Annotated in this window: 46 protein-coding genes and 4 pseudogenes (1 of these 50 cut by a window edge); 13 read left to right on the forward strand and 37 right to left on the reverse strand. The window is 67.3% G+C overall.

What is annotated here, in order from left to right:
• The 6 genes in view from BMZ19_RS08475 to BMZ19_RS08500 are tightly spaced (at most 44 nt apart) and all read right to left on the reverse strand, a layout consistent with a single transcriptional unit that may run on beyond the window.
• Positions 1-251, reverse strand: partial view of an aromatic-ring-hydroxylating dioxygenase subunit beta gene (locus BMZ19_RS08475; RefSeq protein ID WP_090309732.1) — the 5' portion only. It extends 232 nt beyond the left edge of the window; 251 of the gene's 483 nt are visible here — the first part of the coding sequence; its start codon is at positions 249-251; its stop codon lies beyond the left edge, outside the window.
• A 3-nt stretch (positions 252-254) separates the two neighbouring features.
• Positions 255-1,544 carry an aromatic ring-hydroxylating oxygenase subunit alpha gene (locus BMZ19_RS08480; protein ID WP_090309918.1) on the reverse strand — a complete coding sequence of 430 codons (1,290 nt, stop codon included), beginning with the start codon at positions 1,542-1,544 and terminating at the stop codon, positions 255-257.
• Positions 1,545-1,588: 44 nt separating this feature from the next.
• On the reverse strand, positions 1,589-2,107 hold the full coding sequence (locus BMZ19_RS08485) for a nuclear transport factor 2 family protein (RefSeq protein WP_090309735.1): 519 nt from the start codon (positions 2,105-2,107) through the stop codon (positions 1,589-1,591).
• Between the two features lie 10 nt (positions 2,108-2,117).
• Positions 2,118-2,480 carry an IacB protein gene (locus BMZ19_RS08490; RefSeq protein WP_090309738.1) on the reverse strand — a complete coding sequence of 121 codons (363 nt, stop codon included), beginning with the start codon at positions 2,478-2,480 and terminating at the stop codon, positions 2,118-2,120.
• A gap of 25 nt (positions 2,481-2,505) precedes the next feature.
• Positions 2,506-3,654, reverse strand: coding sequence for an acyl-CoA dehydrogenase family protein (locus BMZ19_RS08495; RefSeq protein ID WP_090309741.1), 1,149 nt, complete (start codon positions 3,652-3,654; stop codon positions 2,506-2,508).
• Between the two features lie 12 nt (positions 3,655-3,666).
• Positions 3,667-4,806 carry an amidase gene (locus tag BMZ19_RS08500; RefSeq protein WP_090309744.1) on the reverse strand — a complete coding sequence of 380 codons (1,140 nt, stop codon included), beginning with the start codon at positions 4,804-4,806 and terminating at the stop codon, positions 3,667-3,669.
• A 506-nt stretch (positions 4,807-5,312) separates the two neighbouring features.
• On the opposite strand from BMZ19_RS08500, the pseudogene BMZ19_RS08505 reads away from it, so the two are divergent.
• Positions 5,313-6,179, forward strand: a pseudogene (locus BMZ19_RS08505) (OprD family outer membrane porin); the annotation flags it as partial.
• 203 nt (positions 6,180-6,382) lie between these two features.
• On the opposite strand, the gene BMZ19_RS08510 reads toward BMZ19_RS08505, so the two are convergent.
• From BMZ19_RS08510 to BMZ19_RS08520, 3 genes are read right to left on the reverse strand one after another with little or no spacing between them, the layout of a single operon-like run.
• A complete protein-coding gene (locus BMZ19_RS08510) occupies positions 6,383-6,889 on the reverse strand; it encodes a hypothetical protein (RefSeq protein ID WP_090309747.1) in 507 nt (168 codons plus the stop codon).
• A gap of 18 nt (positions 6,890-6,907) precedes the next feature.
• Positions 6,908-7,351, reverse strand: a complete 444-nt coding sequence (locus BMZ19_RS08515) for a cupin domain-containing protein (RefSeq protein ID WP_090309752.1) — start codon at positions 7,349-7,351, stop codon at positions 6,908-6,910.
• Positions 7,352-7,383: 32 nt separating this feature from the next.
• The gene (locus BMZ19_RS08520) at positions 7,384-8,400 is read right to left on the reverse strand and encodes a hypothetical protein (RefSeq protein ID WP_090309754.1); all 1,017 of its coding nucleotides are present in this window, start codon (positions 8,398-8,400) and stop codon (positions 7,384-7,386) included.
• Positions 8,401-9,337: 937 nt separating this feature from the next.
• Here BMZ19_RS08520 and alkB point away from each other — a divergent pair.
• Entirely contained in the window at positions 9,338-10,015 is a 678-nt protein-coding gene (gene alkB, locus BMZ19_RS08530) for a DNA oxidative demethylase AlkB (RefSeq protein WP_090309761.1), read from the forward strand.
• 9 nt (positions 10,016-10,024) lie between these two features.
• Here the strand turns inward: alkB and BMZ19_RS08535 are convergent, their stop codons facing one another.
• The 22 genes and pseudogenes from BMZ19_RS08535 to mhpT form a co-directional block, all read right to left on the reverse strand.
• Positions 10,025-10,984, reverse strand: coding sequence for a Gfo/Idh/MocA family oxidoreductase (locus BMZ19_RS08535; protein WP_090309764.1), 960 nt, complete (start codon positions 10,982-10,984; stop codon positions 10,025-10,027).
• A gap of 31 nt (positions 10,985-11,015) precedes the next feature.
• Positions 11,016-11,882 (reverse strand): DMT family transporter, encoded by an 867-nt coding sequence (locus tag BMZ19_RS08540; RefSeq protein WP_090309767.1) that lies wholly within the window; start codon positions 11,880-11,882, stop codon positions 11,016-11,018.
• 217 nt (positions 11,883-12,099) lie between these two features.
• On the reverse strand, positions 12,100-12,492 hold the full coding sequence (gene pcaC / locus BMZ19_RS08545; protein ID WP_090309770.1) for a 4-carboxymuconolactone decarboxylase: 393 nt from the start codon (positions 12,490-12,492) through the stop codon (positions 12,100-12,102).
• 100 nt (positions 12,493-12,592) lie between these two features.
• On the reverse strand, positions 12,593-13,381 hold the full coding sequence (gene pcaD, locus BMZ19_RS08550; protein ID WP_090309773.1) for a 3-oxoadipate enol-lactonase: 789 nt from the start codon (positions 13,379-13,381) through the stop codon (positions 12,593-12,595).
• A 10-nt stretch (positions 13,382-13,391) separates the two neighbouring features.
• The gene (locus tag BMZ19_RS08555; protein WP_425287162.1) at positions 13,392-14,780 is read right to left on the reverse strand and encodes a 3-carboxy-cis,cis-muconate cycloisomerase; all 1,389 of its coding nucleotides are present in this window, start codon (positions 14,778-14,780) and stop codon (positions 13,392-13,394) included.
• Between the two features lie 190 nt (positions 14,781-14,970).
• A complete protein-coding gene (gene pcaF, locus BMZ19_RS08560) occupies positions 14,971-16,176 on the reverse strand; it encodes a 3-oxoadipyl-CoA thiolase (protein ID WP_090309780.1) in 1,206 nt (401 codons plus the stop codon).
• Positions 16,173-16,958 (reverse strand): CoA-transferase subunit beta, encoded by a 786-nt coding sequence (locus BMZ19_RS08565; RefSeq protein WP_090309786.1) that lies wholly within the window; start codon positions 16,956-16,958, stop codon positions 16,173-16,175. Before BMZ19_RS08565 ends, pcaF begins: the two co-directional genes overlap by 4 nt.
• Positions 16,958-17,815 (reverse strand): CoA transferase subunit A, encoded by an 858-nt coding sequence (locus BMZ19_RS08570; protein WP_090309789.1) that lies wholly within the window; start codon positions 17,813-17,815, stop codon positions 16,958-16,960. Before BMZ19_RS08570 ends, BMZ19_RS08565 begins: the two co-directional genes overlap by 1 nt.
• Before the next feature lie 149 nt (positions 17,816-17,964).
• A complete protein-coding gene (locus BMZ19_RS08575) occupies positions 17,965-18,804 on the reverse strand; it encodes an IclR family transcriptional regulator (protein ID WP_090309792.1) in 840 nt (279 codons plus the stop codon).
• Positions 18,805-18,875: 71 nt separating this feature from the next.
• The gene (locus BMZ19_RS08580; RefSeq protein ID WP_090309795.1) at positions 18,876-19,826 is read right to left on the reverse strand and encodes an AEC family transporter; all 951 of its coding nucleotides are present in this window, start codon (positions 19,824-19,826) and stop codon (positions 18,876-18,878) included.
• Positions 19,820-20,896 (reverse strand): cell division protein ZapE, encoded by a 1,077-nt coding sequence (gene zapE, locus BMZ19_RS08585; protein ID WP_090309798.1) that lies wholly within the window; start codon positions 20,894-20,896, stop codon positions 19,820-19,822. Before zapE ends, BMZ19_RS08580 begins: the two co-directional genes overlap by 7 nt.
• 141 nt (positions 20,897-21,037) lie before the next feature.
• Complete coding sequence (gene pcaG / locus BMZ19_RS08590) at positions 21,038-21,628, reverse strand: protocatechuate 3,4-dioxygenase subunit alpha (RefSeq protein ID WP_090309801.1); 591 nt, start codon at positions 21,626-21,628, stop codon at positions 21,038-21,040.
• 14 nt (positions 21,629-21,642) lie between these two features.
• Positions 21,643-22,362: a protocatechuate 3,4-dioxygenase subunit beta gene (gene pcaH, locus BMZ19_RS08595; RefSeq protein WP_090309803.1), complete on the reverse strand. Its 720-nt coding sequence runs from the start codon at positions 22,360-22,362 to the stop codon at positions 21,643-21,645.
• A 254-nt stretch (positions 22,363-22,616) separates the two neighbouring features.
• Entirely contained in the window at positions 22,617-23,567 is a 951-nt protein-coding gene (locus BMZ19_RS08600) for an electron transfer flavoprotein subunit alpha/FixB family protein (protein WP_090309808.1), read from the reverse strand.
• Positions 23,567-24,282 (reverse strand): annotated as a pseudogene (locus BMZ19_RS08605) (electron transfer flavoprotein subunit beta/FixA family protein). Before BMZ19_RS08605 ends, BMZ19_RS08600 begins: the two are co-directional and overlap by 1 nt.
• 20 nt (positions 24,283-24,302) lie before the next feature.
• Positions 24,303-26,060, reverse strand: a complete 1,758-nt coding sequence (locus BMZ19_RS08610) for an acyl-CoA dehydrogenase family protein (RefSeq protein WP_090309811.1) — start codon at positions 26,058-26,060, stop codon at positions 24,303-24,305.
• 50 nt (positions 26,061-26,110) lie between these two features.
• The gene (locus BMZ19_RS08615; RefSeq protein ID WP_090309813.1) at positions 26,111-27,361 is read right to left on the reverse strand and encodes a thiolase family protein; all 1,251 of its coding nucleotides are present in this window, start codon (positions 27,359-27,361) and stop codon (positions 26,111-26,113) included.
• On the reverse strand, positions 27,358-29,229 hold the full coding sequence (locus tag BMZ19_RS08620) for a feruloyl-CoA synthase (protein ID WP_090309816.1): 1,872 nt from the start codon (positions 29,227-29,229) through the stop codon (positions 27,358-27,360). The genes BMZ19_RS08615 and BMZ19_RS08620 overlap by 4 nt, the downstream gene beginning before the upstream one ends.
• Positions 29,230-29,381: 152 nt before the next feature.
• Complete coding sequence (locus tag BMZ19_RS08625) at positions 29,382-30,830, reverse strand: aldehyde dehydrogenase (protein ID WP_090309819.1); 1,449 nt, start codon at positions 30,828-30,830, stop codon at positions 29,382-29,384.
• A gap of 84 nt (positions 30,831-30,914) precedes the next feature.
• Complete coding sequence (locus tag BMZ19_RS08630) at positions 30,915-31,745, reverse strand: p-hydroxycinnamoyl CoA hydratase/lyase (RefSeq protein ID WP_090309822.1); 831 nt, start codon at positions 31,743-31,745, stop codon at positions 30,915-30,917.
• A gap of 99 nt (positions 31,746-31,844) precedes the next feature.
• Positions 31,845-33,122, reverse strand: a complete 1,278-nt coding sequence (locus tag BMZ19_RS08635; RefSeq protein WP_090309921.1) for an OprD family porin — start codon at positions 33,120-33,122, stop codon at positions 31,845-31,847.
• Positions 33,123-33,264: 142 nt separating this feature from the next.
• Entirely contained in the window at positions 33,265-34,491 is a 1,227-nt protein-coding gene (mhpT, locus tag BMZ19_RS08640; protein ID WP_090309825.1) for a 3-(3-hydroxy-phenyl)propionate transporter MhpT, read from the reverse strand.
• 668 nt (positions 34,492-35,159) lie between these two features.
• On the opposite strand from mhpT, the gene BMZ19_RS08645 reads away from it, so the two are divergent.
• Positions 35,160-35,645, forward strand: a complete 486-nt coding sequence (locus BMZ19_RS08645; protein WP_090309828.1) for a MarR family winged helix-turn-helix transcriptional regulator — start codon at positions 35,160-35,162, stop codon at positions 35,643-35,645.
• A 151-nt stretch (positions 35,646-35,796) separates the two neighbouring features.
• Here the strand turns inward: BMZ19_RS08645 and pobA are convergent, their stop codons facing one another.
• The gene (gene pobA, locus BMZ19_RS08650) at positions 35,797-36,981 is read right to left on the reverse strand and encodes a 4-hydroxybenzoate 3-monooxygenase (RefSeq protein WP_090309831.1); all 1,185 of its coding nucleotides are present in this window, start codon (positions 36,979-36,981) and stop codon (positions 35,797-35,799) included.
• 170 nt (positions 36,982-37,151) lie between these two features.
• On the opposite strand from pobA, the gene BMZ19_RS08655 reads away from it, so the two are divergent.
• A complete protein-coding gene (locus tag BMZ19_RS08655; RefSeq protein WP_090309833.1) occupies positions 37,152-38,054 on the forward strand; it encodes a helix-turn-helix domain-containing protein in 903 nt (300 codons plus the stop codon).
• 72 nt (positions 38,055-38,126) lie between these two features.
• Here BMZ19_RS08655 and pcaQ read toward each other — a convergent pair whose 3' ends face one another.
• Positions 38,127-39,056 carry a pca operon transcription factor PcaQ gene (gene pcaQ, locus BMZ19_RS08660; protein ID WP_090309836.1) on the reverse strand — a complete coding sequence of 310 codons (930 nt, stop codon included), beginning with the start codon at positions 39,054-39,056 and terminating at the stop codon, positions 38,127-38,129.
• 105 nt (positions 39,057-39,161) lie between these two features.
• Complete coding sequence (locus tag BMZ19_RS08665; protein ID WP_090309839.1) at positions 39,162-39,848, reverse strand: phenylalanine--tRNA ligase beta subunit-related protein; 687 nt, start codon at positions 39,846-39,848, stop codon at positions 39,162-39,164.
• 367 nt (positions 39,849-40,215) lie between these two features.
• On the opposite strand from BMZ19_RS08665, the gene BMZ19_RS08670 reads away from it, so the two are divergent.
• Complete coding sequence (locus tag BMZ19_RS08670; RefSeq protein ID WP_090309842.1) at positions 40,216-42,051, forward strand: sulfatase-like hydrolase/transferase; 1,836 nt, start codon at positions 40,216-40,218, stop codon at positions 42,049-42,051.
• 177 nt (positions 42,052-42,228) lie between these two features.
• On the opposite strand, the gene BMZ19_RS08675 is transcribed toward BMZ19_RS08670, so the two are convergent.
• Entirely contained in the window at positions 42,229-43,131 is a 903-nt protein-coding gene (locus tag BMZ19_RS08675; protein WP_090309846.1) for a LysR family transcriptional regulator, read from the reverse strand.
• 133 nt (positions 43,132-43,264) lie between these two features.
• Here BMZ19_RS08675 and BMZ19_RS08680 point away from each other — a divergent pair, with 133 nt between their 5' ends.
• The gene (locus BMZ19_RS08680; protein ID WP_090309849.1) at positions 43,265-43,984 is read left to right on the forward strand and encodes a pirin family protein; all 720 of its coding nucleotides are present in this window, start codon (positions 43,265-43,267) and stop codon (positions 43,982-43,984) included.
• Between the two features lie 32 nt (positions 43,985-44,016).
• Complete coding sequence (locus BMZ19_RS08685; RefSeq protein WP_090309852.1) at positions 44,017-44,616, forward strand: FMN-dependent NADH-azoreductase; 600 nt, start codon at positions 44,017-44,019, stop codon at positions 44,614-44,616.
• A 46-nt stretch (positions 44,617-44,662) separates the two neighbouring features.
• On the opposite strand, the gene BMZ19_RS08690 is transcribed toward BMZ19_RS08685, so the two are convergent.
• Together BMZ19_RS08690 and BMZ19_RS08695 are read right to left on the reverse strand one after the other, a co-directional pair.
• A complete protein-coding gene (locus tag BMZ19_RS08690; RefSeq protein WP_090309924.1) occupies positions 44,663-46,039 on the reverse strand; it encodes a heavy metal sensor histidine kinase in 1,377 nt (458 codons plus the stop codon).
• Positions 46,039-46,716, reverse strand: a complete 678-nt coding sequence (locus tag BMZ19_RS08695; RefSeq protein WP_090309856.1) for a heavy metal response regulator transcription factor — start codon at positions 46,714-46,716, stop codon at positions 46,039-46,041. Before BMZ19_RS08695 ends, BMZ19_RS08690 begins: the two co-directional genes overlap by 1 nt.
• A 231-nt stretch (positions 46,717-46,947) precedes the next feature.
• Here BMZ19_RS08695 and BMZ19_RS22880 point away from each other — a divergent pair.
• From BMZ19_RS22880 to BMZ19_RS08715, 6 genes and pseudogenes are all read left to right on the forward strand, one after another.
• A pseudogene (locus BMZ19_RS22880) lies at positions 46,948-49,377 on the forward strand (PAS domain S-box protein); the annotation flags it as partial.
• 60 nt (positions 49,378-49,437) lie between these two features.
• A pseudogene (locus BMZ19_RS22885) lies at positions 49,438-49,578 on the forward strand (histidine kinase dimerization/phospho-acceptor domain-containing protein); the annotation flags it as partial.
• Positions 49,579-49,596: 18 nt separating this feature from the next.
• On the forward strand, positions 49,597-50,931 hold the full coding sequence (locus BMZ19_RS22890) for an ATP-binding protein (RefSeq protein ID WP_425287163.1): 1,335 nt from the start codon (positions 49,597-49,599) through the stop codon (positions 50,929-50,931).
• A 16-nt stretch (positions 50,932-50,947) separates the two neighbouring features.
• A complete protein-coding gene (locus BMZ19_RS08705) occupies positions 50,948-52,165 on the forward strand; it encodes an EAL domain-containing response regulator (protein WP_090309862.1) in 1,218 nt (405 codons plus the stop codon).
• A 137-nt stretch (positions 52,166-52,302) separates the two neighbouring features.
• Positions 52,303-53,208: an MASE1 domain-containing protein gene (locus tag BMZ19_RS08710; protein ID WP_170847723.1), complete on the forward strand. Its 906-nt coding sequence runs from the start codon at positions 52,303-52,305 to the stop codon at positions 53,206-53,208.
• The coding region (locus tag BMZ19_RS08715; RefSeq protein ID WP_139214648.1) for a CHASE domain-containing protein at positions 53,136-54,670 on the forward strand (1,535 nt) is incomplete at its 3' end. The genes BMZ19_RS08710 and BMZ19_RS08715, both read left to right, overlap by 73 nt.

Consider the following 54,670-nt stretch of genomic DNA (forward strand, 5'->3'; position numbering starts at 1 on the left):
CCTACCGACAGGGCCGACACCGACTCGCCGTTCTCCAGGCGGGCCACCCGCATGCGGCGCATGTCGGCATCGTCCAACGCCAGGTTCAGGGTGTTCAGGTAGTCGGTTGCCTTCAGGTCGGCCGGGACGATATAGAGCCCCTCCTCGGTCCACAGGGACAGCCACTCCTGATAGCCCTTGTGATCGAGCAGATCCGCTTCGTAGCCGATGAATTCAGTGACCTGCGCGAGCAGTTGAGTGTTGGATCGCATCGCTTACTTCTCCTGACCTGCGGCCATCAGCTTCTTGTACTGGCGGTAGGCACCGCGCATCCCGGTTTCCGAACAGACCGCGCCGGCGACGTTGCCGTCGGCCGAGTCGTGCAGGTTGTTCATCCCGCGGTTGACCAGGATCCAGCCGTCAGTGCCGGCCATGGAACCTTTCTGCACCCGCTCCCAGGCTTCGCCATCGTCCGGGGTACCGAAGCCCATCGGGCCCTGGAAGTGCTCGTGCAGACGCATGCGCTTGCGATTGAACGGTGCCGGCGCACCCTCACCGCCCAGCGCCACGTGCTGGATCTCGGTTTCGCCGACACTGACCGGACGCAGCACACGGAAGAACGCCATGGAGCAGGACACGTTGGGGAACAGGTTGAGGTTGAAGCCGGTGCCGTGGGCGGCACGCACCAGTTTGCGCACCTCGTCCTCGGGGCGGCCTTCATCGCGCAGTTCCTGGGCCAGCGCCTCGAAGCGCGGCGGGATCGGCTGGTCCAGATCCGCTTCCAGATCCACCAGCTGAGGGATCATCACCATCGCGCTGTGGCCGTTGCCCAGGTCCTCGACGAAGCCTTCGCCGTCGAGGAAGTCGAAGATGTCGGCGGTCGCCTCGTCCAGGGAGGTCACGAAGGACTTGTGCACGATCGGGAAGTGGTAGGCGTCGGTGGTGTTTTCCAGCTGGATCTTCCAGTTGCCCGGGAAGTTGAAGCGGTGCTCGCCCAGCACCTTCACCGGGTAGCCGCCGCCCTGCTTCATGAACAGGTCGATCCACTTCCGGGCCGCGCCGAGGAAGTCTTCCAGCGGCTCGATGTCGTTCTTGAAGGTGGCGAACACCATGCCCTGATAGGTTTCGACGCGCAGGCTCTCCAGCGGCATTTCGCTGGTGTCGAACACGCCCGCGTATTCCTCCGGCTTCGGCAGCGCGCGCAGGCTGCCGTCCAGGCCGTAGCCCCAGCCGTGGTATGGGCAGGTGAAGGCCTTGGTCTTGCCCTTGCGCGCTTCGCAGACGGTGGCGCCACGGTGGCGGCAACGGTTCTGCAGCACGTGCAGGTTCATCTTGCGGTCGCGGCTCAGGATCACCGGCTGGCGGCCGATGTACGCGGTCTTGAAGCTGCCGGCTTCCGGCACCTCGCTCTCATGACCGACGAATACCCAGGTGTTGTTGAACACCAGGTCCAGCTCTTCTTCGAAAATCGCCGGATCGGAGTAGAGGGACTTGTGTACGCGACCCTCTTCCACCAGTTCAGCCGCCTTCAGGCTGATGTTCTGCAGTTCGATCAGTGCACTCATGTTCTTGTTCTCTTCGTTGGCCAGCGGACGCGTCCGCCGGATCGTCATTCTTCGGGGACCGGCAGCGGCTGCGGGTTGTCCCAGGGGCTCTGCACCGGGCGGTTGAAGCGGCTGGTGGTGCAGAAGTGGGCGATCTTCCAGCGCCCCTCCTCCTTGCGGAAACGCACGTTCAGCAACGCGCTGCCGAGCTGGGAGCGGCCGTCGGCGAAGGTCGCGGTCTGCAGCAGCACCCAGGTGCCTTCGGCTTCGCTCGCGCTGCGCACCTCCACCTTCTCCGAGGTCAGGAAGTGCACGTTGAGGACGAAGTGCGCCGGCGGCAGGGTGTACTTGTCGAACATGGCGCGGATCGCGGCGCGGCCCTCGCGGCGGCCGAAGCTGGCCGCATAGCGCTTGCCCTTGCCCTCCCAGACGGCGTCCTCGGTGAACAGCGCCAGCAGCGGGTCGAGATCGAAGCCCTCGTCGAGGTAGTCGCACAGCTGCATGTACTCGTGCAGGCAGGCGCTGACCACGCGGGCCGCCTCCAGGGCGCCGACCCGCTGCCGCAGTTGCTCCAGCTCGCTCATCGCTCCGCCCTCAGGCCCGCTGCACGATCAGTTCGCGACCGATGCGCGCCTCGACCTTGGCGTAGCGCCACAGCTTGTAGGGCCCCTGCCCCACGGCAGTGCTGCGGAACAGGTTGCAGCAGGCCGCCACGGTGTCGTAATCCGCCACGTCGGCCAGCAGGTAGGTGGTCCAGGGATAGCCTCTGGACGGACCGACCATGCTCTGGTCATCGTCCATGTTGCCGATCACCTCGACACCGGGCATGTCGTGGATGCCGTTCCACATCTCGCCGAAGGCCGCCCACACGGCGAGCTGCTCGTCGCGCGGGGCATCCATGAAGTTCTGGTTGATGCCCATGCAGAACAGGACGCGCAGGGGTTTCTTGTCACTCATCGCGTTTCTCCTTTTTATTGTTCGGTTACAGGTAGCCCGGCAGCGGGTCGTGGCCGAAGAACATGGCACCGGCGTTTTTCAGGGTGATCGCACCCATGAAGGCGTGCTGGGTGCACATCATCGAGTCGCGGACGATGCGCGACAGCGGGTGGTCGTTGTAGGTCCCGGTCATGCCGGTGACCTGGTAGGTGGAACGGATCGCCTCGGCACACTCGTGCGCCAGGTTGGTCGTGGCCAGGCGGATCAGGTTGACCTGTTCGCGAGTGGGCTCGCCGCCGGCCAGGATGCTGTTCCATGCCTCCTCGGTCGCACCGTAGAAGAAGGCGCGTGAGGCGCGCACCTTGGCCTCCGCCTTGGCGATCTCGATCTGCACGTATTCGCGATCGCCCAGGTTCGGCGCCCCGGTCACCGACTGGCGCCCCGCCGCCATCGCCTGCACCACGTCCAGCGCTTCACGGGCCAGGCCGGCAGTGGTCACCGACAGCACCTGGGCGGCGAAGGCTAGCGTCGGGTAGCGGAAGAAGGGCGCATCGACATTGGGCTTGCCGCCGCGCACGAAGGTCCACTCTTCCGGTACGAATACCTCCTCCACGACCAGGTCATGACTGCCAGTACCGACCATGCCGATCACGTCCCAGTTGGGCTCGACCTTCACCTTGTCAGCAGGCATTACCGCCATACGCGGCAGCGGCTCGCCGCTATCCGGCTGGATGCCTACGCCGATCAGCGAGGCGCCCATGCAGCCGCTGCCAAACTTCCAGCGGCCGCTGACGATGTAGCCGCCATCAACCTTCTTCGCCGGCTGGGTCGGAAAGATCCCTCCGGCGAACACCACATCCGGCGTCCCGGCCCAGACCTTGTCGATGGTCTGCGGCGGCAGTGCCGCCAGGTAGGCCGGGTTCATGCCGAAGCTGGCGACCCAGCCGGCCGAACCGTCGGCCGCGGCCATCGCCTCGACCATCTGCAGGAACTCGAGCGGCGAGCGTTCGTCGCCCCCCATCGCCCTGGGGACCATCGCGCGGTAGACCCCCACCCGCTTGAAGGAGTCGATGATGTCCGCCGAGATGAACTGCTGACCCTCGAACTCCTGACGGCGCTTGCGTACCTCGGCAAGCAGGGCATCGAACACGGTCTCCCCGCCCCAGAGGGATTTGTCGATCTGATAACCAGGCATTGGCCCGCCTCCCTAGTTGTTGTCTTTATTGTTACGGGCGGCATCAGCCGCTCTGAGCAACTGCTGCGCCGCCGCAAAGACCACCTCATCGGCATGCTTGCGACCCACCAGTTGAATTCCGACCGGACGGCCGTCGACCTCGAAGGGGATGACCAGCGCCGGATGACCGGACAGGTTGAAAGGCCGCGCCAGCGCGGTCATCTGAAGATCCGTCTGCCCGGCCAGTGCGTCCTGCAGAGCCATCGGGCTGTTCGGCAGTGCCGGCATGACCAGCACCTCGCAGCTCTCCAGCAGCCGATCCACTTCGGCGCTGAAAGCCGAACGCACCTGCTCCGCCGCACGCACCTCTTCGGCAGAGGTTTCGCCGGCCTTGCTCAGGCGCGCCGCCACATCGGCCCCGAGCTTGCCGCTGGCGAGCAATTCGGCGCCCGACTGCGCGGTTTCTGCGTTGATCACCGCCAATCCGGCAGCGAAGGCCTCATCCAGCAGCGGCAGCTCGATCCGGGTGTGCGGTAAGGCCAGCGACTCTAGGTAGCGATTCAGCGCCGCGGCCACGGCCGGCTGGGCGCAGGTATTGATGACCAGCGCGAAACGCGCGAGGGCAGTCTCAGTGACGGGTTTGAACGAGGGATCGATCGCCTGCTCGGCAAGCTGCAGAGTCGCAAGATCGGCGGCGAAAGGGCCGACGCAGTCCAGCGACGAGCTCCCTGGCCAGACACCGGCGCGACTGACACGGCCGAAGGTCGGCTTGAAGCCGAATACGCCGCAGCAGGCAGCCGGCACGCGAACCGAGCCACCGGTGTCCGTGCCCAGCGCGTAATCGGCCAGTCCGGAGGCCACGGCAGCGGCAGAACCGCTGGAGGAGCCACCCGGGATCAGCTCCGGATAGCGTGCATTGATGGGGGTGCCTGCATGGTGGTTGATGCCTGTGACCCCGAAGGCCAGCTCATGCATCACGGCCTTGCCGACGATCCGGTGGCCGGCTGCCAGCAGATGCTCGACCACTTCAGCGTGCTGCTCCGCGGGACGGGCATCGTCACACGCCCGGCTACCCAGACGGGTCGGCATGCCGGCGATATCGATGGAGTCCTTGATGACGACCTTCAGCCCTGCGGGGGCGCCCAGCTCACACCGGGAGATCAGCATTGTCATAGTAAGTCTCTTGCAAGAATTGTTTTTGTTGGCGGCAGCTCCGATCGAATGGAGACTACCCAAGAGTTGATGAAAAAATTACACCAATCACTTGAATCGTCAACTAATTTTTTTCGAAATCCAAACCGTGCCACACCGAGTCAAGCCGCAGCTTTCGAGAATGCATGCAAGGCTATAAATCCGGTAAAAACCCAAAAAAATCCGAGAAAAACCTTAAATTATCGACAACCCTGGACATTACCCGTCCTTGCCGAGAGCGACAAAACCACATAGGAAGCGCCCAAGGGGAGGCAAAACCGCTTCCGGCATGGGTAAGAAAATCGAAGATTTCACGCGTCAGGAGAGTGTCGATTCGGGCTGAACGGGGGAGCAACGACGGTTGCGCAACGCCACCGCAACCGCGCCTAGGTTGTGCACCGCCTAGCCAAACGGCCCATCGGAAGCCAAGCCGACGACAGGCAAGCAGACCTGCTGACGGCACAAGCCGATGCCAATGGGTTTGTCGCACCCGCGGCACCCAGCTGCTGCCGATCCACGACGACAGCAAGCCGGCCGACGACTTCGGCCGCCTGGCGGTGGCCGGCAAGGCCAAGCTGTCCAACACCGAGCTGAAGGTCGGCGAGATGATCCCGGTTCTGCCGATCCTGCGCTCCGACGACGGCCGCTCGCTGCCGCAGACCTTCCAGGGCGGCATGCTGACCTCGAAGGAGATCGCCGGGCTGACCCTGCACGGCGGCGAGTAGCGCTTCAACCAGGAGCGCATCCTGGTCGGCGCCTGGTACGCCGAGCTGCAGGATGTCTACAACCAGCAGTAATTCAACCTGGTGCACAGCCAGCCGGTCGGCGACTGGACCCTAGGCGCCAACCTCGTCTACTTCATCGGCGGCGAGGACGGCAGCGAGAAGGCCGGCGAGCTGGACAACAAGACCGCCTCCGGCCTGTTCTCCGCCAAGTACGGCGCCCACACCTTCTACGTCGGCCCGCAGAAGGTCAGCGGCGACAACGCCTGGATGCGCGTCAACAGCACCAGCGGCGGCACCCTGGCCAACGACAGCTTCAACGCCAGCTTCGACAACCCCGACGAGCGCTCCGCGCAGGTGCGCTACGACTACGACTTCGCCGCCCTCGGCGTTCCCTGGTCTGGTCAGCATGGTGCGCTACATCAAGGGCGACGACATCGACGTCAACGCCAGCATCGACGACGGCGAGGAGTGGATCCGCGACATCGAGCTGGCCTACACCGTGCAGGACGGCCCGCTGAAGGCCCTCAACGTCAAGTGGCGCACCTCGAGCATCCGCAAGAACTGGGTGAGCAACGGCACCGACTTCGACGACACGGCCTGATCGTCAACTATCCGCTGAACATCTTCTGATCGCGTGCAACACCGGCCGCAGTGGCAGCGGTGGCCGTCTCCTTGGGATCTTGTCCCTCTTGCGCCCGTCCATGAGACGGGTTTTTTTTCGTCCGGGGTTGCTTGGCGGGAAGCCAAGGCATCCCCTGCGGCAAACCTGTCCGGCAAAGGTCGTGGCCAGTCCCCCGAAGCTGCGTGGCAACCCGCACGACTCGCGCAGCAGGTCAGGCCTTACCCTGTCTGCCGGGATAATGGAGCGTCCCGGCGACGATGTGTGGGCTACTTCCAGGGTGGCGCCACCAGGCCTCGACCTCCGGCAGCAGCGCCAGGAAGGCCCGGACTGCCTCACCAGGCGTCACCGCCGCCCTGTCCCACAGCCGTGAGAGCCGCGACCGGTTCTGGCCGAATGCCCTGACCGGGAACGGCCACAGGGTGCGGCTTGGCGACAGCGTGCCGAGGACCAGCGTGCCACCGCGCGCCTCCAGCTCCGCCAACCCCTGCGGCGGCTCGATGAACAGCTGCACACTGAACGCGGCGCTGCGCCTGCGGTTGAACAGGATCGCGATGATCTCCCGCCCGGCCAACCCCTCGCGCTGGAACTCATAGCGGACGGTATGACGATCGAAGGGGATGCCGGGCGCGCGGTAACCGGAGGCCACCAGCACGGGGGTCAGCACTGCGGTCAGCTCGGCGCAGAGTTGCCGGAAGGGGCTGAGCATGGCTTGAGTCATGGCTCCTGATGGTTGACCTCACGAGTCGAACGCAGGCGCAGGGTCAATCACCTGGCTGGCCGGCTTTTCTGTTGGCACATAGGGCTCGACCCTGTCCTGCTCGGCCGGATCGTTGCGCGCCACCACCGCGCGGGCCGGCTCGCTAGCACTGAGATTGATCGCCTCGTGTGGCACGCCGGGTGGAACGAACAGGAACTCCCCCGCTTCGCTGACGATCTCGTTCTCCAGCGCCATGCCCCAGCGGGTGAGGACGCGGCCCTCGAGCACGTAGATGCCCGTCTCGTAACCGACGTGGATGTGCGGCTCGGCCCGCCCGCCAGGCGGGATGACCACCAAGTGCATGGACAGCCCCTGCGCCCCGACCGTCTGCCCCGAGATGCCGACGAAATAGGGAAGATGCTGGCGGGTCATGACCTCGCTCTCGGGGCGTATGCCCTGCACCTTGCGCTCGTCTGCGGCCATGGCTGTTTCCTTCACGAAAGACGGATCTCGACTCAGCGTATCGGTGGAGACTGGTACCCTTCTTCCCCCACCTCGAGCTCCACACGGCTGAGAATCTTCAGATCTACCTTCTGGTTTAGCTCACGCTTGACAGCGTCTTGCAGAGCCTTGATGTCTGCTGGACTTAAAACATTGGGTCCTGCAACCAATCCACGTACGATCCAGGACTCTCCTGCAGGCGCCGCATCGATGGCCTGCACATAGAAGTTTGACTTGTCCATGATCGAGCGAGTCAGAAGGCTTTCGATCTGTGCCTGTATCTGCCGCTGCCCTTCGTCAAGAGCACCGTAGTGTGCCGCACCTAGAATCACAGGTCCCTTGGCACTCACCTCACTGGTTGAGATGCGACGAATGCCCACTTGTATATTGCTATTTTGCAGACGCTCCTGAAGGAATTTCTGGAAATTCTCGACTCTTTCCGCACTGGGCTCACGCGGGCTCTGGATGGCCATGACCAGAACCGGGCCGGAATCGAGCTCAACCAGACTGATATCGTCAAGATGTAGGTAATCCTGGCCCGCCAAAGCCTCGCGGGCGATCTGCTCTGCCTGCTGGAGCAGGGCCATCGGTGGGGTCAACTGGACATGACTTACCTTGCCATCGAGGTTCAGATAGGGGCGGATATTGGTCGAGCCGGTTGCGCTAATAACCTTCGTGACCTTGCAGCGCATGAAGAGCTGCACTGGTTGCCCGAGCTGCGCAGAAAGATGCTCTTCGATTACCTTCGCCATGTATGGCTCGAGAATCTGCGGGGTATCCACGGAAGCGATGATGCTCACCCCCTTCGTTGTGGGATTGAGCTCCACGCTGGTCAAGGCGGTGTTGGGCAAGTGAGCAAGTTGTTCGTCAAGCACGCTGTTGACCACTCGATTCACGCGCAGATCGTCGATCAGAGTGAAAAGGTAGCCAGTCAGCACAATAGCAACCAAAGTCAGACTTATTACTGCCACGGAGAAACGTCCGACGAGTCCCCGCCAGCCAGAAAGCAACCCCGCTTGTTTCTCACTCATCGCAAACCTCGGGGCCCAACGGCTCAGAATCTATCGAATACCTCGGCACCAGGCCTGGCCTGTAAACCATCGGCATTCTCGGCTGGCGGGGAGGTTTCAGCTGGGGCTGCCCGCTCTGCCAGAGCTGCCGGCTCAACTGGAGCTGCCTGCTCTGCCAGGGCTGCTGGCTCTACTGGTGCTGCCTGCTCTGCTGGAGCCGCCTGCTCTGCCGGGGCTGCCAATTCAGCTGAGCTTGCGGGTGGAGCAGGCAGAGGAGCGTACTTGACCGCCGCGGTGCCAGTACCAGACGGCTTGGAAGCCGGCAGGCGCCAGATGAGCAGACCATTATCGACCCAACCCTGTATGCAGCCGTCCGGGGTGCGAATTCGAGCGTAGCCACGCCGAACCTCGCTACGGAGTACTTTTTGGTGGCGAGTCAAAGTGGCCAGCACTCGTGAACCACGCCTGGGAGCACTGTAAACCTTGAGGTCCGGCCGGCTTGCATAGTAGGGCAACTCAGCGGAAGCCGGGGCCCGGACCGGGGCCGAGGCCCGGGACAGGGCCGGCTCAGGGGGCTGCGAAAGAAACCGTTGCCCGGTGGTGCAGCCATTCATGCCAACCACGCAAGCCAGCATGACCGGAAAAAGACGGATCAGGCAGAGCCCGTGGCATGGTGGGAGCATGAGCCTTGGTCTCGAGAAATGGTCATCCGAGTCTAGATGCTTGCAAGCCATCGTGTTGCCGAGGACCATCCTCGAAGCGATGCTGATTCGGCATATGCGTCCAGCCAGTGAGTTTTACTATCTGCCATAGCGCCACCTCCCAGCCGAGCCAACCCACCGCCTTCGGAGTCTTCCAGATGTGAGCTGGAGCATAGCCGACAGGGCAACCGCCACCGGCCCCGCAGCAGCGGTAGCGTGACAGAACCTGCACTTACCCGTCGCCCGGAGCTCCGCCCATGCCACATCGTCCCCCGCCCCCCTTCACCCCAGACCTGTTCGGCGAAGCGCCCGCCGAACTGCCCCGCGAGGAACGCCTGGGCGCGCAGGCCCTGCTGCTGCGCGGCTTCGCCCTGCCTTTCGTCGACGAGTTGCTGCCGGCGCTGACAGCGGTCGAGACGGCGGCGCCGTTCCGGCACATGGTCACGCCCGGCGGACAGTCGATGTCGGTGGCGCTGACCAACTGCGGCGTGCTGGGCTGGATCAGCGACCGCGGCGGCTATCGCTACAGTCCGCTCGACCCGCTGAGCGGCCAGCCGTGGCCGGCGATGCCAAAGGCGTTCCAACGTCTGGCACGCGAGGCGGCGGCCGCCGCAGGCTTTGCGGATTTCTCGCCGGACGCCTGCCTGGTCAACCGCTACCTGCCGGGCACGCGCATGAGCCTGCACCAGGACCGCGACGAGCGCAGCTTCGAACACCCCATAGTCTCGGTGTCGCTGGGCATCCCGGCGGTGTTCCTGTTCGGCGGCCACACGCGCCGCGAGACTGCGCAACGGGTGCCGCTGGCGCACGGCGACGTGGTGGTGTGGGGCGGCGAGGATCGTTTGCGCTTTCACGGCATATTGCCGATCAGGGAAGCGGTGCATCCGCTACTGGGCGCGCAGCGGATCAATTTCACCCTGCGCAAGGCAGGGTGAATCTCGCACTCAGTGCGGGGTGACCCCCATCGCCCTGTCTAGCTTATCGAGCAGGCGCATGGTCGGCAGGCAGGCGGCGAAGGAGGATTCGGGCGTGCGGCCTTCGCGGATGGCGGCGAGGAATTCGGCGTCCTGGCGGGCGAAGCTGCTGCCGGCGGGGACGCTCTGCAGCACGCCCTCGTGGTCCTTCAGCTCGTCGCGGTAGGCCAGCAGGGTGGCTTCCTCACCGATGTAGCGGTAGTGGCCGCCGATCGGGCCACGGTTGTTGAACGACAGCACCAGGCTGGCCATCGCCCCGCTGCGCGCACGCAGGCCGATGTTCATGTCCATCGGGATGCCCAGCTCGGGGTGGCGCGGGCCGGCACTGCCCCACACCTCCAGCTCGGCATCGTCCAGCAGCCAGGCGAACAGGTCGACGCTGTGGCAGGCGTGATGCCAGAGCAGGCAGTCGGTCCAGCTACGCGGCTTGCCGAACATGTTGCGGTTGTCGCGGCGCAGGAAGTACGTCTCGGCCACCAGGTGCTGCAGGTGGAACTCGCCGGCCGCGATGCGCCGCTTCAGCTCGACGTGCGGCGCGCTGAAGCGGCGGGTGTGGGCGACCATGCACACCTTGTCGGTCGCGGCGGCCTCGGCGCTGAGACGCTCGGCATCGGACAGGTTAAGACTCATGGGGATCTCGGCCAGCACGTGCTTGCCGGCGGCGATGGCCGCGCTGGCCTGCTCGGCATGCAGCGGGCTGGGGCTGGCGAGGATCACGGCGTCGATGTCGTCGCGCGCGAGGCTCGCAGCGAAATCCTGCGAGTACTCGGGGATGCCCCACTGGGCGGCGAAGGCCGCGGTGTCGGCGGCCACGCCGCCGGCGACACAGACCACCTCGGCACCGCCGATCTCGTGCAGGGCCTGCAGGTGGATGCCGGCGATGGCGCCTTCACCAGCGATCAGGATACGGATGGGGGTGGCAGCAGACATCGTCGACTCCTCGGGTAATGGGGCGCGCAGGTCAGCGCCGGCGCCGGGCCTGCAGCCAGGCACTGCCCAGACCGCTTAGGGCGATCACGCCCATGCCCAGCAGCGCACCGGAGTCCGGCGCATGGTCGAACAGGACGAAGCCGTACAGCACGGCGAAGAAGATCTGCAGGTAGCTGAACGGCGCCAGCAGCACCGGCGAGCTGTACTGGAATGCGATGGTCAGCAGCATGTGCCCGCCGACGGCGATCACCCCGAGGGAGACCATGCCCAGCAGCTGCGGCCACTCTGGGAGGCCGCTCCAGAACCACGGCAGCATCAGGCTCAGGCACACGGCGCCGACCAGGCCGGTGACCAGGTTGGTGGTAGCCGCGCTGTCGCGGATGCCTATGCGCCGGGTCAGTAGCTGGAACACCGCGTAGCAGGTGGCCGAGGCCACCGGCAGGAGCATGGCCGGGGTGAGCAGGCCGCCGCCTGGGCGGACGATGATCAGCACGCCGGCGAAGCCGAGGCCGACCACCAGCCAGTGGCCGAGGCTGGCGCGCTCGCCGAGCAGCGGGATCGCCAGCAGGATCACCAGCAGCGGCGACAGGAAATGCACCGCAGTGGCCTCGCCGATCGGCAGCAGGCTCAGGGCGGAGAGGAAGAACAGACTGATGGCAAGCAGCGACAGGCCGCGCAGCACCTGCAAGCCGGGACAGTTGACCTTGAGCACGCGCAGGCCGTGGCGCGACAACTGCCAGGTGGCGAGCAGCAGGCTCTGCGACAGGTAGCGCACCCAGAGGATCATCAGCACGCTGTTGAACGTGGTGAGGTACTTCGACAGGCTGTCCAGCGAGGCGAAGGCGAGCACGGCGGCGCAGGTCAGCAGGATGCCCTTGAGCGGGCGGGATATGGCCATCCGGGAGAAGGGTTCCTGGTCAGGTAGGCAGGGGGGAGCGGGCCGTCCGGGCGGACGGTGGCGGGCGCAGCGGGCAATGTTAACTTATTAACCATGTAGTCCGCCCGACCGCCTGATCGATCCCTGCAGGGGCGGATTCATTTGCCTTTGGGGGGATATTTGGCGAATGAACTCGCCCCTACAGGCCGGGAAAACGGCTTCATCGCCCCCGCCTCCGTCACTCCAGCGACTCGACGCCCAACTCGTTCCACACTTCCTCGGCGAGGTGGAAGGTGGCGTTGGCCGCCGGGATGCCGCAGTAGATGGCGCTCTGCAGCAGCACTTCCTTGATCTCGTCGCGGGTCACACCGTTGTTGCGCGCGGCGCGTAGGTGCAGCTTCAGCTCGCCCTCGCGGTTCATGCCGATCAGCATGGCGATGGTGATCAGACTACGGGTGTGGCGCGGCAGGCCCGGGCGGGTCCAGATATCACCCCAGGCGTGGCGGGTGATCATTTCCTGGAACTCGCCGTTGAACTCGGTGACGTTCTTCAGGCTGCGGTCGACATGGGCATCGCCGAGCACCGCGCGGCGTACCTGCATGCCGGCTTCGTAGCGTTGTTTTTCGTCCATTGCTGGCTCCATTGCGAGATGGGGGCGCACCCGCTCGCGAGCGGTACGCCAAAATAAGGGTGAACGGCATGGGCGGGCGAGTACGCCCACCCTCCCCGTCTTACTTGCTGAGGAACGCCAGCACCGCCTGGGTGAAGGCGTCGCCGGCCTCGACGTTGGACAGGTGCGCGGCGTGGAACTCGACCAGTTCGGCGCCCGGGATGCGCTCCTGCATGAAGCGGCCGTGCTCGGGGGTGGTCACCGCATCAAAGCTGCCGCAGACGATCAGGGTCGGCACGCTGATCGCAGCGATCTGCTCGCGGTAGTCGGCATCGCGCACCGCGGCGCAGTTGGCGGCGTAGCCCTCGGGCGAGGTCTGCGCCAGCATGCCGACGATGGGCTCGGCCTTGGCCGGATCGGAGCTCGCGAACTCGGCGGTGAACCAGCGGGCGATGGAGGCGTCGCGCAGGTCGCGCATGGCCTGCGCTCCACCGGCCAGCACGGTCTCGATGCGAGTGTTCCACACCTCGTCAGTGCCGATCTTCGCTGCGGTGTTGCACAGCACCAGCTTGTCCAGGCGCGCGCCGGCGTTGATGCCCAGCCACTGGCCAATCAGGCCGCCCATGGACAGGCCGCAGAAGGAGAACTTCTGGATGTCCAGGGCGTCGAGCAGGGCCAGCACGTCGCGGCCGAGCTGCTCGATGTTGTACGGACCCTCGGTCACCAGCGAGTCGCCGTGACCGCGAGTGTCGAAGCGCAGCACGCGGAACTGCTCGGCGAAGGCCGGGATCTGCGCCTCCCACATGTGCAGGTCGGTGCCCAGCGAGTTGGACAGCACCAGCACCGGCGCGCCGGCCGGGCCATCCAGTTGGTAGTTGAGAGCGCCATCGGCGAGTTGCACGGTCGGCATGGAAGACTCCTTAGCTGTGGGTGGCGCGGTGTTCGGCCACGGCACGGGCGACCCAGCTCTGCGCCAGGCCAAGGTAATGGGCGGGATCGAGCAGGCGATCCAGTTCGGCGGCGGACAGCTCGGCGCTGACCTCGGCGTTGGCGCCGAGCACGGCGCGCAGGTGGCGGCTTTCGTTGACCGCCTGGCGGCAGCAGTGCTCGACCAGATGGTGGGCGCGTTCGCGGCCAAGGCGCTGGGCCAGGGCGATGCTCACCGCCTCGGCCAGCACCAGGCCGCGGGTCAGATCGAGGTTTTCACGCATGCGCGCGGCATCCACTTCCAGCCCCGGCAGCAGCAGGCGCGCCTGTTGCTGCGCGCCGGACAGCAGGCAGCACAGCTCGGGCAGGGTTTCCCACTCGGCATGCCAGAGGCCGAGGCTGCGTTCGTGCTCCTGCGGCATGGCGCTGAGCATGGTGGCGACCAGCCCCGGCGCGCGGGTGGCAGCGGCGATCAGCACGGCGGCACCGACCGGGTTGCGCTTGTGCGGCATGGTCGAGGAACCGCCCTTGCCCGGCGCGGACGGCTCGAACGCCTCGCCGACGTCGGTCTGCATCAGCAGGCTGAGGTCGCGGCCAAGCTTGCCGAGGGTGCCGGCGAGCAGGCCGAGCCAGCCGGCGAACTCGACCAGACGGTCGCGCTGGGTGTGCCAGGGCTGCTCGGGCAGGGTCAGGTCCAGTTCGCGGGCCAGCGCCTCGGACACCGGCAGGGCCTGCTCGCCAAGGGCGGCCAGGGTGCCGGCGGCGCCGCCGAACTGCAGCACCAGCAGGCGCGGCTTCAATTCGGCCAGGCGCTGGCGCTGGCGGGTGAGCGCGCCGAGCAGGCCGGCCAGCTTCATACCGAGGGTCACCGGGGTGGCGTGCTGCAGCCAGGTGCGCCCGGCCAGCGGTGTGGCGGCGTGGCGCTCGGCCTGCACGGCGAGATCCTCGGCCAGCGCGGCCAGCTCGGTTTCGAAAATGGCGACGGCGGCGCGCAGTTGCAGCACCAGGCCGCTGTCCATGGCGTCCTGGCTGGTGGCGCCGAGGTGCACGTAGCGCTCGGCCTCGGCATCGACGGCGGCGATCTGCCGGCCGAGGACCTTGACCAGCGGGATCGCCGAGTTGCCGGCCGTGGCGATGGCGGTGGCCAGCGCCGGCACGTCGTAGAGTTCGGCGCGGCAGGCGCCGGCGATGGGCGCCACGGCGGAAGCCGGGATCAGCCCGACCGCCGCCTCGGCGCGCGCCAGCGCGGCCTCGAAGTCGAGCATGCCCTGCAGCCGGCCCCGGTCGCAGAATACCGCACGCATCGGCGCGCTGGTGAAGTAGGCATCGAACAGTTGGTTGCTCAAGACGGTGTCATCCTGTGAGCGTTGGGATAGGACCAAGGTTGGCAGCGCGGCGCGGCGGGGTCCAGCGCGGAGTCGGCGGAGCCGCGGGCAAGCGTAGGACGGACAAGGCTGTGCCTCTGTCCACCCTACCCCGCGGCTCGATCCGCTGTAGGGGCGAATTCATTCGCCCACATGCCCCGCCAAGGCGAATGAATTCGCCCCTACGGACCCTACTCCGCTGTGGCCGTTACACCCGCTCGATGGCCAGGGCCAGACCCTGGCCGACGCCGATGCACATGGTGGCCAGGCCCAGCTTGCCGCCGGACTTCTCCAGCTGATGCAGGGCGGTCAGCACCAGGCGCGCGCCGCTCATGCCCAGCGGGTGGCCGAGGGCGATGGCGCCGCCGTTCGGGTTGACCCGCGCGTCGTCGTCGGCGATGCCCAGCTCGCGCAGGCAGGCCAGACCCTGGGCGGCGAAGGCTTCGTTCAGCTCGATGACGTCGAAGTCGGCGACCGCGAGATTCAGACGCTCGCACAGCTTGCGCACCGCCGGCACCGGGCCGATGCCCATCACCCGCGGCGCAACGCCGGCGGCCGCCATGCCGAGCACCTTGGCGCGCGGCTTGAGGCCGTACTTGGCCACCGCCTCGGCGGAAGCCAGGATCATCGCGGCGGCGCCGTCGTTGATGCCCGAGGCGTTGCCGGCGGTGACGGTCTTGCCCTCGCCGTTGACCGGCTTGAGCTTGGCCAGGGCTTCGGGAGTGGTGTCCGGACGCGGATGCTCGTCGCTGGCCACCACGCTGTCGCTCTTCTTGCCCTTGATCACCACCAGGACGATTTCCTCGGCGTAGAAGCCGTCAGCCTGGGCGCGACCGGCGCGCTGTTGGCTGCGCAGGGCGAAGGCGTCCTGGTCGGCGCGCGAGATGCCGAACTCCTCGGCCACGTTGTCGGCGGTCTGCGGCATGGCCTCGACGCCGTACTGGGCCTTGAGCAGCGGGTTGACGAAGCGCCAGCCCATGGTGGTGTCTTCGATCTTCATGTTGCGCGACCAGGCGCTGTCGGCTTTGCCCATCACGAAGGGCGCACGGCTCATCGACTCAACGCCGCCGGCGATGGCCAGCTCCATCTCGCCGCTGGCGATGGCACGGAAGGCGCTGCCCACCGCGTCCATGCCCGAGGCACACAGGCGGTTGAGGGTCACGCCCGGCACGCTCGGCGGCAGGCCGGCGAGCAGCAGCGACATGCGCGCGACGTTGCGGTTGTCCTCACCGGCCTGGTTGGCGCAGCCGTAGAACACGTCGTCGATAGCCGCCGGATCGAGCTGCGGGTTGCGCTCGAGCAGCGCCTTCAGCGGAATCGCGCCGAGATCGTCGGCGCGCACCGCGGCCAGCGCGCCGCCGAAGCGGCCGATGGGCGTACGCACGGCGTCGCAGATGTAGACGTCGCGGCTCATGCCTCACCCCCAACCTGACCGCCGTGGGCGGCGGCGGTGCGCGCTTCCAGGGCGCGCAGGGCGTCCATCTCGACGGCGGTCGGCTCGGCGGTGGTGGCCACATTGTCGGCGAAGCGGATCGCCCAGCCGGTGTTCTCGATCACCTGCTCGCGGGTCACGCCCGGGTGCAGCGAGGTGACGATGAACTCGTTGGTGCCGGCTTCCGGCTCCATGATGCACAGGTCGGTGATGATGCCGACCGGGCCCTTGCCCGGCAGACCGAGCTGCTTGCGGTGGTCGCCGCCCTCGCCGAAGCCGACCGAGGTGATGAAGTCGAGCTTGTCGACGAAGCTGCGATGACCCTGCTTGAGGATGATCAGCACCTCTTTCGCCGAGCCGGCGATTTCAGGGGCGCCGCCGGCGCCGGGCAGGCGCACCTTCGGCGAGAAGTAGTCGCCGACCACGGTGGTGTTGATGTTGCCGAACTTGTCGACCTGCGCCGCGCCGAGGAAGCCGACGTCGATGCGACCGCCCTGCAGCCAGTAGCGGAAGATCTCGCCGGTGGGCACCACGGTGTCGGCGGTTTCGGCCAGCTCGCCGTCACCGATGGACAGCGGCAGCACGCTCGGCTTGGCGCCGATCGGGCCCGATTCGTAGATCAGCACCACGTCCGGCGAGGACGTCAGGCGCGCCAGGTTGGCGGCCTTGGACGGCAGGCCGATGCCGACGAAGCACACCGCGCCATTCTTCAGGCGGCGGGCGGCGGCCACGGTCATCATTTCGTTGGTGGTGTAGGTGCTCATCAGTTGGCCTCCTGCTGCGCGGCCAGCTTGGCCTGGAACTCGGAAAAATCGGCGGTGCCGCGGATATAGGTGTCGATCCAGGCGGTGAAGGTGTCGCGGCTGCGGGCGATCGGATCCCAGGCCTGGTAGAAGCGGTTGTCGCGCTCGGAGTAGCCGTGGGCGTAGGACGGATGGGCACCGCCCGGCACCAGGCAGACCGCGGACAGCGCCCAGGTCGGCAGCACGCAGGCGTTCATCGGCGCGTTGAGGTCGTCGACGATCTCTTCCACGGTGACGATGGCGCGCTTGGCGGCCAGCACGGCTTCCTTCTGCACGCCGAGGATGCCCTGCACCAGCACATTGCCCTTGCGGTCGGCCTTCTGCGCGTGGATCACGGTGACGTCCGGACGCACCGAGGGCACCGCGACCAGCTGTTCGCCGGTGAACGGACAGGTGATCGGCTTGATCAGCGGGTTGACCTTGGGCAGGTCGGAGCCGGCGTAGGCGCGCAGCACGGCGAACGGCAGGCCGGAGGCGCCGGCGACGTAGGCGTTGGCCAGGTCGGCGTGGCTGTGTTCCTCGATCTCCAGGGCGTGCGGCCACTGCTTCTCCACCGCGTCGCGCAGGCGGTGCAGCGAGCCGACGCCGGGGTTGCCGCCCCAGGAGAAGATCAGCTTCCTGGCGCAGCCGGCACCGATCAACTGGTCATAGACCAGGTCGGGGGTCATGCGCACCAGGGTCAGCTCCTTCTTGCCCTGACGGATGATCTCGTGACCGGCGGCAGTCGGAATCAGGTGGGTGAAGCCTTCGAGGGCGACGGTATCGCCATCGTTGACGAAGCGCTGGACGGCTTCGCGCAGGGTGAGGATTTCGGCCATTGGTTGTGCTCTTGCTCGGTTGACGTCGTCCGGCGCATCGCGCCGGCCAGTGAGGTCAACAGTAGGGAAGCGAGCACTGCAGAACAATCCGATAATCGATGATTGGTTCGATAATCGGACATTACTTCATCCACCAATGGCCATCGCGTTCAGCGCCACAACTGCGCGCCCAGCTCCTTGCTGCCACTCAGCAGCACCGGCAGGAAGCGCGTCTCCAGTTCCTGGCGGCTGACCCGTCCGGCGTGGGTGCTGACGTTCATCGCTGCCAGCACCTGGCCGCTGGCGTCGCGCACCGGCACGGCCACCGAGCGCAGGCTCTGCTCCAGTTCCTGGTCGACGATGCACCAGCCCTGCTCGCGCACCTGCATCAGGCACTCCCACAGCGCTTCCGGGGTGTGCAGGGTGCGGCTGGTGCGCGGCTTGAGGTCGGCGCGCGCCAGGTAGGCGCGCAGGCTGTCGTCGTCCAGCGCGGCGAGGAGGATGCGGCCCATCGAGGTGCAGTAGGCCGGCAGGCGGCTGCCGACGCTGAGGTCGACCGAGATCAGCCGCTGCGGAATCGCCGAGCGGGCGATGTAGAGGACCTCGTCGCCCTCCAGGGTGGCCAGGTTGCAGGCCTCGTGCAGCTGCTCGCTGATGCGGTCGAGGAACGGCTGCGCCGACACCGCCAGCGGCGTCGACGACAGGTAGGCGTGGCCGAGGGTCAGCACCTTGGGCAGCAGCGCGTAGGTACGCCCGTCGGTGGCGACGTAGCCGAGCTGCATCAGGGTGTACAGGCAGCGCTGCACCGCGGCGCGCGGGATGCCGGTGCGGTGGCTGATCTGGGCGATGGTCAGGTGGCGCTTGCGCTCCTGGAAGGCGTTGATCACCGCCAGGCCGCGGGCCAGCGAGGACATGAAATTGGGATCGCCGGCGTACGCCTTGATCTGCTCGACGGCCAGCTGCTGCGGGGGCGGCGCCAGGCCGGACGGGGTGGGTTGCAGGTCGCTCATGGGGCCTCCGGGGCGGGCGGGAAAGTCCGTCGATTATCGAACCGCAGTCCGATAATCGCAAACCTCGCCGTTCAGGTCTGCAGGTAACCCGCCTGCCCGAGCACGCCGATCAGCGTGCTGATGGTGACGAAGGCCAGCACCGTGGCTGCCACCAGCGAGGCGGCGCAGCGCTCCTCGAGGCCGAAGCGCAGGCCGAGGATCGGGTAGATGCTCATCATCGGCGCACTGGCGAACAGCAGCCCGGCCACCTTGAGCTGCGGATCGATGTCCGGCACCAGGAGGAAGGCGAGCAGCAGCGCCAGCGGGTGGAGGACCAGCTTGCCGAGGGCGGTCTGCCCGACGTCCGCCCACATGCCGCGCGGGCGGAGGCCGTAGAGAGTGCCGCCGATGACGAACAGCGCCACCGGCGCCGAGGCGCCGGCCAGCATGTCCACCACGCGGAACAGCAGCGGCGGCAGGCGCAGCTCCAGCAGCGACAGCAAGAGGCCGAGGGCGATGGCGGCGATCATCGGGTTGCGCAGCAGGCGCAGGGCGGTCTCGCGGACCAGCGCCCGGCCGCTGGCGGCGGACTGCTGGCCGATCTCGGCCAGCACCAGGGCCAGCGGGATCATCAGCAGGTTCTCCACCAGCATGCCGAGGGCCATGGCCAGCGCCGCCGTCGGGCCGAGCACCATGGCCACGATGGGGTAACCGATGAAGCCGCTGTTGGGCACCGCCATGCCCATCGCCAGGATGGCGCTGGCCGACAGGTCCTGGCCGCGCAGCCAGCGCGCCACCGCCAAGCCGCCGGCGAACACCGCCAGCGAGGCCAGGGCGTAGGCCAGCAGGTAGGGGCCGTCGAGCACCTCGGCGAGGCTGCGCTCGCTCAGCGCCCGCAGCACCAGCGCCGGCAGGGCGAAGTTGATGACGAAGGCGCCGAGGCCGCGGATCTGCCCGCGGTCGATCAGGCCGCCGCGCACGGAAAGGAAGCCGAGGGCGATGAGGATGAAGATCGGCGCGGTGACGCCGAGCACGGCTAGCATGCCTGACTCTCCCTGTGGTCAGTCGGCAGCGGGCGCAGCTGCGCCAGGCGGCTGCGGGTGCGGGCGAAGTCGGCGTGGGCACGGGCCACGCACAACTGGTCGAGGTTGACGGCGCTGGCCAGCAACAGCTGCACGCCGCTGTCGTAGGCGATGTCGACGAAGTTGAGGAAGCGCTGCTGCACGTCCAGCGAGCGCTGGTCGAGCGACGGGATGGCGCTGATCGCCAGACAGGTGAAGTGCCGGCACAGCCACAGGTAGTCGGCGGTGGCGCTGGGCACCTCGAACAGCGCGGCGAACTCCAGCCACAGGGTGTCCTGGCTGCGCGCCAAGGGTTGCAGACGCAGACGGTTGACCACCAGCACCTCCCCTGCCCCGTCCGGCGTCAACCCCAGTTCCTCGGCCAGATGCGTATCGGCAGCCGGCGTAGGCCAGCAGTAGCGGCCCCAGTCGCGCGCGCTCAGCGGCCGGTAGTCGCGGCCGCCATCCAGTTCGAGCACGGTGAGGCGCTGCTGCAGCAGGCGGATGAACGGCTTGAAACGCTCGTGGTACAGCGGATTGGGGCACAGCCCGGCGGGCGGATAGTTGGAGGTGAGCACCACGCCGACCTGTTCGTGGAGCAGGTGCTGCAGCAGGCGGCCGAGCAGGATGGCGTCGCCGATGTCGTGCACGTGGAACTCGTCGAAGCACAGCAGGCGCACCTCGCCGGCCAGCTCGCGGGCGACCAGCGCCAACGGATCGGGTTGGCCGACGAAGCGCAGCAGGCGCTGCTGCACGTCCTGCAGGAAGGCGTGGAAATGGACGCGGCGCTTGGCTTCCAGCGGTGCGGCAGCAAAGAAGCAGTCGAGCACCAGGCTCTTGCCGCGCCCGACGCCACCCCACAGGTAGACGCCGCCGCTGTGCCGGCGCAGCCAGCCGCGCCGCCCGCCGAGCTGGTGCTGCAGCCACGCGGCCAGGCGGGCGAAGGCGGCCTGCTGGGCGGGATCGGCCGTCAGGCCGCGCTCGGCCAGTTGTTCGGCGAAACGCTGCTGCAGGGTGCTGGCAATGCTGGCGGAAGCGGAACGGGCGGGCATGGCGCGAATGGAATCCTCAACGTGGCAAACCCGCGATGCCGGACATCGCGGGTTCTGGATGGCGCAGGCAACGGTGCAACGATTCCGGCGCGGCGCGCAGGCGCATTACGGCACGCCCGCAGCACGACGCCGGAAGCTTGCTCAGAAGTCGAAGAACACCGTCTCGCCTTCACCCTGGATGCGGATGTCGAAGCGGTAGGCCAGCTTGCCGTCGACCTCGCAGCGCTTGGCCACCAGGGTCTGGCGACGCTCCACCGCCTCGATCAGGTTGAGCACCGGATCTTCGGCGTTGGCCTCCGTTTCGTCCTCGAAGTAGATGCGCGTCTGCAGCTGGATGTTGATCCCGCGGGCGAACAGCGACACGTTGATGTGCGGCGCTTGCTTGCCCACCGCGCCCGGCTTGACGGTCTTGAGGGTCCACTCGCCGGCGTCGAAGGTGGTGGCGGTACGGCCGAAGCCGTTGAAAGGCTTCTCCAGGTCGTAGGCGCAGTCGTAGACGCCTTCGTGGTTGGCCTGCCAGAACTCCAGGAAGGAGTCGCGCACCAGGTGGCCGTTGCCGTCGAATACGCGACCGATCAGGGTGATGTGCTCGCCCGGGGCGCCGGGCTTGGCCATCTCGTTCCAGACTTCCTGGTCACGGGTCGGGTTGCCGGCGGCCGCCAGGGCCAGACCGATGTGCACGTAGGGGCCGGCAGTCTGCGAAGGGGTTTCCGGCAGCAATTCAAAGTTCATGGTCGGCTCCTCTCTCACTGGTTCTCGAAGTGGGTCTTGCGCTGACCGCGCAGGACGATGTCGAAGCGGTAGGCCAGGCTGTCCATGGGCGTGCCCATGCTCATGTCCAGGCGACCGATCAGGGTCTGCACGGCGTCCGGATTGGCGAGGGTGCGGACGATCGGGCACTTCGGAATCAGCGGATCGCCCTCGAAGTACATCTGGGTGATCAGCTTGGTGGAGATCGACGGGCCGGCGATAGACACGTGGATGTGCGACGGACGCCACTCGTTCGGGCCGTTGCGCCACGGGTAGGGACCCGGCTTGATGGTGCGGAAGTAGTAGTTGCCGTTGGCGTCGGTCAGGGTGCGGCCGACCCCACCGAAGTTGGGGTCGAGCGGCGCCAGGTAGCGGTCGTTTTTGTGGCGGTAGCGGCCGCCGGCGTTGGCCTGCCACATCTCCACCAGGGTGTGCGGGATCGGCTGGCCGTACTGGTCGACCACGCGGCCGAACATGATGATGCGCTCGCCCACCGGCAGGCCGCCGTTGTTGAAGTTGAGCAGCAGGTCGTTGTCGTACTTGCCGAGCTTGAGGTGCGAGAAGTCCGGCCCGGTGGTCTCGGAGATCGACTGCGGGATGCTCACCAGCGCCTGGCGCGGCGAGCGCGGCACGGAGGTCTTGTAGTCGGGGGTGTAGGCCTTCGGTTGCCAGTTGCGGTCACGGGTGACGAACCGGCTGTTTTCCGCGTCGTGCATGCTGCGTTCCTCTTGTTGGAGTTGTCGGAGCGGATCTGAGTGAGGTCAGTCTGCCCGGCGCCCCGCCTTGAGGAAATTGAATTGTACTGTTTTGTCCATAACCATATGGTTATCAATAGGCGCTCTGCCAGCGACCGGCAAAGCGCCACCGCAGAAACGCAGCAGGCCGGTCGTCACTGACCGGCCTGCCTCTTTGCCCGCGACGCAGCCCCGCAGCCACGGGCAAGGCTGGGGACTGCGGGTGCACTGCAAGGTTATCCGTTGATCGCCCCCGCCAGCTCGGGCACTGCGTCGAACAGGTCGCCCACCAGACCGTAGTCGGCGACCTGGAAGATCGGTGCTTCCTCGTCCTTGTTGATCGCGACGATCACTTTCGAGTCCTTCATGCCGGCAAGGTGTTGGATGGCGCCGGAGATGCCCACGGCGATGTACAGCTGCGGGGCGACTATCTTGCCGGTCTGCCCCACCTGCAGGTCGTTGGGCACGAACCCGGCATCCACCGCGGCGCGCGAGGCACCGACGGCGGCGCCGAGCTTGTCGGCCAGCTGGTACAGCAGCTGGAAGTTGTCGCCGTTCTGCATGCCGCGTCCGCCGGAGATCACCACCTTGGCGGCGGTCAGCTCGGGACGCTCGGACTTGGCCAGCTCCTCGCCGACGAAGGCGGAGATGCCGGCGTCAGTGCCAGCGGCGATAGCCTCGATGACGGCGCTGCCGCCCTCGCCCGCCACCGCATCGAAGCCGGTGCTGCGCACAGTGATCACCTTGACCGACGCGCTGGACTGCACGGTGGCGATGGCGTTGCCGGCGTAGATCGGGCGCTGGAAGGTGTCCGGGCTCTCGACCTTGACGATCTCGGAGATCTGGTCGACGTCCAGCAGCGCGGCGACGCGCGGCAGCACGTTCTTGCCGGTAGTGGTGGCGGCGGCCAGCACGTGGCTGTAGGCGGCCGGCGAGGTCCCGCAGACCAGCTCGGCCACCAGCGGCGCGAGGTTTTCCGGCAGTTGGTGAGCGAAGGCGGCGTTGTCGGCGAGCAGCACCTTGCTCACGCCGGCGACCTGGGCGGCGGTCTCGCTAAGGGCGCCACAGCCGTTGCCGGCGACCAGCAGGTGGATATCGCCACCGATCTGCTGGGCAGCAGCCACTGTGTTGAGGGTCGCCGCGGCCAGGGCGACGTTGTTGTGTTCGGCAATGACGAGAATGGCCATCAGATCACCTTCGCTTCGTTCTTCAGTTTCTCGACCAGTTCGGCCACCGACTTGACCTTGATGCCGGCGCTGCGCGCGGCCGGGGCCTCTACCTTGAGGATCTTCACCGTCGAGGCGGTGGAGACGCCGAGGGCGTCCGGAGTCAGCACGTCCAACGGCTTCTTCTTGGCCTTCATGATGTTCGGCAGCGAGGCGTAGCGCGGCTCGTTGAGGCGCAGGTCGGTGGTGACGATGGCGGGCAGCTTCAGGGCCACGGTCTGCAGGCCGCCGTCGATCTCGCGGGTGACGTTGACCTGGTCGCCGGCGACCTCGACCCTGGAGGCGAAGGTGCCCTGGGCGAAGCCGGTCAGCGCGGCGAGCATCTGGCCGGTCTGGTTGTTGTCGCTTACATAGCCGTGTCCACCACAGCCTTGAGCAGCTTGGCCACGGCCAGGGAATTCAGTTCGTCGGCGGATTCGACCAGGATGGCGCGGTCGGCGCCGAGGGCCAGCGCGGTGCGCAGCTGTTCCTGGGCAGCGGTCGGGCCAACGGAGACGGCAACGATTTCAGTCGCCACGCCCTTTTCCTTGAGGCGCACCGCTTCTTCCACGGCGATCTCGCAGAACGGGTTCATCGACATCTTGACGTTGGCCAGGTCGACGCCGGAATTGTCCGCCTTGACGCGAACCTTGACGTTGTAATCGACCACGCGTTTGACGGTGACCAGAATCTTCATCGGGGGTTTTCCTTGTTCGATCATTCGGGCAGGAACGGCAGCGGCTGGCGACTAGCCTCGATCAGCGCGAGGCGATGGTCGGCTTCCGGCAGCAGGTAGGCGAAGAAGAACGCCGCCGACTCCAGTTTGGTGGCGTAGAAAAGGTCCGCCTCGCGGCCCTGGCACAGGCGCGCACTGCGCGTCCAGGCGAAGGCCAGGGCGACCAGGCCGAGCAGGCGCAGGAAGTCGCCCGCCGCCCGGTAGGGCCGCTCCGGGTCCTGCGCTGCGGCGTCGACCAGCTGCTCGACGACGGTCGCCAGGCGGTCGCTGTACTGCCCCAGCGCCGCGCCGAAGTCGCGGCAGCCGGGAATGGCCGCCGCGGTCCGGGCCTCCTCGTGGAACTGCTCCAGCAGGCCGCGCAGAGCGGCACCGCCGTCGCCGAGCACCTTGCGCAGCAGCAGGTCGTTGGCCTGAATCTCGTTGCTGCCCTCGTAGATCATCGCGATGCGGCTGTCGCGCAGAATCTGCTCGATGGCGTAGTCCTGCACGTAGCCGTAGCCGCCGAACACCTGCAGCGCCGAGCTGGCCAGGCGAAAGCCCTGCTCGGTGAAGAACGCCTTGACCAGCGGGGTGAGCAGCTGGGCGCGGCTTTCCGCCTGCGCACGCAGCGCCGGATCGGCGCCCTGCTCGGCCTGGTCGAGCAGGTGCGCCGTCCAGTAGCCGAGGGCGCGCATGCCCTCGGTCAGGGTGCGCAGTTCGAGCAGGGTGCGGCGCATGGCCGGGTGGTAGTGGATCGGGTCGGCCGGTGCCTCGCCGCGCCCTTCCGGACGGCGCACCGCGCGCATCTGGCGGCGCTCGGCGGCGTATTGCGCGGCGTTCTGCCAGGCCGCCTCGGCGTGGCCGAGGCCCTGCAGGCCGACGTGCAGGCGCGCCGAGTTCATCATCACGAACATCGCCGCCAGGCCCCGGTGCGGCTCGCCGAGCAGCCAGCCCTCGGCCTGCTCGAAGCTCAGCGTGCAGGTGGCGCTGCCGCGAATGCCCAGCTTGTGCTCGATGCCGTCGCAGCGCACCGCGTTGTGGCGACCGTCGGGCAGCAGCTTGGGCACCAGGAACAGAGAGATGCCGCGGCTGCCCGGCGGCGCGTCGGGCAGGCGGGCGAGCACCAGATGGAGGATGTTGTCGGTCAGGTCGTGCTCGCCGCCGGAAGCGAAGATCTTGCCGCCGGTGATCCGGTAGCTGCCGTCCGCAGCCGGCTCGGCGCGGGTGCGCAGCAGGCCGACGTCGCTGCCGGCCTGCGGTTCGGTCAGGCACATGGTCGGCAGGATCTCGCCGCTGACGATGTCCGCCAGGTAGCGCTCGCGCAGCTCGGGCGTGCCATGGGCGCGCAGGCACTCGTAGGCGCCGTGGGCGATGCCGGGGTACATCGCCCAGGCATGGTTGGTCGAGTAGATCATCTCCAGCAGCGCGGCGTTGAGCAGCTGCGGCAGGCCCTGGCCGCCGTCCGCCTCGGCGCAGGCCAGCGCCGCCCAGCCGCCGTCGACGAATGCGCGGTAGGCGGCCGGGAAGCCGTCCGGGGTGGTCACCCGGCCGTTGTCGAAGCGGCAGCCCTGGCGGTCGCCGGAGGCGTTGAGCGGCGCCAGCACGCCGCCAGCGAAGCGTCCCGCTTCCTCGACCACCTGCGCAGCCAGCTCGCCGTCCAGGGCGGCGAAGGCCGGCATCCGTTGCCAGTCGGCCGGCGCGGCCAGCCATTCCTCGATGACGAAGCGCATGTCGCGCAGCGGTGCCTGGTAGTGCCACATGGGATAACTCTCCAATGAATGCTCGGGGTGATCTCGGGGCGATGCCCTCTTCAGACCCGGTAGTCCGGGTTCTCGATCAGTACGGCCATGCCCTGGCCGCCGCCGATGCAGGCCGCGGCGACGCCGTAGCGCAGGTTGGCAGCGCGCAGCTGGCGCGCCAGGGTCAGGGCCAGGCGCAGGCCGGTGGCGGCCAGCGGATGGCCGAGGGCGATGGCGCCACCGTGGACGTTCAGCCGCGCCGCGTCGATCTCCAGCTCGCGCTGCACGGCGAGGATCTGCGCGCCCTGGGCCTCGTTGATCTCGAAGCGGCCGATGTCCGCCAGGCTCAGCCCGCTGCGTTCGAGCAGCAGGCGGATGGCCGGCACCGGGCCGCAGCCCATCAGCTCCGGGGCGACGCCGCAGGCAGTGGCCGCGCGCAGCCAGGCCAGCGGCCGCGCGCCGGGAAAATCGCGGCTTGAGCCGACCAGCGCGGCGGCGGCGCCGTCGACCACCGCGCAGCTGTTGCCGGCGGTCTGCACGCCGCCGGCATGCACGGGGCGCAAGCGCTGCAGGGCCTCGAACGACGAGGCGCGCACATGGCTGTCGCGCGCCACGCACTCAACACCGCGCGGCAGCTCGAGGCTGCGCTCGCAGCCGCCGGCGAGGGCGAAGCGCGCGCGTTCGAGCGCCAGGATCTCGCCGGCGAACCAGCCGGCCTCTTCGGCCGCCACCGCGCGGGCGAAGCTCTGTGCGGCGAAGCGGTCGACCTCCTCGCGCGTGAGGCCGTGGCGGCGGGCGAGGTTTTCCGCGGTCTGCAGCATGTCGATGCCGGCCGCCGGGTCGAACAGCGCCTCCCAGAGGAAGTCCTTGAACTCCACCGGCGCGCCGAGGCGGAAGCCGTCGCGATGGGTGTAGGCGGCGATGGGGTTGCGCGACATCGACTCGCTGGCTGCGCACAGCACGAGCCCCGCGCTGCCATGCTCGATCTGCTCGCCGGCCTGGCGGAGGATCTCGAAGCCGGTGCCGCAGATGCGCTGCACCGCCAGCGCCGGCGCCGCCTGTGGCACGCCGCTGTACAGGCCGATGTGGCGCGGCAGGAAATAGGCGTCGAAGCTGGCCTGGGCCATCGACCCGGCGATCACCGAATCCACCGCCACCGCGTCGATGCCGCTGCGCACGAACAGCCCGCGGGCCACCGCGATGCCCAGGTCGATGGGCGACATCTGCGCCAGCGCACCGCCGAGGTCGACCCAGGGGGTGCGCACGGCATCCACCAGGCAGACCTCGTCGAAGGCCGAATACAGCCCGGCCGCGCGACTCATGCGAGCACCCGCCCGGCATCCTCGCCAGCGTACAGGGCGTCGATTTGCGCCGCGCGGAACTGCAGCACCGCGCGCTGGTTGATCGAGCCCTTGTCGGTCACTTCGCCGCGGTCGATGCACGGCGGCTCGGCGAGCAGGCAGGCCCAGGCCAGCCGGCTGGCGTTGCCGGTCGCCGTGCGATTGAGCTCGCCCAGCAGATTCCGCAGCCAGTCGCGCACCGCCGGCGCCGCCAGCACCTCGGCGGCCGGTGCCGATTCGGGCAGACCAGCCAGGGCGCGGCACTCGGGCAAACGCGGGAAGATCAGCAGGCCGATCTCGGGACGGTTCGGCGCGGTCACCACCACGTCCTGGATGTAGGGCGCGCCGGCCAGGATGATGCGGGTGCGCAGCGGCCCGACGCTGACGAAAACGCCGGACGACAGCTTGAAGTCCTCGGCAATCCGCCCGTCGAACAGCAAGCCCAGTTCGGGGCGCTCGGGATCGACCAGCTTGAGGGCGTCGCCGGAGCGGTAGTAGCCCTCCTCGTCGAAGGCCGCGGCGGTGAGCTCCGGCTCGCGCCAGTAGCCGGTCATCACGTGCGGGCCGCGGAAGCGCGCCTCCAGCTTGCCGTCCACCGGCACCAGCTTGACCTCGCAGCCCGGCGCCGGCAGGCCGACGTAGCCGGCCATGTCCACCGGCCCGGTGCTGAAGGTGCAGGACGGCGCGGTCTCGGTCATGCCGAGGCCGGCCATCATGCGGATGCGCTCGCCGCAGTGCGCCTCGGCGACCCGGTCCAGGCGCTCGCGCACCGACTGCGACAGGCCGGCGGCGGCGAAGAAGAACAGCTTGACCCTGGCGAAGAAGCGCTCGCGCAGCGCGGCGTCGCGCTCCAGCGCCCCGACCAGCTCCTCCCAGCCCTTGGGCACGGTCAGGTAGGCGGTCGGCGAGATCTCCTGCAGGTTGCGCAGGGTCTCGGCGAAGCCCTGCGGGGTCGGCTTGCCGTCGTCGATGTACAGGGTGCCGCCGTTGTAGAGGGCGATGCCGACGTTGTGGCTGCCGCCGAAGGTGTGGTTCCACGGCAGCCAGTCGACCAGCACCGGCGGCTCCTCGCCGAACACCGGAAAGGTCTGCAGCAACATCTGCTGGTTGGCGCAGAGCATGCGCTGGGTGGTCGGCACTGCCTTGGGCAGCTTGGTCGAACCCGAGGTGAAGAGGAACTTGGCGATGCTGTCCGGCCCCACCCGCGCGCAGGCGGCGTCCGCCTCACCGGTGGCGGTCGGCTGCTCCAGGTCGGCGAACAGCCGGCACGACCAGCCGTCCAGCTCGCCCTCGCTGAACAGCAGCGGCACGGCGCGGGGAATGGTGGTCTCGATGGCGCGCGCATAGCTCGCGCTGTGCGAGGCGAACACCAGGCCGGGCTGCAGCAGGTCGACGATGTGGCGCAGCTTGGCCAGATCCTGGGACAGCGTCGAATAGGCCGGCGACACCGGGCAGTAGGGAATCCCCGCGTACAGGCAGGCGAAGGCCAGTTTCAGGTGGTCCAACCCGTTGCCGGAGAGGATCAGCAGCGGGCGCTCGGCGCTCAGGCCGTAGTCCAGCAGGTGCTGGGCCATGGTCCGCGCGCTGGCCAGCATCTGCGCGTAGCTGAGGCGTTGCCACTCGCCGTCGCTGCCGCGGCGGGCGACCAGGATCTGCTCCGGGGTCAGCCGCGCCCAGTGCAGCAGGCGGTCGAGCAGGCGCGACGGCAGGGGCTCGAGCGCCTCGAGGGGACGCATGTAGAAAACGCCGTTGACCTCCTCGAAGGTGACCCCCGGCTGGCCGATCGTCACCGGACGCCACGCCGGCGCCTGCGGCGAAGGGAAAAGGGACTCGCAAGCCTTGCTGTTCATTCGCTTTCCTCCAGCAAGGCACCGCCGCACGCTCGGGGGCACGGAAGCGCCTGCATTGGCGGGCCGGTCGACGCCGGCCCTGTGTTGTTCTTGTTGTGCCGCAAGATCGCCAGCCCACCCATGGCCGCAGGCCGGCCAGGGGGGGTGTTCACTCAGATCGGGTAATGGCGAGGCCCGTTCTGCAGGGTAACCCAGCGCAGCTGGGTGAAATGCTCGACCGATGCACGGGCGCCGAAGCTGCCGTAGCCGCTGGATTTGACGCCGCCGAAGGGCATCTGCGGTTCATCCTGCACGGTCGGCCCGTTGATGTGGCAGATCCCCGACTCGATGCGCTGCGCCAGCGCCAGGGCGCGGGAGACGTCGCGGCTAAAGATCGCCGCGGACAGGCCGAATTCGGAATCGTTGGCCAGGCGCAGCAGCTCCTCGTCGCCCTCGGCGCGCAGCACCACGGCCACCGGGCCGAAGGATTCCTCGCGATACAGGCGCATGTCCTCGGTGACGCCGTCGAGCAGGGTGGCCTGCATCAGGCTGCCGTCGCTGTGGCCGCCGCAGAGCAGCTTCGCGCCCATGGCCAGGGCGTCGTCGACCAGTCCCTGGATGCGCCGGGCAGCGCCGGCGTCGATCAGCGAACCGAGCACCGACTCGGGGCTGGTCGGATCGCCGACCCGCAGCGACGCGGCCTTCTTCGCCAGCTTCTCGACGAAAGCGTCGGCCACCTTGGCATCGACGATCAGCCGCTCGGTGGACATGCAGATCTGCCCCTGGTTGAAGAAGGCGCCGAAGGCCGCCGCCGCCACCGCGGCGTCCAGGTCGGCGTCGTCGAGCACCAGGAACGGTGCCTTGCCGCCCAGTTCGAGCACCGCCGGCTTGAGATGACGCGCCGCCAGTTCGCCGACAATCCGCCCGACGTGGGTCGAGCCGGTGAAGTTGACCCGCCGCACCGCCGGGTTGGCGATCAGCCGCTCGACGATGGCCGGGGCATCCTCCGGCGCGTTGCTGACCACGTTGACCACTCCGTCGCCCAGGCCGGCGTCTTGCAGCACCTGGCCGAGCAGCTGGTGCACGGCCGGGCTGTTTTCCGAGGACTTGAGCACCACGGTATTGCCGCAGGCCAGCGGCATGGCGATGGCGCGGGCGGCGAGGATGATCGGCGCGTTCCACGGCGCGATGCCCAGCACCACGCCGCAGGGCTGGCGCAGCGCCATGGCGAAGCTGCCGGGGGTGTCGGAAGGGATGACCTCGCCAGTGATCTGCGTGGTCATGGCCGCGGCTTCGCGCAGCACGCCGGCGGCCAGGTGCACGTTGAAGCCGTACCAGTTGGCCATCGCGCCGGTTTCCGCGGCGAGGCCGACGAACTCGGCGGCACGGCTTTCCAGCAGCTCGGCGGCGCGCTGCAGGCGGCTGCGGCGCTCGTTCGGGGGCAGCGCGGCCCAGGCCGGGAACGCCTGTTGGGCGGCTTCCACCGCCGCATCGGCATCTTCCAGTGTGGCCGCGGCGACCCGTGAGACCACCGCCCCGCTCAGCGGATTGCAGCGCACGAAGGTCCTGCCGTCGCTAGCCGCCCTGGCCAGCCCACCGATCAGCAATGGCACGTCAAGCATGGGTGAGTCCTCGATCTTGTGATTGTTCTGTTCATGCCCGCTCGGGGCCCATCCGGGCGGGGGACGGCCCCCCGCCTTGATGCCTCAGCGCTTGTAGGCCTGCAGCCCCGGCTTGATGCTCTTCTCGTCGAGGAACTGCTTCATGCCCTCCTCGCGGCCGCCCTCTTCGTCGAGCAGGCGCGACTGGTCGAGCTTGGCGTACAGGTAGTCCTCGTTCTGCTCCCAGGTCAGCTCGCGGCAACGCTTGAAGCCGTTCTTCGCCGCACGCAGCACCACCGGATTCTTGTCCAGCAGGTCCTGGCAGAGGGTGATCACCGTCTCGCGCAGCTGCTCCAGCGGCACGCTCTGGTTGACCAGGCCCATTTCCGCCGCCTTGCGGCCGTCGAAGGTCTTGCCGGTCATGATGTAGTAGAGCGACTGGCGATGACCGACGGTATCGGCCATGGCCTTGCTGACCAGGTTGCCCGGCGGGATGCCCCAGTTGATCTCCGAGAGGCCGAAGGTCGCCTCGTCGGCACAGATGGCCAGGTCGCAAGCCACCAGCGGGCTGAAGCCGCCGCCAAAGCACCAACCGTTGACCATGGCGATGGTCGGCTTGCTGTACATACGCAGCATCTTCCACTGCCATTCGGAGGCCTCGCGGCGAATCTTCTCCTGGAGGATTTCCGGGCCGGCGTCGACTTCGCGGAAGTACTCCTTGAGATCCATGCCGGCGGTCCAGGCCGAACCGGCGCCGGTCAGCACCAGCACCTTGGCCTCGGCGTCCTGCTCCACGACTTCCAGCACGTCGCGCATTTCGCGGTTGAGCGTCGGGCTCATGGCGTTGCGCTTTTCCGGACGGTTCAGGGTGACCCAGGCGATGCCGCCATCCACTTCCACGGTCACGGTCTTCCAGCGGCCTTCGTACTTGCTCATGTCGGATTACCTTCGAGTTGTTGTTGGTGTGTGGTCTAAATTAGCGCCAGATAATTAGTTATGTCAATTAATTAGTTTGCGTTTTTTGGGAGCCGGGAACTACCAGAGCTTCCAGGTGTATTCGACGTTGACGCGCGTCTCGTTGTCGTCGCGGAACGAGGCGTTGGGCGCGAAGCTGTTCTGGTAGCGCGCGTTGCGCACGCGCAGCGCCATGCCCTTGGCGGGGCCCGACTGGATCACGTAGGCCAGCTCCAGATCCCGCTCACTCTCGCTGCGCCCGCTGCCGCCGAGACGCTCCGGCAGCTCGATGTGGGTGCCTTTCATGAAGCGCACCATGGCGCTCAGGCCCGGTACGCCGAGGGCGGCGAAGTCGTAGTCGTAGCGGACGTTCCAGTAGTGCTCGTCCGCATTGAGGAATTCGGAGCTGAGCGCAGCCTCGGACATCAGATGCGGCTCCGAGCCGGCGATGTAGGGCATGGAGGTGTCACCGCTGAGCAGGAAGCCCCCCACCGTCAGGCGATGCCCGCCCAGCTTGTAGCCGAAGGCCAGCCCGACGTTCTGGTTGTCGACCTCGCCCGCCTTGCCGGCGCCCTCCTCGCCGCTGACGAAGTAGCGAAAGTCGGTCTTGAACTCGCCCGGTCCCAGCTTGAACTGGTGGATCGCGCCCAGGTAGTTCTGCTGGTATATCTCGTCCAATCGGGCGTGGTAGTAGCTCAGGGTCAGGCCGGGCAGCACCGCATAGTCGCCGCCGAGGAAGAGGAACTGGTCGGACTCCGCCGCGCCATTGAAGCGGCCATTGGGCGCGGCGACGGTGATCTTCTGGTAGTCGGTGGAATCGCGCTGGTTCAGCCTGTCCAGATAGCCGGCGTGCAGGCTCAGGCCCTCTATGTCCTGGGAGCGCAGGTAGCCGCCACGGAAGGTCTGCCAGAGCAGCCGGGACGGGCTGCTGATCAGAATCGGCAGACGCGGCGTCACGGTGCCGACATGCAACTCGCTCTGCGCGTAACGCAGCTTGCCGGTCAGCCCCAGTTCGGAATACTCATCCGGCGCCTTGCCGCTGCTGCGCTCGACTGGCAACAAGCCGGTGCCGGCCCGGTCGGACGAAGAGTCGAGCTTGACGCCCAGCATCCCCTGCAGGTCCAGGCCGAATCCCACCGGCCCCTCGGTGAAGCCCGACTTGACGTTGAGAATGAAGCCCTGCGCCCATTCGCGGCGCGCGGAAATGTTGCTCTCGCCCTTGTAGTCGCGGTCGAAGTAGTAGTTGCGCAGGGTCAGACTGCCCTGGCTGTCTTCGGCGAAACCTGACGCCTGCGCCTGCACGCCGTGGACCAGCAGCAATGCCGTTGCGCCAGCCGCGACCCGTTTTGCATCGAGCATCTCGATCACCTCATATTGTTCTTGTTGTCTGCCGCCGCCGCACGAGCGGGCCTTGCCGCTCCGACTGGAGCGGCGACATCGAAAAGGAGAAGGGAAAACAGCGAGATGGGCGGGCCGCCCAGACGGTGGCCCGCCACCCGGATCAGGCCGTCACGGCCTCGGCGCGGCGCTGGCCGAGCAGGTAGAACACTGCACCCGCAGCCACCACGATGCCGGGAGCGGAAGCCAGCAGCAGGCCGGCTGCGCCGGTGCCCATCGCCAGCATCTGCCCGGCCACCAGCGGCCCGCTCATCGCCCCCAGGCGGCCGACCGCCACGGCGGAACCGACCCCGGTGCCACGCACCTCGGTCGGATAGAACAGCGGTGCCAATGCATAGAGCACCAACTGCCCGCCGATGGCGAAGAAGCCGGCGGCGAAACCGGCCAGCATCATGCTCTCGAAACTGCTGGACATGCCCAGTCCGGCGAGCGCCGCGAGGATGCCGGCGTAGGTCAGCGCCACCAGCCCCAGCGGACGCCAGCGATCGAGCAGCAGCCCCATCAACAAGGAACCGATCCCACCGCCGATGTTGAACAGGATCTGCACGATGCCGGCCTGCGGACGGCTGAAGCCTTGACCGACCAGCAGCGACGGCAGCCAGTTGAGCAGCATGTAGACCACCATCAGGGTGAAGAAGTAGCTGACCCACAGCAGCAGCGTCGGCATGGCCGCGCCATTGCTGAACAGGCAATTCCAGAGCGACGCGCGTGCTGCCAGCGGACTTGCGGCCTGCCTGCCCTGGTGCTTGCGGAAAGCGGAAGACTCGGCCAGGAACAGCCACAGGATGGGCACCAGCAGCAGCGGCGCGATCCCGCCCACATAGAAAACCACTTTCCAGCCGCCACTGAAGCCAGCCATGTTGACCAGCGCAGCCAATGCACCACCCAACGGCACACCGCAATACATCACGCTGACGGCAGTACCCCGAGAGCGGATGTCGGCCGCTTCAGCGGACAGGGCGATCAGGTTGGGCAGTGCCGCCCCCAGCCCCAGCCCGGTCAGGAAACGCGCCGCCAGCAGGCTGTTCAGGTCCCACGCATGGGCGGTGGCAATGGAAAACAGCCCGAACAGGATCACCGCGCCGATCAGTACCAGCTTGCGACCGACCCGGTCGGCCAGCCAGCCGCCCCCCAGCGCGCCCGGCAACAGGCCGAGGATGCTGGCACTGAACACGGCCCCCATCATGCTCGGACTCAGCGCGAAGGCGGCGGCCATACCCGGCGCGGCAATGCCCACCGACTGCAGGTCCATGCCTTCCAGGATGGCGACGAAAAAACACAACGCGATAGTCACGTAGGAGCTACCGCCCACTTTCTCTGCCTTGGTCATCAATATTCACCTCTGCAAAATCCGGCCAAACGCTCACGCCCAACCACCAGTCGTGGCCGAACCCAATCGTTCAGGATGCAACTGGCCATAGCGCCAGCACGGGGATACCAGCCGCAGCTTTCTAGAACCTGAGAGCGGGGGCGCCAGGGGCAAAAATCGAGGAGCGCAATAGCGGAAAGTCGCGCAAGCGCGGGACATCAGGAGGACAGCGGAGCAGTCGAGCGGAAATCATCATGCACATCCCTTTCTTATCAAATTGTTAGTGGAATCCACCATAAGATTAGTTTTGTTAACTAATCCAGGTGGAGCTTTTCTAACAATCTGCCAATCGTGACTCAACGCAAAAAATGCTATCAGCACAAACAGGTTAATTTGCTTAACTAATCACCAGCATAGCGATTCGCCTCGACGGAGCCAGGCAAGACCAGCGGCCATGCGGCCGGCGAATGGCCAGCCCTGCGCTTCACCACAGCCTGCAGCAGCGGGTAGTCCCGGTCAGAGCGCGCGATAATCGAACATATATGTGGCCAGCCGGGGCGCACAGGCCTTGCCGGGGCGTCCTCCGGAGAGCCGGCAGCGTGGCAGGGAACCAGATTTTGGTGGATTTTTTCGTCATGACGCTGAAAAATGATTAACAACACAAATCAATTTAGATAACGAGAGTACCCATGGCGAGCAAGCGGAGCAGCAACCAGGCAGTCGACCTCGACATTGCCGAGCCCCAGCCCGACAACGCGCTGGACAGCTCCCTCGATGGCTTCATCGGCTATGCCATGCGCCATGCGCAGATCAAGGTGTTCCAGCACCTGGTCAACAAGCTCGGCACCTACGACTTGCGGCCCGCCCAGTTCACCGCGCTGGCCATCATCGGCGACAACCCGGGCCTGATGCAGGTCGACCTGGCCCGCACCCTGGCCATCGAGCCCCCGCAGGCGGTGACCCTGCTGAACAAGCTGGAAGCTCGCGGACTGGCGGTGCGCGTGCGCTGCAAGCCTGACAAGCGCTCGTACGGCATCTTCCTGAGCAAGGCGGGAGAGGCGCTTCTCGAACAACTCAAGGGCATGGTGCTGGAAAGCGACCTAGAGGCCACCGCCGCGCTGAGCGAAGACGAGCGCCAGCAACTGCTGGCGCTGCTGCAGAAGGTCTATCGATAAGCACGGAAGACCACGCATTGTCCGGGCTGACCTGACTGGGTAGTGACGGAGCACTCATGAACCCCCACAGAAAAGCCGGCAGGCACCTGATCGGGTGCCTGCCGGCCATCGAGCGCAGCTGGATCGCTGGCAACCGCAGTGAGCTGGCCGCTTACTCGACCGACTCGTAAGGCAGGCCGACATAGTTCTCGGCGATGGTCTGCCGGGCCGCCAGGGTGCTCAGGTAGTACTCGCGCTCGGTCTGCTGGATGCGCTGATCGAACCCTTCCTGTTCCGGGAACTCGTGCAGCAGCTGGGTCATCCACCAGGAAAAGCGCTCGGCCTTCCAGATCCGCCGCAGGCAGATGGGCGAATACTTCTCCAGCAGGTCGGTACGCCCCTCGCGATAGACCCTGACCAGGATGCGGTACAGCGTGCTGACGTCGCTCGCCGCCAGGTTGAGCCCCTTGGCGCCGGTCGGCGGCACGATGTGCGCGGCATCGCCGACCAGGAACAGCTTGCCGTACTGCATCGGCTCGACCACGAAGCTGCGCAGGGGTGCGATGCTTTTCTCCAGCGAAGGCCCGGTGACCAGCTGGGCGGCCGTCTCGGCCGGCAGGCGGTTCCTGAGTTCGCTCCAGAAGCGCTCGTCGGACCAGTCCTCGACCTTGTCGGCCAACGGCACTTGCAGGTAGTAGCGACTGCGGGTTGCCGAACGCTGGCTGCACAGAACGAAGCCGCGCGGGTGCTGCGCGTAGATCAGCTCCTCGCTGACCGGCGGGGTATCCGACAACAGGCCCAGCCAGCCAAACGGGTAGACGCGCTCGAAATTCTTCAGGATTTCGGCGGGAATCGACTGCCGCGACACCCCGTGGAAACCATCGCAACCGGCAATGAAGTCGCAGTCGACGCGCACCAGCTCGCCCTGCTTCTCGAAGGTCAGCCAGGGCTTGTCGCCTTTCAGGTCATGCAGCTGCACATTGGCAGCTTCATAGATGATGGGCGCGCCGCTGGCCTTGCGCGCCTCCATCAGGTCGCGGGTCACCTCGGTCTGGCCATACACCATCACGGTGCTGCCGCCGGTCAGCGCCTTGAGGTCGATGCGCTCGCAACGACCATCGAAGACCATTTCGAAACCTTCGTGGACCAGACCTTCGCGATCCATGCGCGCGGCCACCCCCGCTTCGCGCAGCAGATCGACCATGCCCTGCTCGAGCACCCCAGCACGAATGCGGCCGAGGACGTAATCCGGCGTCTGCCGCTCGATAATCAAGGTGTCGATGCCGGCATTGTGCAGCAGTTGACCCAGCAGGAGCCCGGACGGCCCGGCGCCCACGATAGCGACTTGTGTCTTCATTGTTATTGTCCTGGTTGAGGCGAAAGTGCAGGCTGTGCCGCAGTGGCCCAGCGCTGCTGACGCCTGCATTTTTGGGCAAATTTGCTGGCATAAAAATGCACTTCAGGATAATAAAAAAGGACTTTTGGAAACTTCAGCCGATTACCGAACGAAGAGGAGAAAACCCGCCCATGCAGGCGCCAGCAGCAGGTGTTCCCGTGTTCACCCTCTATGGCGCCGAGCTGTCCTGGCCGACGCCCGACCTCCTGCACTGCGAGTCCATTCCGGAACGCAGCCGCCTGCACAACTGGGAGATTCGCCCGCATCGGCATGGCGATCTTGCCCAGTTGCTGTACCTGAGCCGGGGATCGGCACTGGTGGAAATCGAGGGCACGCAGACGCTGGTCGAGCGGGCCGCGGTCCAGGTGATCCCCCCGCTGGCGATCCACGGTTTTCGCTTCTCCACCGATGTCGACGGCTACATCGTCACCCTGGCCGCCCCGCTGCTGGCCAGCCTGCAGGCGCACCTGGGCAAACAGCAGACGGTGCTGACCCAGCCGGGGCTGTACCCAGTGGGCGACAGCGACCAGCGCCATGTCGACACGCTGTTCACCGCGATTGCCGATGAGTACGCCAGCGCCGCCACTGCACCAGGGCGAGACCTGCTGCTGCAGTCGCTGATCGCCGCACTGGCGGTCTGGCTCTGCCGCCGGCTGTCCACTCCCCCGCCCGGCGAGCACGGCAAGGGGGGCACCCGCGGCGAACGGGCCAGCGAATACATGGCCCGCTTCACCCACCTGCTCGAGACACATTTTCGCGAGCACTGGTCAGTCGACGAGTATGCTCGCCGGCTGGACATTTCGACGGTGCACCTGAATGGCATCTGCCGCCGCCTGCACGGCAATAGCGCCCTGGGGGTACTGCACCAGAGGCTACTACTGGAGGCCAACCGGAACCTGATCTACACGAGCCTGACGGTGAACCAGATTTCCGAGCTGCTCGGCTTCAGCGAGCCGGCCTACTTCACCCGCTTCTTCAAGCGCCTGAGCGGCATGACTCCCAGCGCCTTTCGCCGGAGCAATGGCCAGCAGTGAGTCACGCATGTCCCCGACCGGCCGCACGCTGGCCTGATCGCCGCTGCGGAAACTGACAAGCCAGGCATCCAGCTACTCCACGGCTGCGCCCCGCTCGCCAGCCACCTCGCGCAGCACCGCGCAGAACCACTGCGCCGCCAGCGGCAGCGGCCGCGCGCTGCTGGTGCAGATGCCGATGGAGCCGCCCGGCTCGCGGATGCCCAGGGCCAGCTCGGCGAGCACGCCGGCGGCCAGGTCGTGGCGCACCGCGTCCTGGGGCGCCACCCAGATCGCCTGGCTGTCCAGCACGTAGCGGCGACCGAGGGCGATGGACAGGGTTTCCAGACGCTGCGCGGCCGGCGGGATGCCCCACTGCACGAACAGGCTGTCGGCGTACTTGCGGATGGTGGTGCCGGCCGGCGGCAGCACCAGCGGGTAGTCGGCCAGCTGCGCGAGCGCACCCTTGCCGAGCGCCAGCAGCGGATGGCCGGCACGCACTACCAGGGTCATCGACTCGCTGTACAGGTGCTCGAAGATCAGGCCCTGGATCTCCGGGCTGTCGGTCATCCGCCCGACCACCAGGTCCAGCTCGCCGACCTTGAGCTGGGCCAGCAGCTGGGCGCTGGAGCCGCCGGCGACCTGGATCACCAGCGCACCGTGACGGGCGTGCAGGCGGGCGATGGTTTCGGGCAGCAGCCGGCTTTCCACCGTCGACAGCGCCCCGACGCGCACCTCACCGCCCTGCAGTTCGCTGCCGCGCACCACGCTCACGCCGTCGCGCAGGGCCTGCACGCAGGGGCCGGCGTAGCGCAGGAAGGTCTCGCCGGCGGGAGTGAGCATCACCCCGCCCTTGCCGCGCTCGAACAGCGGGTGGCCGAGGATCTCCTCGAGCTCCTTGAGGGTCTTGGAGATCGCCGGCTGGCTCACCGCCAGGCTGTCGGCAGCCCTGGCGAAGCTGCGCTGGCGGGCGATTTCGAGAAAGCAGGTGAGATGGCGGAACTTGATGCGGTTGTCGATGTTCATCGGCGCAAGAGATCGGGGGGTGATGGGGGGCGACTGTGGCACAGCGCGGTGCCCAGCCAAAGCCCACACCGCAAATTTTGCACCGCCCTGCCCTTGCGCTGCCCGCTATTGCCCCACGGCGATGCGCGCGAACGGCGCCTGCGGCGGCCTGAGCAGACTGCCGCAGCAGTACTCCTGCAGGTCGGCCTTGAGTCCTTCGGCCACCGCATACAGCTCGTCGCTGTCGGTCTGCGCGTGCCCCTGGATGATCAGCAGCGCGGAACGGGTGTCCCCATGCACCGCCGTGGCAGCGGACTGCAGGGACTCCATGCGGCTCAGCACCTGGCCGCGACCGTCGAAATAGACGTACTCGCCGGCCGGCAGGATCACCGGGGGGAGATTGTGGCGCATCTGGAAGCGTTCGCCGCCGCGACTCATGCCCAGGGTCACCGGCAGGCGCAGGTGCTTGAGGTCGTGGGCCGAAATCGACAGGCTGCTGTTCAGCGACCACTGGCTGGCCAGGTCGATCAGCGGGGACACGCTGGGCAGGCGGCCACGGGCCTGGTACAGCTCAAGCAGCGCCTGCGGCGAAGGCGGCAAGGCGCCCGGCCGGCGGCCGACCTGCTGGCGCAGGGCGGAGAAACCCTGCTGCAGGATCAGGCAGCGCTCGGCATCGAAGTCGGCGCGCAGTTCATGCAGGCGGTGCTGCAACCCGGCCGAGGCAGTCCGGTTGTTCAGCCCGTGCAGGGTAAAGGCGATGGCCTTGAGGCCAAGGTCGGCCGGTGTATCGAGCCGGAAAACGGGGATCAGCATGGTGCATGCTCCGATGGGGACTGGCGCTGTGACGACACCGAGTGGCCCCGCTCGCGGCAGGCCGTGTCGAGCGGCAGCATCTGCATCTGAACAAGCACTAACCGTGCCATTTATTTTTCCTTTATAAATCAGCGGTCCGCCCAACGCGATGGCCCCGAATCGCGCACCGCGGTGCGACAAAATGCAGCAAGTGTTGCAATGGCTACCAGTCCGCGACGAATGTTGCCGCCCGTGCGGCCTCCCGCGTAAGGTGCCCGGTTAAGGATGCTTTAAGCCTGCCGCGCTAGCTTCACGGCCGATCATGGCCCGCGAACCTGCCCGCTATCCGCCGGTCCTATCAATAATAAGTTCAACACAAGGATTACCCATGCCGTCTGTTGCACCGCGTCGCGCCGACGCCTTCTACTGGCTGCTCACCTGGATGGCCGTGGCCCTGAACCTGGGGCGCTTCTTCGACCTGGCCTCCGCACCGCTGGTACTGCTGTACCAGGTGGTGCTGATCGGCAGCTATGCCCTTCTGTTCATCGCGCCAATCTGGGCGATCAGCCGGCTGGTCGGCCGCTTCGCGAGCAAAACCGGCGCGGTACTGTCCGTGCTGCTGGCCGGCGGCGTACAACTGGCGCTGTATGGTGACCACCTGCTGTGGCAGCTGTACGGTTTCCACCTCAACGGCTTCGTCTGGAACATCCTGACCACGCCGGGCGGCATCGAGGCACTGGGCTCCTCGGCCTCCACCGAGCGCGAGGTGGCCCTGCTCGGCGCCGGCATCTTCGCCCTGCAGGGCGGCCTGCGCCTGCTGGCCCACGGCCTGGCCCGCCTGCGCCTGCCGGCACCGCGCCTGGCCTGGGTGTTGCCGCTGTTCGTGGTCGCCACCCTCGGCGAGCGCATCAGCTATGGGGTCGGCCACTTCTATGGCTACAGCCCGGTGCTGGAAAGCGCCCAACGCGTACCCTTCTACCAGCCGCTGACCATGCGCCGGGTGCTGGAAAAGCAGTTCGGTCTGGAGCGTCCGCAGCGCATGGAAGTCACCAGCGCCGAACTCAAGGGGCAGCTGCGCTACCCGCAGGCGCCGCTGCGCATCGAGGCGCCGGCCAAGCCGCTGAACATCGTCTGGCTGGTCGCCGAATCCTGGCGCGCCGACAGTCTCAACCCGCGGGTGATGCCGCAGACCCACGCCTTCGCCCAGCGCGGGCAGCACTACCTCAGCCACTTCTCCGGCGGCAACGGCACGCGCATCGGCATGTTCAGCCAGTTCTACGGCCTGCCGGCCAACCTGTGGTTCCCGGTGCTGGATGCCCGCGTCGGCAGTCCGCTGATCGACGTGCTGCAGCAGCAGGACTACCAGATCAAGCTGTTCACCAGTGCGCGCTTCAGCTATCCGGAGTTCGACAAGACCCTGTTCGTCAAGGTGCCACCCGAGCAGATGGTCGAGGACGGCGCTGGCGCCTCCTGGGAGCGCGACCGTCGCAACGTCGACAACCTGATCAAGTTCGTCGACCAGCGTGATCCGGCCAAGCCATTCATGACCTTCATGTTCTTCGAGTCGCCGCACGCCAACTACAACTTCCCGCCCGAATCGGTGATCGAGCCGGACTACCTGCCGGACTTCAGCTACGCCAGCATGGATCTCAAGCGCGACATCAAGGGCATCCACAAGCGCTACCTGAACGCCGTGCATCACCTGGACAGCCAGCTGGCACGGGTCACCGAGCACCTGGAGAAGAACGGCCTGCTGGAAAACACCATCGTGGTGATCACCGGCGACCACGGCGAGGAGTTCATGGAAAAGGGCCGCTGGGGCCACAACTCCACCTTCGTCGACGAACAGCTGCGCGTGCCGCTGGCCCTGTGGATTCCCGGCCGCGCGGCGCATCAGGAAAGCCTGCGCACCAGCCACGTCGACCTGCTGCCGACCCTGCTGCCGCTGCTCGGCGTACAGAACCCGAGCCAGGACTACGCCATCGGCCATAGCCTGTTCGCTCCGCAGAAGGACCGCCTGCTGCTGGCCGGCGACTGGGACCGCCTGGCCTTCCTCGGCGAACAGTACAAGCTGGTCCTGCCGTTCACCAGCGGCAGCTTCGTCGGCATGGACGTCAGCCACGCCGACGACCGCCAGGTGGGCAACAGCGCCAAGGTGCTGCAGAGCAAGCTGCCACTGATCCAGGTGGAAATGGGCAGCCTGCGCCGCTTCCTGGCGCACTGAGTACTACCGAGCACGGGCTCCAAGGCGTGGGCGGCCCGCAGCGGCTAGCGCCATCCCGGTACCGGCCGCCGCACAGATCCGTTGTCGCTCTCGCCACCCCTCTTCCACCAGCGGGAGAGGGGTAACCGACCACTACTGTCCCTGCGTGCACTTGCCCAACCTGTCCCAGTACAGGTATCACGCCGAGCCTGATCGGACCTCGGCCAGGCGGCTGGCCAGGAACTCGATCAGCACCCGCACGCGGTGCGGCACGTAGCGGTTGCTCGCCAGTACCGCGTAGATGCCCAGCGGCGGCGGTGCGAATTCCTCGAGCAGGGCCTCCAGCCTGCCTGCCGCGAGATGCTCGCCCACGATGAAGTCCGGATGCATGGTGATCCCCAGGCCCTGCACGGCTGCAGCGGCCAGCACATCGCCGTTGTTGGCCTGCATGCGCCAGAGCAACTGGAAGGCTTGCGGCTGGCCGTCCACCAGAAAGGTCCAGGGGCGGTTGTTGACCTTTGGCGAGTAGCCCAGGCACGCATGCCCGGCGAGTTCGTCGGGATGCCGGGGCCGGCCGTGGCGGGCCAGGTAATCAGGCGACGCGACGGTGATCAGCTGGCTGCTGCCCAGCCGGCGCACGATTGCCCCCGGCTCGGGCTGGGCGGTGATGCGGATCGTCAGGTCGATGCCCTCCTCGATCAGGTTCAGCTGCCGGTCGCTGAAGTCCATCGCCAGCCTGATCTCCGGGTAGGCCTCGGAGAACTCCAGCAGCAGCGGCACCAGCCGGCGCAGACCGTAGGTAAGGGGCAGACTGACGCGCAGCGGGCCGCGCGGGGTCAGACGCTCCTCCATCATCCCGGCCTCGGCCTCCTCCACCAGTTCGAGAATCACCCGGCACTTTTCCAGATAGCTGCTGCCCGCCGAGGTCAGCGACAACCGCCGCGTGCTGCGCACCATCAGCTTGCTGCCCAGATGCTCTTCCAGCGCGGCGATCTGCCGGGTGACCACCGAGCGGTCCACGCCGAGCTGGTTGGCGGCCGCCGATAAGCTGCCCAGCTCGGCGACGCGGACGAACAGTTGCATGGCATCGAGTCGGTTCATTGTTGATTTTCCAGTCAACAGAGAGTTCCTGATTGTCGCCTATTTCGCATCAGTGCAAAGGCTTAAAGTTCACCCATCGCCGCTGCCGGCCCCGCCAGGCAGCCCGCCCCGCAACCCCGAGCAGGAGATCGACATGCTGGAAATCAGGCCTTCCGCCCAGCGCGGCGTCGCCAACTTCGGCTGGCTGCACTCGCAGCACAGCTTTTCCTTCGGCAGCTACTACGACCCGCAACACGTCGGCTTCTCCGACCTGCTGGTAATCAACGAGGACCACGTGCGCCAAGGCCGCGGCTTCGACACCCATGGCCACCGCGACATGGAAATCTTCTCCTACGTGCTCGAAGGCGCGCTGGAGCACAAGGACTCGATGGGCACCGGCTCGGTGATCCGTCCCGGCGACGTGCAGATGATGAGCGCCGGCACCGGCGTGCGCCACAGCGAGTACAACGCCTCCCGCGAGGAGCCGGTGCACTTCCTGCAGATCTGGATCGTACCGAACCGCAAGGGCGTCACCCCGCGCTACCAGCAGCAGCACTTCGACGCCGCCGACAAGCGCGGACGGCTGCGCCTGATCATCTCGCCGGACGGCGCCGAGGGCTCGCTGTCGGTCCATCAGGACGCCCGCGTCTACGCCGGCCTGTTCGACGGCGCCGAGCAGCAACGCTTCACGCTGCCGGCCGAGCGCTTCGCCTACGTCCACGTGGCCCGCGGCGCGCTGACCGTCAACGGTCAGCGCCTGAGCGTCGGCGACGGCATGCGGCTGCGCAATGAGCAGCCAATCGACTTCAGCGCCGGAGACGACGCCGAGGTACTGCTGTTCGACCTGCGCCCCGTCGAATTGCCGCTGTATTGAAACCCCTTATCACTCAGTCAAAGGAAAACGCCATGAGAATCCTGCAAATCAACGCCAGCGCCCGTTCCACCGGTGCCAACTCCACCCGCCTGGCCGACGCCATCACCGCCCGTCTGCAAGCGCAGAACCCGGCCGCCGTGGTCGAGCTGCGCGACCTGGCCAGCAACCCGCACCCGGTGCTCGACGAAGCAGCGCTGGGCGCGCTGTTCACCCCGGCCGAGCAGCGCAGCGCCGAGCAGGCCGCCCGCGTCGCCCTGGACGACGCGCTGATCGCCCAGGTGCAGGCCGTCGACGTCATCGTCCTCGGCGTGCCGATGTACAACTTCGGCGTGCCGGTGCAGCTGAAGACCTGGATCGACGCCATCGCCCGCGCCGGGGTGACCTTCCGCTACACCGAGAACGGCCCGCAGGGCCTGCTGCAGGGCAAGAAGGTCTACGTGGCCCTGGCCCGTGGCGGCCTGTACCGCGACACCCCGGCCGACTCGCAGGTGCCGTACCTGAAGAGCGTGCTGGCCTTCCTCGGCATGACCGACGTCGAGTTCGTTTACGCCGAGGGCCTGGCGATGGGCGCCGAGGGTGCCGACAAGGCCTTCGCCGCCGCCCAAGAGCGCATCGGCGAGCTGATTGGCTGATCGACCCCGCCACACGACAGGGCGCCCGCTGGTGGCGCCTTGCCGCTCAACCCTGCGGTTGGCCGGGGAAGCTCAGCTCAAAGCGCGTGAGCCCCTGCACCGACTCGCAATGGATGCGCCCGCCGTGCGCTTCGACGATGGAGCGGGTGATCGCCAGGCCCAGCCCGGCGTTGCCGCCGCCCTCGCGGTCAGCCGGGGAGGCGCGGTAGAAGCGGTCGAACAGACGGCCCAGGTGCTCGGCGGGAATGCTCGGCCCGGGATTCTCCACGCTGAGGCGAACCTCGCGCTCGCCCGCGGCAATCGTCACGCGGATGACGCCGCTGGCCGGCGTGTAGCGCAGCGCATTGCTGAGCAGGTTGGACAACGCCCGGCGCAGCATGCCCTCATCACCGGCGATCACCCCGCGGCCGCTGGCCTGCAGAATGATGCCGTGCTCCTCCGCCAGCAGGCGGTAGTAGTCCAGCAGTTTGTCCACCAACTCGTGCAGCGCCAGCGGCCGGCGCGCGGGGACGATCAGGCCGTTGTCGGCCTTGGCCAGGAACAGCATGTCGTCGATCATCCGCGCCATGCGCTTGAGATCGTCGAGGTTGGCGTAGAGCGCCTCCTGGTACTCCTCCAGGTTGCGCGCGCGGGTCAGCACCACCTCGGTATGGGTCATCAGCTGGGTCAGCGGCGTGCGCAGCTCGTGGGCGATGTCGGCGGAAAAGTTGGCCAGGCGCACGAAGGACTCGTCGAGCCGCTCGAGCATGCCGTTGAACGACGACACCAGCGGCTGCAGCTCGACCGGCAGCACCGCCTCGGGAATCCGTTCCTTCAGCGAACGGGCGGACACCGTGGCCGCCACCTGGGTGACCTCGCGCAGCGGACGCAAACCGCTGCGCGCCACCAGCCAGCCGAGCCCGGCGCTGAGCAGCGCGCAGACCACCAGGGCGATCCACAGCCAGCGCTCCAGAGCGGCGAAGAAGTCGGCATGGTGGGTCACGTCCAGCGCCAGCAGCAGGGTCAGCGACTGCCCCGACTCGGCCAGCGCCACTTCGGCAGTCATCCCGCGCAGCAGGCGGCCCTCCTCCCACCACTCCCACAACGCGCCGGTCTGGCTGCGAAAGCGCGCGGGAATGGCGGCCTCGGCAGGCTCGGCGAACAGCACCCGGCCATCGGCAGCGAGGATCTGCGCGCGCAGGTCCTGGTGGGCGCCGAGCAGGGTGTGCAGTTGCCCACGCAACGCCTGCAGCTCGTCCGCCCGGCGCAGGCCGCCGAGCAGGCGCTGGCTGGCCTGCAGCTTCTCGTGCAGGGCATGGCGGTCGAGTTGGACGAAGTGCTCGCGGCTGAGCAGATTGAAGGTCAGGCCGACCGCCAGCAGCACGCCGGTCAGCGCCAGCATGAACAGCAGGCTCAGTCGGGTGGTCAGCGACAGGCGGCGGATCACTCGGATGCATCCAGCAGATAGCCCATGCCGCGCACGGTCTGGATCAGCTTGGGCTCAAAGCCGTCGTCGATCTTCGCGCGCAGGCGGCGGATCGCCACCTCGATGACGTTGGTGTCGCTGTCGAAGTTCATGTCCCACACCTGCGAGGCGATCAGCGACTTGGGCAACACCTCGCCCTGGCGGCGCAGCAGCAGCTCGAGCAGGGCGAACTCCTTGGCAGTCAGATCGATGCGCCGCCCGCCGCGAATGGCTCGGCGCTTGAGCAGATCGACCTCCAGATCGGCCACCTGCAGGCGGGTCGGCTGCGCCGCCATGGTGCCGCGACGCAGCAGGGTGCGCACCCGCGCCAGCAGTTCGGCGAAGGCGAACGGCTTGATCAGGTAGTCGTCGGCGCCCAGCTCGAGGCCCTTGACCCGATCCTCGACGCGGTCGCGGGCGGTGAGAAACAGCACCGGCACGTCCTGCCCGGCGGCGCGCACCCGGCGCAGCACCTCCCAGCCGTCCAACCCGGGCATCATCACGTCGAGGATCAGCAGGTCGTAGCCCTCCTCCAGCGCATGCTGCAGCGCATCGCTGCCGCTCTCCACGCGATCGACGGCAAAGCCCGCCTCGCTCAGCCCCTGCTGCAGATAGGCACCGATCTTCGGCTCGTCCTCGGCTACCAGGATTCTCATCGCTTGTTGTCTCCATTGCGCGTCTCCGTAGCGCGTAAACCGATTGTGCAACCCCGCGCCGCCTGCAGCCACCGCCTGACAGAAATGTAATCGGCGCGCAACAGCGCAACAGCGCAATATTGTCGCCAATCGATTGGCATGAAAAATTACTTGATATGATTCACACTGTTCTGCCTCCAGGTCGCCGCTGAGGCATCCGGCCGGAGTCCCCGCAACCGTTCCGGGCAAGCGATGCACGACAAAGAGCTCAAGGCCGCCAAGAGCGCGGAGCAAATCAGTGCGCCGATCAACCTGGCGCAGCAGGCATGGAAGAATCTGGCCACCGCCGGGCTGTATGTGCTGGCCGGCATGGCCGGCCTATTCCTGACCCAATCCTCGGGCTATGCCGCACCCATCTGGCCGGCGGCCGGCGTTGCCATCGCTGCGCTGCTGGCCTGGGGCTGGCGCTGCTGGCCCGGCGTCTGGCTGGGCAGCCTGCTGATCCACCTGTGGCTGACGCCTTCGCTACAGGGCGCCGCTCTGGGTGCTCTGCTCGCCAGTGCCACCACCCTGCAGTCCCTGCTCGGCGCCTGGCTGGCGCGGCGCTACCTGCTGGGCCGCTGGAAACTCACCCGCGACCGGGGACTGGCCCTGTTCCTGCTCTGCGTCGGGCCGCTGGTCTGCTTGGTCGCTTCCAGCCTAGGCAGCGCCATCCTCCTCGCTGGCGGCCGCTTCACCACCGACAACCTACTCAATGAATGGCTACAGTGGTGGTCCGGCGACACCCTGGGCGTGCTGCTGTTCGCCCCGCTGTCCCGACTGCTGTGGCCGGGCGGACACCCCCTGCGCGTGGCCGGCGGTGAAGGCTACCGTTTCGCCCTGCCGCTGATCGTCACCGCCACACTGCTGGTGGTCGGCCATCTCGGCCTGTCGCAACTGGAGGACCTGCGCGCCAAAGCCGAAACGCGCACGCTGATGGAAATCCTCGGCGACAACACCAGCCAGAACATCGCCGAAACGCTGTTCCCCCTGGAGGGACTGGCGCACTTCATGGCCGCCAGCCAGGAAATCACCCGCGAGGAGTTCCGCAAGTACACCCACAACCTCATCAACCACCCCAGCATTTTCTCGGTGGACTGGGCGCCGCTGATTACCCAGGCCCAGCGCGCCGAATTCGAGGCCGCTGTCGCCCGCACCGGCTTCCCCGACTTCCGCATCACCGAGCTGGACAGCCACGGTCAGCTGCAGACGGCCGCCCAGCGCGCCGAGTACTTCCCGATCCTGTTCAGCGAGCCCCTGGCCGCCAGCCGCCGCGGGCTGGGACTCGACCACGGCTTCGAGACCCTGCGCCGCCAGGCCATGGTGGTCGCCCGTGACAACGGCAAGGCCATGGCCTCCGACCTGATCCGGCTGGGACGTACCGAGCGCCATGCCTCGCTGATGTTCGTGCCGGTCTGGCGCCTGCGCGACGGCAGTCCGGACAAGGATCTGGCCGGCTATGTGGTCGGCGTCGTCGATATCCAGCAACTGCTCGCCCCGCTGCTCCGCAAGGCCGAGGAGCGCCAGCTCGCCCTGCGCATCTCGGACATCATGCCCGGCATGCCGCGGCGCGTCCTGGTCGACACGCTGACGACCGATGTCCAGCCGGACTGGCAGCGCGACTTCCACGTCGGCGGGCGCACCTGGCGCCTGGAAATGCAGCCGCGGACGCCACGGCAGCCCGTCTCGACCTCGGAGGATCGGCTGTTCCTCGGCTTCGCCCTGCTCAGCGCCTTTCTCGCCGCTTTCGCCACCCTGAGCAGCGCCGGACGGCATGCCTTGGTGTCCCGCGAGGTGGCCGAACGCACCGCCCAGCTGCAGCGCGAGCTGGACGCCCGCAGCGCCGCCGAGCACGCCCTGCGCGCGAGCGAGGAGCAACGCAGCCGCTTCTTCACCATGTCCCTCGACCTGTTCTGCATCGCCGGCTTCGACGGCTACTTCCGCAGCGTCAACGCGGCCTTCACCCGCACCCTGGGCTGGAGCGAGGAGGAGCTGCTCAGTCGTCCCATCGTCGACTTCGTCCATCCCGACGATGTCGACGGCACCCTGACGGAATTCCGCCTGCTCGAGCAAGGGCACCACACCCTCGGCTTCGAGAGCCGCCATCGCTGCAAAGACGGTTCCTGGCGCTGGTTGACCTGGAAGGCCCTGCCCCAGCCGGGCGGCCTGCTGTTCGCCACTGGCCACGACACCACCGAACAGCATCGCGCCACCCGGCAGCTCGGCGAACTGAACGCCCAGCTGGAGCAGCGCATCGAGGAACGCAGCCAGGCAGTGGCCGACCTGCAGGCCAAGAAGGAGGAGATCCGCGCCGTCCTCGACCACCTGCTCGAAGGCGTGATCACCATGGACAGCCGGGGCATCGTGCATAGTGCCAACCCGGCCATCGAGCCGCTGCTGGGCTACACGCCCGAGGAGCTGATCGGTCACAACGTCTCCCGCCTGATGCCGGCGCCGCTGAACGCGAAACACGACGGCTACATCGCCCACTACCTGCGCACCGGCGAACGACACATCATCGGCTCCAGCCGCGAAGTGAGCGGCCGCCACAAGGACGGCCATGCAGTCGACCTGGAACTGAGCGTGTCCGAATACAGCGTGCACGGCGAGCGCTTCTTCATCGGCACCCTGCGCGACATCCGCGAGCACAAGGCGCTGATCGCCAGTCTGACCCAGGCGCGCGAGGATGCCGAGCAGGCCAGCCGAGCCAAGTCGGCCTTTCTCGCCACCATGAGCCATGAAATCCGCACGCCGATGAACGGCGTCGTCGGCCTGATCGACGTGCTGGCCCAGGACCAGCTGCCGGCGCATCAGGGCGACCTGATCAGGACCATCCGCGAGTCGTCGAGCAACCTGCTCGGCGTGATCGACGACATCCTCGACTTCTCCAAGATCGAGGCCGGCAAGCTGGAAATCGACAGCGCGCCACTGCAGCTGGTCGAGCTGATCGACAACCTGTGCAGTACCCTCAGGCCGCTGGCCAGCGCACGCGGCGTAATCCTGGAACAGGAAATCGCCACGGACATCCCGCACTGGGTCAGCTCCGACGCCATGCGCCTGCGCCAGATCCTCTTCAACCTGATCGGCAACGCCATCAAGTTCTCCGGCGGGCGCAGCGAGTGCCCGGGGCGGGTCGCGGTGTGCGCCCGGCTCGCCGCCGGCGACCCGCTGCGCGTGCTGATCAGCGTGGCGGACAACGGCATCGGCATCGCCCCCGAACATCTCGGCCAGCTGTTCCGGCCCTTCAGCCAGGCGGAATCCTCGACCACCCGCCGCTTCGGCGGCAGCGGCCTCGGTCTGGCCATCTGCCAGCGCCTGGTGGATCTGCTCGGCGGCGAGATCAGCGTCGCCAGCACGCCAGACAGCGGCACCGTCTTCACCCTCATGCTGCCGCTCGCGATCGCCAGCGCGCCGGCGCCCTCCGGCGACAACCGCCTGACAGCCGCACAGCCCCTGTCCCGACCGGATGCCCTGGCCAACCGGCGGATTCTGGTGGCCGAGGACGATGAAGTGAACCGCAAGGTCATCCAGCAACAGCTCGCCCTGCTCGGTTACCGCTTCGCGCTGGCCAGCCACGGTGCCGAGGCCCTGGCCATGTGGCGCCAGGGCGACTACGACCTGATCCTCAGCGACCTTCACATGCCGGAAATGGACGGCTACCAGCTGGCCGCCAGCATCCGCCAGGCCGAAGCCGGCCAGCAGCGCATCCCGATCCTGGCCCTGACCGCCAATGCGTTGCGCGGCGAAGCCACGCGGGCCCTCGAAGCCGGCATGGACGAGTACCTGACCAAGCCCATCCGCCTGGCCGCCCTGCAAGCGGCCCTGGCCCGCTGGCTGCCGCCGGAGGCGGCGCTGGTCGACTCCGCCGCCCTGACCGCGCTGGTCGGCGAGGACCACGAGATGATCCGCGAAATTCTCGGCGACTATCTGGACGCGCTGCGCTCTCTGGCCCCCACACTCCACGAAGCCTTCGAACACAACGACATCGATGCCATCGACGCCCTCGCCCACCGCCTCAAGTCCTCGTCGCGCGCCGTCGGCGCGCTGCGCCTGGGCGAGTTGTGCGCCGCACTCGAGCAGGCCATCAAGAACGGCGACAGCGCCGCACTGGCGCGCGGCATCGCCGAATTCGCGCCACTCCATACCGCCACGGCAGCACGCATCGAGCAGTTGCTGAAAGAGGGCCATCTGGCCTGAACAGGAGGCAATCCCGATGAGAATCCTGGTCGTCGACGACGATACCTTTATCTGCAGGCTGCTGGTCCGCCAGCTGCAGACCCTAGGCTTCAGGCAGGTCATCGCCTGCGAGCGGGCCCGCGTCGCGGTCGAGCATCTGGAGCAGCAGCCCGGCAGCATCAACCTGATCCTCTGCGACCTGCAGATGCCTGAGATGGACGGCATCGAGTTCATTCGCCACCTGGTACGCCTGGGCTATGCAGGCGCCCTGGTGCTGGTCAGCGGCGAGGACGAGCGCATCCTGCAGAGCGCCGAGCGCCTGGCCCGGGCGCACCGCCTGCGGGTGGCGGGCGCCCTGTTCAAGCCGGTTTCCAGCGAGCGGTTGCAGAGGCTGCTGGAACAGGAGACGCCCGGCGTCAGCACCCAGCGCGATGCCGAATCCCGGAGCTACGACGCCGATGAGCTGGCCCGGGGCATCGAGACCGGCGAACTGGTCAACCACTATCAGCCCAAGGTCGATTTCGCCAGCGCCCAGTGCACTGGCGTCGAGACCCTGGTGCGCTGGCGGCACCCGCAGGATGGCCTGGTCTATCCCGACCGCTTCGTCGCCCTGGCCGAAGCGGCCGGACTGATCGATGGCCTGATGCGCACGGTGCTGCGCAACGCGCTGCGCGATGCCCGTCAGTGGCGCGAGCAGGGCCTGGAGCTGCAGCTGGCGGTCAACGTGTCGATGGACAACCTGCAGGGTCTGGACTTCCCCGACCTCGTCGAGCAGGAGGCACTGGCCGCCGGGGTGCCGCTGTCCAGCCTGGTGCTGGAGGTCACCGAAAGCCACCTGATGAAGAACCGCCAGGATGCCCTCGACATCCTCACCCGCCTGCGCCTCAAGCGCATCAGCCTGTCCATCGACGACTTCGGTACCGGCCACTCCTCGCTGGCGCAACTGCGCGACATCCCGTTCAACGAACTGAAGATCGATCGCAGCTTCGTGCATGGCGCCTGGCGCGATGCCGCCCTGCACACCATCCTCAACGCCAGCCTGGACATGGCGCGCAAACTGGGCATGAAGACGGTGGCCGAGGGCATCGAGGATCGTGCCGACTGGGACCACCTGCGCCAAGCCGGCTGCGACGTCGCCCAGGGCTGGTTCATCGCCAAGGCCATGCCAGCCGAACATTTGCCAGACTGGCTGCAAGCCTGGGACGAGCGCCGCTCCGAGCTGACACCGACCGCCCCTGTCATCCCGGACCGCTGAGGCGCGCAGCGGTTCGACCCCGCCTCGCGCCTCACCCAAACCACCGTCGGATAGCAAGAACAACAATGAACCAGCCAGACAACCTAGCGTTGCCCTCTTCCCGATGGCCCCTGCGCCTGTCCAGGTCGCGCGGCCTGATGCGACTGGTGCAGATTTTCTCGCTGGCCCTGGGCTATTTCGCCCTGGCCCAGCTGGCCCTGATGTTCAACAGTCCCTCCAGCCATGCCGTGATTCTCTGGCCGGCCGCCGGCTTGGCCATCGTCGCCCTGCTCGGCTGGGGCATCGCGCGCTGGCCGGGGGTGTGGCTCGGCTATTTCGCCTCCGACCTTTTGTATCGCCTGCAGACGGCAACCAGCGAGGACCATACGACCCTCATCGCCCTGTCCGCCCTGCTGGCCTGCGGCGCCAGCCTGCAGGCGGTACTGAGCGCGCGCCTGCTGCGCCCGGCTCTGCAGCGAAGCGCCCCGCTGGAGCATGAGCAGCAGACATTCCGCTGTCTGTTGCAGGCGATCCCCCTATGCAGCCTGATCGCCGCGAGCATCGGCTGCATGGGCCTGACCCTGCTGCAGGGTCTGCCCTCCGCGCGACTGCTGGAGACCTGGCTCACCTGGTGGGCCGGCGATACCCTGGGCATCCTCCTGGTCCTGCCGCTGCTCCTGCCGCTGCTCCCCAGCCTGCGTTCTCACTGGCCCAAGCGGGCCCTGCATATCGCCATCCCGCCCCTTGTCACCTGTGCCCTGGTGATACTCGGCGATATCGGGCTGCAGCGTCTGGAGCGGGCCAACTGGCAGGCCCGCCTGACCGCTGCCGGCGAGGACATCCGCGACCTGCTCGCCATTCAGATGACTCGTCAGTCGCAACGTCTGCTGGCGGTCAGCGACCTGTTCGATACCGGCGTCGAACCCAGCGCGCATCAGCTCGAACGCTTCGCACGCCGCGCCCTGACCATGGACGGCCTGCATGCCCTGGCATGGGTGCCCTGGCATGGGTGCCAAGGATTGCCGCCGCCGAGCGTGAGGAGTTCGAGCGCCACCAGCGGCTGAGCGGCTACGCCGGCTTCACCATCCGCGAATACGATGGGCAGGGCGAGCCCCGTCTGGCCAGCACGCGCGCGGAATACTTCCCCCTGATGTTCATCGCCAGCCAGAATGGCATCGACCGCTTGAGCGGCATCGACGTCGCCAGCAATCCGGCCAACCTGAGCGCCTTGCGCCAGGCCCGCCTCAGCGGGCATAACGTATGGTCGCCGCACCAGCCACTGGGGGAGCGCTCGGACCGCCATCCTCATGCCTGGAACCTGTTCGTCCCAATCTACGACCACGACCTCGACACAGCCACCGCGACGCTCGACGCCCGCCGACAGGCTCTGCGCGGCTATGCGGTGGGGGTATTCCATCTCGACGAAATGTTTGCCGCGCTCAACCAGCGGGCCGCTCTGCAGGGTATCGCCTATCGCATCGCCAGCCCGGCGCCCGACCAGGCCGCCGTGCTGTTCGACAACCGTCCGACCAGCGCCGCTCTCGGCCAGCCGGCCTGGAGCACCAGCATCGACGGCCTCGACGGCGAGCAGCTGAGTATCGAAACCTGGCCACTGCCGGAAACCACTGCGGGTCGCTCGCCAAGCGCGCTGATCTACCTGCTCGCCGGCGTCGTGGTCACCTTCCTGGTGGTGGCTTTAATCCTCATCGCCGCCGCACAGACGGTGCGGGCCAAACGCAACGAGCTGGAGCGCCGCCAGGAGCTGCAGGAAAGCGAAGCCCGCCTGCAGCGGGTGATCGACGCCAGCCAGTTCGGCTACTGGGATCGCGACCTGATCACCAACGAGGTGATCTTCAGTCCGCGCTGGTTGCAGATGCTCGGTTACGGACCCGATGAGCTGCCCAATCGCCACGACACCTGGAACCGCCTGATCCACCCCGAGGACCAGCCGCGGGTCCTGGCCTGCATGGAGGAGCACCTTTCGGGGCGCAGCCCCGTCTACCGCGCCGAGCACCGTCTGCGCGCGCGCAATGGCGAATGGCGCTGGATTCTCACCAGCGGGCACGTTAGCGGCTACGACGCCCAGGGAAAGCCGACGCAGATTTCCGGCATTCATGCCGATATTCACGAGCAGAAACAGGCTGAAGCCGACCTGCTGGCCAGCCAGCAGGAGCTGCAGCGCCTCAACGCTCGCCTGGAGCAGACGCTGCTGGAGGCCGAACAGGCCAACCAAGCCAAGTCCAGCTTCCTCGCCACCATGAGCCACGAGATCCGCACGCCGATGAACGGCGTGATCGGCATGCTCGAAGTGCTTGCCCAAACCCCGCTCAAACCCCAGCAGCAGGACATGGTCGGCCTGATCCGCGAGTCGGCGCTGTCGCTGCTGGGAATCATCGAGGACATCCTCGACTTCTCCAAGATCGAGGCCGGCAAGCTGGAGCTGGAGGAGGTCGAGATGTGCTGCGCCGAGCTGCTCGAACATGTCTGCAGCATGCTCGACCACCTGGCGGACCGGGCCGACATCGA

It is taken from the genome of Pseudomonas linyingensis, assembly GCF_900109175.1.
Classification (GTDB): Bacteria; Pseudomonadota; Gammaproteobacteria; order Pseudomonadales; family Pseudomonadaceae; genus Geopseudomonas; species Geopseudomonas linyingensis.

What these genes read in the sequence shown, in the direction of transcription:
- BMZ19_RS08480 (WP_090309918.1), bottom strand. Translation starts at nt 1,544, where the DNA reads ATGAGTGCACTGATCGAACTGCAGAACATCAGCCTGAAGGCGGCTGAA.
- BMZ19_RS08485 (WP_090309735.1), bottom strand. Translation starts at nt 2,107, where the DNA reads ATGAGCGAGCTGGAGCAACTGCGGCAGCGGGTCGGCGCCCTGGAGGCG.
- BMZ19_RS08490 (WP_090309738.1), bottom strand. Translation starts at nt 2,480, where the DNA reads ATGAGTGACAAGAAACCCCTGCGCGTCCTGTTCTGCATGGGCATCAAC.
- BMZ19_RS08495 (WP_090309741.1), bottom strand. Translation starts at nt 3,654, where the DNA reads ATGCCTGGTTATCAGATCGACAAATCCCTCTGGGGCGGGGAGACCGTG.
- BMZ19_RS08500 (WP_090309744.1), bottom strand. Translation starts at nt 4,806, where the DNA reads ATGACAATGCTGATCTCCCGGTGTGAGCTGGGCGCCCCCGCAGGGCTG.
- BMZ19_RS08510 (WP_090309747.1), bottom strand. Translation starts at nt 6,889, where the DNA reads ATGACTCAAGCCATGCTCAGCCCCTTCCGGCAACTCTGCGCCGAGCTG.
- BMZ19_RS08515 (WP_090309752.1), bottom strand. Translation starts at nt 7,351, where the DNA reads ATGGCCGCAGACGAGCGCAAGGTGCAGGGCATACGCCCCGAGAGCGAG.
- BMZ19_RS08520 (WP_090309754.1), bottom strand. Translation starts at nt 8,400, where the DNA reads ATGAGTGAGAAACAAGCGGGGTTGCTTTCTGGCTGGCGGGGACTCGTC.
- alkB (WP_090309761.1), top strand. Translation starts at nt 9,338, where the DNA reads ATGCCACATCGTCCCCCGCCCCCCTTCACCCCAGACCTGTTCGGCGAA.
- BMZ19_RS08535 (WP_090309764.1), bottom strand. Translation starts at nt 10,984, where the DNA reads ATGTCTGCTGCCACCCCCATCCGTATCCTGATCGCTGGTGAAGGCGCC.
- BMZ19_RS08540 (WP_090309767.1), bottom strand. Translation starts at nt 11,882, where the DNA reads ATGGCCATATCCCGCCCGCTCAAGGGCATCCTGCTGACCTGCGCCGCC.
- pcaC (WP_090309770.1), bottom strand. Translation starts at nt 12,492, where the DNA reads ATGGACGAAAAACAACGCTACGAAGCCGGCATGCAGGTACGCCGCGCG.
- pcaD (WP_090309773.1), bottom strand. Translation starts at nt 13,381, where the DNA reads ATGCCGACCGTGCAACTCGCCGATGGCGCTCTCAACTACCAACTGGAT.
- pcaF (WP_090309780.1), bottom strand. Translation starts at nt 16,176, where the DNA reads ATGAGCCGCGACGTCTACATCTGCGACGCCGTGCGTACGCCCATCGGC.
- BMZ19_RS08565 (WP_090309786.1), bottom strand. Translation starts at nt 16,958, where the DNA reads ATGAGCACCTACACCACCAACGAAATGATGACCGTGGCCGCCGCCCGC.
- BMZ19_RS08570 (WP_090309789.1), bottom strand. Translation starts at nt 17,815, where the DNA reads ATGGCCGAAATCCTCACCCTGCGCGAAGCCGTCCAGCGCTTCGTCAAC.
- BMZ19_RS08575 (WP_090309792.1), bottom strand. Translation starts at nt 18,804, where the DNA reads ATGAGCGACCTGCAACCCACCCCGTCCGGCCTGGCGCCGCCCCCGCAG.
- BMZ19_RS08580 (WP_090309795.1), bottom strand. Translation starts at nt 19,826, where the DNA reads ATGCTAGCCGTGCTCGGCGTCACCGCGCCGATCTTCATCCTCATCGCC.
- zapE (WP_090309798.1), bottom strand. Translation starts at nt 20,896, where the DNA reads ATGCCCGCCCGTTCCGCTTCCGCCAGCATTGCCAGCACCCTGCAGCAG.
- pcaG (WP_090309801.1), bottom strand. Translation starts at nt 21,628, where the DNA reads ATGAACTTTGAATTGCTGCCGGAAACCCCTTCGCAGACTGCCGGCCCC.
- pcaH (WP_090309803.1), bottom strand. Translation starts at nt 22,362, where the DNA reads ATGCACGACGCGGAAAACAGCCGGTTCGTCACCCGTGACCGCAACTGG.
- BMZ19_RS08600 (WP_090309808.1), bottom strand. Translation starts at nt 23,567, where the DNA reads ATGGCCATTCTCGTCATTGCCGAACACAACAACGTCGCCCTGGCCGCG.
- BMZ19_RS08610 (WP_090309811.1), bottom strand. Translation starts at nt 26,060, where the DNA reads ATGTGGCACTACCAGGCACCGCTGCGCGACATGCGCTTCGTCATCGAG.
- BMZ19_RS08615 (WP_090309813.1), bottom strand. Translation starts at nt 27,361, where the DNA reads ATGAGTCGCGCGGCCGGGCTGTATTCGGCCTTCGACGAGGTCTGCCTG.
- BMZ19_RS08620 (WP_090309816.1), bottom strand. Translation starts at nt 29,229, where the DNA reads ATGAACAGCAAGGCTTGCGAGTCCCTTTTCCCTTCGCCGCAGGCGCCG.
- BMZ19_RS08625 (WP_090309819.1), bottom strand. Translation starts at nt 30,830, where the DNA reads ATGCTTGACGTGCCATTGCTGATCGGTGGGCTGGCCAGGGCGGCTAGC.
- BMZ19_RS08630 (WP_090309822.1), bottom strand. Translation starts at nt 31,745, where the DNA reads ATGAGCAAGTACGAAGGCCGCTGGAAGACCGTGACCGTGGAAGTGGAT.
- BMZ19_RS08635 (WP_090309921.1), bottom strand. Translation starts at nt 33,122, where the DNA reads ATGCTCGATGCAAAACGGGTCGCGGCTGGCGCAACGGCATTGCTGCTG.
- mhpT (WP_090309825.1), bottom strand. Translation starts at nt 34,491, where the DNA reads ATGACCAAGGCAGAGAAAGTGGGCGGTAGCTCCTACGTGACTATCGCG.
- BMZ19_RS08645 (WP_090309828.1), top strand. Translation starts at nt 35,160, where the DNA reads ATGGCGAGCAAGCGGAGCAGCAACCAGGCAGTCGACCTCGACATTGCC.
- pobA (WP_090309831.1), bottom strand. Translation starts at nt 36,981, where the DNA reads ATGAAGACACAAGTCGCTATCGTGGGCGCCGGGCCGTCCGGGCTCCTG.
- BMZ19_RS08655 (WP_090309833.1), top strand. Translation starts at nt 37,152, where the DNA reads ATGCAGGCGCCAGCAGCAGGTGTTCCCGTGTTCACCCTCTATGGCGCC.
- pcaQ (WP_090309836.1), bottom strand. Translation starts at nt 39,056, where the DNA reads ATGAACATCGACAACCGCATCAAGTTCCGCCATCTCACCTGCTTTCTC.
- BMZ19_RS08665 (WP_090309839.1), bottom strand. Translation starts at nt 39,848, where the DNA reads ATGCTGATCCCCGTTTTCCGGCTCGATACACCGGCCGACCTTGGCCTC.
- BMZ19_RS08670 (WP_090309842.1), top strand. Translation starts at nt 40,216, where the DNA reads ATGCCGTCTGTTGCACCGCGTCGCGCCGACGCCTTCTACTGGCTGCTC.
- BMZ19_RS08675 (WP_090309846.1), bottom strand. Translation starts at nt 43,131, where the DNA reads ATGAACCGACTCGATGCCATGCAACTGTTCGTCCGCGTCGCCGAGCTG.
- BMZ19_RS08680 (WP_090309849.1), top strand. Translation starts at nt 43,265, where the DNA reads ATGCTGGAAATCAGGCCTTCCGCCCAGCGCGGCGTCGCCAACTTCGGC.
- BMZ19_RS08685 (WP_090309852.1), top strand. Translation starts at nt 44,017, where the DNA reads ATGAGAATCCTGCAAATCAACGCCAGCGCCCGTTCCACCGGTGCCAAC.
- BMZ19_RS08695 (WP_090309856.1), bottom strand. Translation starts at nt 46,716, where the DNA reads ATGAGAATCCTGGTAGCCGAGGACGAGCCGAAGATCGGTGCCTATCTG.
- BMZ19_RS08705 (WP_090309862.1), top strand. Translation starts at nt 50,948, where the DNA reads ATGAGAATCCTGGTCGTCGACGACGATACCTTTATCTGCAGGCTGCTG.
- BMZ19_RS08710 (WP_170847723.1), top strand. Translation starts at nt 52,303, where the DNA reads ATGCGACTGGTGCAGATTTTCTCGCTGGCCCTGGGCTATTTCGCCCTG.